This is a genomic window from Pseudomonas sp. GW823-FHT02E01 (assembly GCF_058797535.1).
The window spans coordinates 737,491-778,269 of sequence record NZ_JBXAJS010000002.1 but is presented as its reverse complement, the minus strand read 5'-3'; the positions used below and the strand labels follow the sequence as shown (position 1 = coordinate 778,269).

Sequence of the window (40,779 nt, the reverse complement as noted above, 5' to 3'; positions counted from 1 at the left end):
TGCTGATAATCTGTTGACTAGCAGTCTGACCCCACAAGCACCCACACGAATTGCTTGATTCAGTTGTTAAAGAGCGGTTGGTTAAGATCTTTCGTCTCAACCGAGGCGCGCATTCTACAGCAGCCTCATTTGCTGTCAAGTGATTATTTTCAGAAGCTTTCAAAGTTTCCTTTGTAACTTCAACCACTTGCGCTTCAGATCTCTCATCAGCGGGAGGCGAATTCTACAGCGTTACACGCTGCTGTCAACACCTCTTTTTCAACTCCCTTTCGGCTTCGATGAACTGAAGCAACCCGCTATCGAAAACTGCGTAACTCTTTGTTTATCAAGGAGTTTTCCGTTTCGACTGCGCCGGAAGTGGGGCGAATTATAGGCCTCTAGAATTCGCCGTCAACCCCTTATTTCAGCTTTATTCGGATTTGAGCGTAATACGCGCAAATGCCTTCTTCCCGGCCTGGCAAACATGGGTCGCGCCCAGTGCGTATATAAAGGTGCGATCGACAACCTCACCATCTATACGTACACCACCGGAACCCAGGAGATCTCGCGCCACCGCCGAGTTCTTAACCAACCCCGCTTTATTAAGGACAGCAGCGATCGGCATGTCTTCGGCAGCAGTCAATTCGATTTCCGGCAGATCATCCGGCAACTCGCCATCCTTCATACGGTTACCGGCGGCACGATGAGCATTGGCCGCAGCCTCCTCACCATGGAAGCGCGCAACGATCTCCTCAGCCAACTTGATCTTGATATCGCGCGGATTGGCACCCGCCTCGACATCAGCGCGGAACGCATTGATCTCATCCATGGAGCGGAAGCTGAGCAACTCGAAGTAACGCCACATCAGCGCATCCGGAATGGAAACCAGCTTGCCGTACATCACACCCGGCGCCTCCTGGATGCCAACGTAGTTACCCAAGGACTTGGACATCTTCTTCACACCATCCAGACCTTCAAGCAGCGGCATGGTCAATATGCACTGGGCTTCCTGACCATAACCACGCTGCAGCTCACGCCCCATCAGCAAGTTGAACTTCTGATCGGTGCCGCCGAGCTCCACGTCTGCGCGCAGAGCCACAGAGTCATAACCCTGAACCAGCGGATAAAGGAACTCATGAATGGCGATTGGCTGATTGGTTGTGTAGCGCTTGTCGAAGTCATCGCGCTCGAGCATACGAGCCACGGTGTATTGCGAAGTCAGGCGAATGAAGTCGGCCGGCCCCATCTGATCCATCCAGGTGGAGTTGAATGCCACTTCGGTTTTTGCCGGATCCAGAATCTTGAAGACCTGAGTCTTGTAGGTCTCGGCATTCTCGAGGACTTGCTCGCGAGTGAGCGGTGGGCGCGTGGCACTCTTGCCGCTCGGGTCGCCGATCATTCCGGTGAAGTCACCAATCAGGAAGATCACCTGATGCCCCAGCTCCTGGAACTGGCGCAGCTTATTAATAAGCACGGTGTGACCCAAGTGCAGATCCGGAGCCGTTGGATCGAAGCCCGCCTTAATACGTAGCGGCTGGCCACGCTTGAGCTTTTCAATCAGCTCGGACTCGACCAACAGTTCTTCCGCACCACGTTTGATCAGCGCTAGCTGCTCTTCAACCGACTTCATAACAGACCCGCAAGGCTCAGATTCAAAGGGAACCAACCATACAAGATCGCGCGTCAAATACAAGGTTTGCCCGGCGCACGGACGCCAATCCGCAGACAGAGTGCCTACGGACTTGCTTCAGAGATGATTTGGTTATATTTTATACAGTTATTTCATCTTCATCATGTCATTCATCTTTTCCAATTCATCTTTTTTCAAAGTCAAAACCACTTATGACCACAGAATCGTCTAAAGCGCCGCCGCTTTACCCGAAGACCCACTTGCTTGCTGCAAGTGGCATCGCCGCCCTTCTCAGTCTGGCGCTCCTGGTATTCCCTTCCAGCGATGTCGAAGCCAAAAAGACAACCCTGAGTCTTGAACTGGAAAGCCCTGCTGAACAACTGACACAAGAACAAGACGCTGCTGACGCCGTTCAAGCCACAAATGAACCAGCAACCTCCCCCTTCGCGCAGATCGACAACAGTGCCGAAGACACCCAGGAAACCGCTCAAGCCGAACCTGCACCGGTGCCGGTCGTCGAAGAAAAGAAGCCGGCAAGCCACAGGGAAGTGATCGTCACCAAGGGTGACACCCTCTCTACGCTGTTCGAGAAAGTCGGCCTCCCGGCCACCTCAGTGCACGACGTGCTGTCCAGCGACAAGCAGGCCAAGCAGTTCAGCCAGCTCAAGCACGGGCAAAAACTCGAATTCGAACTGAGTCCTGACGGTCAGTTGACCAACCTGCACAGCAAGCTCAACGACCTCGAAAGCATCAGCCTGACCAAGAACGACAAGGGCTATACCTTCAACCGCATTACCGCAAAACCAACCGTGCGCTCGGCTTACGTTCATGGCGTGATCAACAGCTCGCTGTCGCAGTCCGCAGCCCGGGCCGGCTTGTCTCACAGCCTCACCATGGACATGGCCAGTGTGTTTGGCTACGACGTGGACTTCGCCCAGGATATTCGTCAGGGCGACGAGTTCGACGTGATCTACGAGCAAAAAGTGGTCAACGGCAAGGCCGTCGGCACTGGCCCGATCCTGTCGGCGCGCTTCACCAACCGCGGCAAGACCTACACCGCCGTGCGCTACACCAACAAACAAGGCAACAGCAGTTACTACACTGCTGACGGCAACAGCATGCGCAAGGCGTTCATCCGCACACCGGTGGACTTCGCCCGCATCAGCTCGAAATTTTCCATGGGCCGCAAACACCCGATCCTGAACAAGATCCGCGCCCACAAAGGCGTCGACTACGCTGCACCGCGTGGCACGCCGATCAAGGCTGCCGGTGATGGCAAGGTGTTGCTGGCCGGCCGCCGTGGTGGCTACGGCAATACCGTGATCCTCCAGCACGGCAACACCTACACCACGCTCTACGGCCACATGCAAGGCTTCGCCAAAGGCGTGAAGACTGGCGGCACGGTGAAACAGGGCCAGGTGATTGGCTATATCGGCACTACCGGCTTATCCACCGGTCCGCACTTGCATTACGAGTTCCAGGTGAATGGCGTGCACGTCGACCCGCTGGGCCAGAAAGTCGCGATGGCCGATCCGATCTCCAAAGCCGAGCGCGCACGCTTCCTGGCACAGAGCCAACCGCTGATGGCGCGCATGGACCAGGAAAAAGCCACTCAGCTGGCTTCGGCCAAGCGTTAAGTCATGGCGCTTTATATAGGTGTGATGTCCGGGACCAGCCTTGATGGCCTGGACATCGCGCTGATCGAGCAGACCCCGGCGATCAGGCTGATCGCCACGCACTACATCCCCATGCCCGATTCCCTGCGTACAGAGCTGCTTGGCTTGTGCGCCAGCGGTCCGGACGAGATTGCCCGCTCCGCCATCGCCCAGCAAAACTGGGTAAAGCTCGCGGCACAGGGCATCAATACCCTCCTCGCTCAACAGCACCTCATCCCTGACGATATCCGCGCGATTGGCAGCCATGGCCAGACCATTCGCCATGAACCAGCGCGCGGTTTCACGGTGCAAATCGGCAACCCGGCGCTGCTGACCGAGCTGACGGGTATCACCGTGGTCAGCGACTTCCGCAGCCGCGACGTAGCCGCCGGCGGTCAAGGCGCTCCGCTGGTTCCAGCCTTTCATGAAGCCTTGTTCGAAGAGCGGGCCGGCAACCGTGCCGTACTGAACATCGGCGGTTTCAGCAACCTCAGCCTGATCGAGCCCGGCAAACCGGTGGCCGGTTTCGACTGCGGCCCAGGGAATGTGCTGCTGGATGCCTGGATTCATCAGCAGCGCGGCGACACCTATGACCGTGACGGCCAATGGGCCGCCAGCGGCAAGGTTGAACCCGATCTGTTGAAGGCACTGCTCAGCGACCCCTTCTTCGTCACCCAAGGCCCGAAGAGCACCGGCCGGGAAGTCTTCAACCTGCCATGGTTGATGCAGCACCTGGCGCAGCTGCCGACCTTCGCTGCCGAAGACGTACAGGCAACGCTGCTTGAGCTGACCGCACTGACCATCATCGAATCGCTGCAAGGCGCCCAGAAAGAGACTCAAGAAGTGCTGGTCTGCGGCGGTGGCGCGCATAACGCCGCACTGATGAATCGCCTGGCCAGTCTGCTGCCGAAGGCGAAAGTCAGCAGCACATCAGCATATGGCGTCGATCCTGACTGGGTCGAAGCCATGGCGTTTGCCTGGCTCGCTCACTGCTGCCTCGAAGGCATCGCCGCCAATCGCCCAAGCGTTACCGGCGCCCGTGGATTACGGGTCCTCGGCGCCATCTACCCCGCATAAATACCAGACAGCAAAACGCCGCAAGGCCCTGAGGCCGTGCGGCGTTCTGTGAAACAGGTGCGCCGATCAGATCGAGAACGAAGAACCGCAGCCACAAGTGGTGGTCGCATTCGGGTTCTTGATGACGAAACGCGACCCTTCCAGACCTTCCTGGTAGTCCACCTCGGCACCTGCCAGGTACTGGAAGCTCATCGGATCGACAACCAGACTCACACCTTCGCGCTCGACGATGGTGTCGTCATCGGCCACTTCTTCATCGAAGGTGAAGCCGTACTGAAAACCTGAACAACCGCCGCCCGTAACGAATACGCGCAGCTTCAAGCGATCATTCCCCTCTTCATCGACCAGGCTCTTCACCTTGTGCGCGGCACCGTGGGTGAATTGCAAAGCCGTGGGGGTGAAGGATTCGACGCTCATGCTGACTATCTCCCGGCGTTACGCCGTCATATTGCGTGATGACGCGCATTATCCGCTTCTCCTAGAAAAGCGGTCAACTATTGTTATGGTATATCAACCAATCCAGTCGCCGGCCCGGAATGCAAAAAGGCCCGTCAGACGGGCCTTTTGCTGTACGCGATAACGCTTACGGCAGCATGCCGGCGTGGGACAGGCCCAGACGCTCATCCAGCCCGAACAGAATGTTCATGTTCTGCACGGCCTGACCCGAAGCACCTTTGACCAGGTTGTCGATCACCGACAGCACCACCACCAGATCACCGTCCTGAGGGCGATGCACGGCAATGCGGCAGACGTTGGCACCCCGTACGCTACGCGTCTCCGGATGGCTGCCGGCCGGCATCACATCGACGAACGGTTCGTTGGCGTAGCGCTTTTCAAACAGCGCCTGCAGGTCCACCGAGCGATCAACAACGGTTGCGTAGAGTGTGGAGTGTATGCCACGAATCATCGGCGTCAGGTGCGGAACGAAGGTCAGGCCGACGTCCTTGCCTGCTGCGCGACGCAGCCCCTGGCGAATCTCTGGCAGGTGACGGTGACCTTTGACCGCATAAGCCTTCATGCTTTCCGACGTCTCGGAGTACAACGAACCTACGGAAGCGCCACGACCGGCACCGCTGACGCCGGACTTGCAGTCAGCAATCAGATGCGCGGCATCGGCCAGGCCGGCTTCGAGCAATGGCAGGAAACCCAATTGCGTTGCAGTTGGATAGCAGCCCGGCACGGCAATCAGGCGCGCTTTCTTGATCTGTTCGCGATTGACTTCCGGCAAGCCGTAGACCGCCTCGTCCAGCAACTCCGGTGCACCGTGCGGCTGCCCGTACCACTTGGCCCATTCATCCGCATCTTGCAGACGGAAGTCCGCCGACAGGTCGATGACCTTGGTCCCGGCCGCCAGCAACTCACCCGCCAAGGCATGGGCAACACCGTGCGGTGTGGCGAAGAACACCACATCGCAGGCACCCAAGGTCTTGATGTCCGGAACGCTGAACGCCAGGCCGTCGTAATGGCCTCGCAGGTTCGGATACATGTCGGCCACGGCCAGGCCAGCCTCGGATCGGGAAGTGATGACAACCACCTCAGCTTGCGGATGTTGCGCCAACAGACGCAGCAGTTCGACACCGGTGTAACCCGTGCCGCCGACGATACCGACCTTGACCATAAACCTGCCCTCAACGAACCCACTGGAAAGCCGTCGATAATAGGGGCCGCGCGCCCCTGCGACAACCGTCAAGGTGACGTGCGGACGCTCAACCCCCTACTATTCCCACTACCGTGAATTGGGGAATAACCAAAAATGCTCTATCTGTGGCTCAAAGCGTTTCATATCGTCAGCGTCGTATGCTGGTTTGCCGGCCTGTTTTACTTGCCACGACTGTTCGTTTATCACGCACAAAGTGAAGACACGATCAGCAAGGAACGCTTCAGTGTCATGGAGCGCAAGCTGTACCGGGGCATCATGGGCCCGGCGATGATCGCCACGCTGATCTTCGGCGGCTGGCTCATCTACCTCAATCCAGGCATCTTCAGCCAGGGTGGCTGGATACACGCCAAACTGACCCTGGTCGTGTTGCTGATCGGCTACCACCACATGTGCGGCGCCCAGGTAAAACGTTTTGCCCGTGGCGAGAACACCCGCAGCCATGTCTTTTATCGCTGGTTCAATGAAGTGCCGGTTCTGATATTGCTGGCTATCGTAATTCTGGTCGTCGTTCGGCCGTTCTAAATCCACCAGGCACAACTTACCCGGGGTACTTCCAATGTCGCTGCCCGCTCTGCTCGAAGAACGTTTGCGTCTGCCCGTAGTGGCGGCGCCGATGTTCCTGATTTCCAATCCGCAATTGGTACTCGCCTGTTGTCGCCAGGGCGTGGTCGGCAGCTTCCCGGCGCTGAACCAGCGCGAAAGCAGCGGTTTCAAGGCTTGGCTGGAAGAAATCGAAGCCGGGCTGGCGACAATGGAGAATCCCGCGCCTTATGCCGTGAACCTGATCGTCCACAACAGCAATCCTCGTTTACAGGCGGATCTGCAGATCTGCGTCGAGTACAAAGTGCCGATCGTGATCACCAGCCTGGGCGCCGTGAAAGAACTGGTCGACGCGGTGCACAGCTACGGCGGCCTGGTGTTCCATGATGTGACCACTCGTCGTCATGCCGAGAAAGCGGCCGAAGCAGGCGTGGATGGCTTGATCGCCGTGGCTGCCGGCGCCGGTGGACACGCGGGGACCTGGAGCCCGTTCTCACTGATTGCCGAAATCCGCCAGTTTTTCGACAAGACACTGTTACTGGCCGGCTGTTTGAACCACGGCCACGAAATTCTTGCCGCTCAATTGCTCGGCGCGGATCTGGCCTACTTTGGTACACGATTTATCGGCACGACCGAAAGTCACGCGCCCGACGCCTACAAAGAAATGCTGCTGACATCCAAAGCGGCAGACATCATCCATACTCCAGCCGTGTCGGGTGTCCCCGCGAGCTTCATGCGCAAGAGCCTGGAGGCCGCCGGTTTCGACATGGCCGCCTTGCAAGGCAAGGGCGAGATCAACTTCGGTTCCAAGCTCAAACCCGTGAGCGATGAGGCCAAAGCCTGGAAGACCGTTTGGTCTGCAGGCCAGGGCGTGGGAGAAATCGAAGACTTGCCGAGTGTCGAGCAGTTGATTGCGCGTCTCGACGCGGAGTACCGCCAGGCCCTGGAGCATGCCGCCCAGTTGCCAAAACGCTGGCCGCGCTGACAGCAAACCTTGGCTAGTCTTGCCCGGCTGGACTTACACTCGCCCGGGCACAACATTGTTCTTTCAACCTCTCGCGACAAGGATGCTTCGCACATGGGCGAAAATCATTTCAAAATCGTATTCGAGGGCGCCTTGCTGCCCGGTGTCGACATCACCACGGCAAAGCTCAATCTCGCCGATTTGTTCAAAAGCGATATCACGGCCATTGAGCGCCTGTTCACCGGGCGTCCGGTAGCGCTCAAACGCAACCTGTCGCACGCCGATGCCCAGACCTATCTCCAGGCGCTGAGCAAAACCGGTATCGACGCCCGCATCGAAGCGGAAACGCCGATCGAGCTGAACCTCGCCGACGTTCATGACCATGCTCCGGCCGGCAGCCAGGCGCCTTTTGCAGATCCGCAGTCCCCTTACGCGCCGCCGCGCGCGCCCGTCGGCGAAGCCGTAGCGGAATTCGCCACGCTCAAACCCTTCAGTTTCGATGGCCGTATCGGCCGCTTGCGCTACCTCGCCTGGACGCTGGTGCTGTCAACTGTGCTCCTGGCCGTTTGCGGGGTGTTTGCCTTGGTCGCCCTGGCTATCATTGGCGCGGATTCGACCGCCGGCCTGATATTGGGCAGCTTGCTGGCCTTTATCCTGTTCATCGGATTTGTATTCGTCAGCATCCAGATCACCGTTCAACGTTTGCACGATGTCGGCTGGTCCGGCTGGCTGTGGCTGCTGAACCTGGTGCCGTTCGTTGGCAGTTTCTTTCCGTTCGTGATCATGGTTGTGCCGGGCAACGACACCGCCAACCGCTACGGCCCGCCCCCTCCGCCGAACAGTACCGCAGTCAAGGTACTGTCTTCGCTGTGGCTGATCGTTATCGCGCTGGTTCTGTTCGGCTCGCTGGCCGGTGGCCTCACGGCGATACGGGAAGAATACAAAAGCGCCGCCCAGAGCAGCTACGACAGCAGTTCGGTCACCACCGATGAAATCGAAGTCGAGGTCGAACCGATGCCAAATTCCTCCGACGATGCAGCCGAAGGGGCCCAGCCCCCTGTAGACTCTGCGAAAGAATGAACAGCGCTCCTGGCCCCTGACACCTGCGTCGCGGCGCGGAGCTGTTGCGATGGAGAACTGCATGACCCGTTACGCTCTGATCACTGGCGCCTCCAGCGGCATCGGCCTGGCAATGGCCGAAGCGCTGGCCCGGCGCGGCCGCAGCCTGATTCTGGTGGCCCGACAACGTGATCAGCTGGAAAGTATTGCGATTGAACTGACCCAACGGTTCGGCGTGGAAGTGCTGTTCCGTGCTTGCGACCTGGGCGAACCGCTGCGCCTGTCCGGATTCCTGCTGGAGCTGGAAGAAGGCGACCGGCAAATCGATCTGCTGGTCAACTGCGCCGGTATCGGCACATGCGGCCCGTTTCTGGCCCAGGACTGGATGACCGAGCAAGACCTGATCGAAGTGAACATCCTCGCCCTCACCCGCCTGTGCCATGCCATCGGCAACAGCATGGCCCTGCAAGGCGGCGGGCAGATTCTGAATGTGGCCTCTGTGGCGGCGTTTCAGCCGGGGCCGTGGATGAGCACCTATTACGCCAGCAAGGCGTATGTGCTGCACTTTTCCGAAGGATTGCGCGTCGAGCTGAAAAAATGTGCGATCAAGGTTTCGGTGCTCTGCCCCGGGCCGACCCGCACGGCGTTTTTCCGTACCGCGCAACTCGACAGCGAAAAGCTGACCAACAGCAAACTGCTGATGAGCCCCGAGGAAGTGGCGCTCTACACCGTGCGCGCACTGGAAAAGAATAAGGCGATCATCATTCCCGGGCGGCGCAACCGCTGGTTCGCCTTCCTGCCGCGGCTTGGCTCGCGGTGGCTGACTCGCACAATCGCCGGCATGGTCAACAAGGCCTACTGCCCGCGCTGATCCAACCCAAGGTAAAAGGCTGGGCGCAGGCATACGCCATGAGTACACTCAGGCCAGCCCAAACAACGGAGAAAACAGCTGTGGATACTCTGTTCACCAAGATCATCAACCGGGAAATCCCGGCGAAGATCATTTACGAGGACGACCAGGTTCTGGCCTTCCACGACATTGCCCCACAGGCACCGGTACATTTCCTGGTGGTCCCGAAGAAACCCGTTCGCACCCTGAACGACCTGACCGAGGACGACAAGACATTGGCGGGGCACATCCTGTTCACCGCCCAGCGCCTGGCAAAGGAACTGGGTTGCGAAGACGGCTTCCGCGTCGTCATGAACTGCAATGAACTGGGTGGGCAAACTGTCTATCACATACATATGCACGTACTGGGTCAGCGCCAGATGCACTGGCCGCCGGGCTGATTACTGCTTCCCCCTGTGGGAGCGGCGGTGCGGCGACCCGACTTGATCGCGAAGACGGAGTATCAGCCAGCATGGATGCTGAATGTCAGACCCTCTTCGCGAGCAAGCCCGCTCCCACAAAAGGCATCACGACACTGTCACAGTCTCTGCATCACAATGACCCAGCGCAAACCTTCCCCGGCCGATTGGGTTAAACTGGCCGCCGAAATTCCCCCGGAGGTCAGCATGACAACCCAACGTCACTACTCGCCAATTGACCGCCTTCTGCTGCAAGCCGATGCCGCGATGCGCACACTGCTGCCCTTCAGCGGCCAGCCGTACCGTCCGTCGCCCGCCATCGTGCAGCCGGATGCGAAAATGAGCGACGAAGACACGCGCCACGTTGCCGGCCTGATGCGCATCAACCACACCGGCGAAGTCTGCGCCCAGGCGCTGTACCAGGGACAGGCGCTGACCGCCAAGCTGCCGCAAGTGCGCGCTGCGATGGAGCATGCCGCCGAAGAAGAAATCGATCACCTGGTCTGGTGCGAACAACGCATCCATCAACTGGGTAGCCACACCAGTATCCTCAACCCGCTGTTTTATGGCATGTCGTTCGGGATTGGCGCAGTGGCCGGCCTGATCAGCGACAAAGTCAGCCTGGGGTTCGTTGCGGCAACGGAAGACCAGGTGTGCAAACACCTGAACGAACATCTGGAGCAATTGCCGGCCGAGGATGAAAAATCCCGGGCGATTCTTGAGCAGATGCGCATCGATGAAGAACAGCATGCCGAAAGTGCGCTGGATGCTGGCGGGTTCCGCTTTCCGGCACCGGTGAAGTTCGGGATGAGCCTGATGGCCAAGGTGATGACCAAGAGTACTTATCGGATCTGATTTCAGATTTTTGTAGGAGCGAGCTTGCTCGCGATAAACCTAAGGGCAACGCGTTTACCCAGAAAACACGCGTTATCGTTAACGTCCATCGCGAGCAAGCTTGCTCCTACAAGGACAAGACATAAAAAAGGCGACTGCCGTGAGGGAGTCGCCTTTTTTGTGTCCGAAAATCTTACGCCATATTGCGCGCGTAGAAGATTTCGAGCATTTCGTGTTTCACCCGCTCGGTCACCTGGGCGCGCTGCTCAGAGGACAGGTTGCTGGTGGCGTCGCCGAACAGGTAGTTATCCAGTTCGAAGTTCTTCAGCAGCATCTTGGTGTGGAACAGATTTTCCTGATACACGTTTACGTCGGTCATCTGGTACGCGTCGTAAGTGTCATCGGAGAGGTAGTTCTGGATCGAATTGATCTCGTGGTCGATGAAGTGTTTTTTGCCTTCAACGTCACGGGTGAAGCCGCGCACACGGTAATCCACGGTCACGATGTCCGAATCGAACTGGTGAATCAGGAAGTTGAGCGCTTTAAGCGGTGAAATGACCCCGCAAGTCGACACGTCGATGTCCACACGGAAGGTTGCAATGCCGTCGTCCGGATGGATTTCCGGGTAGGTGTGCACCGTGATGTGGCTCTTGTCGAGGTGGGCCAGGATGATTTCGGGCAACGGGCCCGGGGACTCTTCGATCTGGCTATCGGTCGGGGTCACCGGTTCTTCAGAAATCAGAATCGTGACGCTGGCGCCCTGTGGCTCATAGTCCTGACTGGCAATGTTCAGGATGTTGGCACCAATGATATCGACAACTTCCGTGAGGATCTGCGTCAGGCGTTTCGCGTTGTACTCTTTATTGATGTACTCGACGTAAGCCTGCTGGTCTTGCGGAGTTTCCGCGTAGCAGATGTCATAGATGTTGAAGCTCAAGGTCTTTGTCAGGTTATTGAACCCGTGGAGCTTGAGTTTGCTTTTCACCGTTAAAAACTCTCTATGTGTTTGCGGCCCGGCCGCGTGATCAAGCATGCCCGTCAGATGCGAACAACGCACCTGCGTAGGACGGTTAACACCTCTTCGCGATGGCGATTTTGGTTGTCTGTTCGGGTGCGAGGCCTGTCGGCTGACGGGCCACTACCCTGAAAAAAGTGGCGCATTATGCAGACGTCAGCTTGGGATCGCCAGAGTCTGCACTGCTTTTATGATAGTTGAATGTCGATTCAACCGAGCTCGATGATTTCGTAGTCGTGAGTAATCTCGACACCGGCCGCGCCGAGCATGATCGAGGCCGAGCAATACTTCTCGGCAGACAGCTCGATGGCACGTTTGACCTGGGCTTCTTTCAGTCCGCGGCCCTTGACCACGAAATGCATGTGGATCTTGGTGAACACCTTTGGATCTTCGGTCGCGCGCTCGGCTTCGAGGAAGGCCTCACAGCTTTCGACCGCCTGGCGGGACTTCTTGAGGATGCTGACCACATCGAAATTGCTGCAACCGCCGACACCCAGCAGCAACATTTCCATCGGCCGGACACCCAGGTTACGTCCGCCGGCATCGGGCGGACCGTCCATGACCACGACATGACCGCTACCGGATTCGCCGAGGAACATGGCTTCGCCAGCCCATTGGATGCGTGCCTTCATCGCCAAGACTCCACTGTATAAAAAAGGGTCGCCAGCTTAGCACAGGCCCCGTGATTGACAGCGCCCGGCGTCCTAGGACATATCCCACCGCCTTGTAGGTAAATGCTCGAATATTGCAGGAAGTGTCTGTTAAGCTGACGCCAATTCAATGGCGCATGGCCAGCTTTACTCCAGCGTTCACTATTCATAAAAACCAAACACACCGTGCAGTCTTTTCGGGATACAACCATGGTTGCTATTGCCCCCAACCCCAAGATCAAGAACCTCGACAAGCTGTTGATGCATTGCCAGCGCCGCCGTTATCAGGCCAAGAGCAACATCATTTGTGCCGGCGACCGCTCGGAAACGCTGTTCTTCATCATCAAAGGCTCAGTCACCATCCTGATCGAAGATGACGACGGCCGGGAAATGATCATTTCCTACCTGAACCCCGGGGACTTTTTCGGCGAGTTGGGTCTGTTTGAGCAGGCCGGCCTGGAGCAGGAGCGCAGCGCCTGGGTGCGGGCCAAGGTTGAATGCGAAGTCGCAGAAATCAGCTACGCGAAGTTCCGCGAGTTGTCCCTGCAGGATCCGGATATTCTTTACGTCCTCAGCGGACAAATCGCACAGCGCCTGCGCAACACTACGCGCAAGGTCGGTGACCTGGCATTCTTTGATGTAACCGGTCGAGTCGCCCGCTGTCTGCTGGAGCTGTGCAAACAGCCAGACGCCATGACGCACCCCGATGGCATGCAAATCAAGGTGACCCGTCAGGAAATCGGGCGGATTGTCGGTTGTTCGCGGGAGATGGTCGGTCGCGTGCTCAAGGATCTGGAAGAACGCAACCTGGTGGACGTCAAAGGCAAGACCATGGTGGTCTTCGGTACGCGATAAGCTCGAAAACCTAGCCGCTGAACATCTGCGCCAGCATCAACCGGTAGAGTTCGTCCAGACGTGCCAGTGCATGGGGTGCCGCGAACTTCTCATGCAGCGCGATGTGGCTTTCGGCGCGTACCCGTTGCTCCAGACCGCAGGCCTCGTTGAAACGATTGACCGCGGCGACCATTGACGCTCGCTCGTTATCGATCAGCATCGCTCCGTGCACCAGTCCTACCGGACGCTGCCCCCCCTGACTCTGGCGCCAGCGCTGGGCGGTTCCGACCATTTTGCGTCCATCGAGGTTGACGTTGAAGCGACCGTCACAGAAAGCGCCTTCGATTTCACCCAGGGACGAAGTACCACCCAACTCATCCAGCAACTGACAAATCGGATCGCACAAACGGTGGTAACCGGTTTCGATGCGATTCAGATCCCCTTCGCTGCGCGGCGGCGCGTAAACCAGTGCGATATTGATCGTTGAGGCCGATTGCGGCACCGGCTCGCCACCGGTTTCACGCAACAACACCGGCCAACCTGCCGCCGCCGACACTTCACATGCAGCCTCGAAACCGGGCAGGCGGTTCAAACGGCGCGGCATGACCAGCGCCCGATCGCTCGGCTGCCAGAACAGCACGCCGAACTCCGCGTCGCCAGCGCATACCGATGCCAGCAAGTCCTGTTCGGCTTGCAGGCCGGCTTCGATGGTCAGGGAAATAGGTGAGGTCATAAGGTATTCCGTAGGACATAAAGTCTGTGGTGCTTCTTATGCCGCTATCGCGAGCAAGCTCGCTCCCACATTTGATCCCGGCAGCTCATAGATTTTGTGGCCACCATCAAACCCTGTGGGAGCGAGCTTGCTCGCGATGCTTTTTAGTCTAGGGTTGAGCCGCTGACGGGAATACCGCGCTCAGGGAAGAACAGACGCTGCAACTCGGTACCCGGGCTTTCGGCACGCATGAAGGCTTCACCGACCAGGAACGCGTAGACGTCGCTGATTTCCATCAGCTCGACATCGGCGCGGTTGAGGATGCCGCTCTCGGTGATCACCAGCCGATCACGCGGGATACGCGGCAACAGGTCGAGAGTGGTTTCCAGGCTGACATCGAAGGTGTGCAGGTTACGGTTGTTCACGCCAACCAGCGGAGTATCGAGGGTTTTCAAGGCCCGCTCCAGTTCGTCGCCGTCGTGGACTTCCACCAGCACATCGAGGTTGACGCTTTTGGCCACGGCTGCCAGCTCGGCCATTTTCACGTCATCCAGCGCGGAAACGATCAAAAGCACGCAATCGGCCCCCAGGGCCCGGGCTTCGACGATCTGGTACGGATCGATCATGAAGTCCTTGCGGATCACCGGCAGGTTGCATGCCGCACGGGCCTGCTGCAGGTAGGCATCAGCGCCCTGGAAATAATCGATATCGGTGAGCACCGACAGGCAGGTCGCACCGCCCTTCTCGTAGCTTCTGGCGATGTCGGCGGGAACGAAGTTCTCGCGGATCACGCCTTTGCTCGGCGAGGCTTTCTTGATTTCTGCAATGACTGCCGGTTGCTTCAACTTGGCCTGGGCCAGCAACGCCTTGGCAAAACCGCGGGGTGCATCGGCCGCCTTGGCCAGGTTTTCCAGCTCGGCGAGGCTGACGCGAGCGCTACGCTCGGCGACTTCCTCAACCTTGCGCGCCAGAATCTTTTCCAGAACCGTCGGTACACTCATCCCTCATTCTCCACTTTGAATACCGCGGTAAATGCACCCAGTTCCTCAAGCTTTTCTCGAGCGAGGCCGGTGTGCAGCGCATCGTGCGCCAAGGCAACGCCTTCTTTCAGGCTGCTGGCAAGGTCGGCCGCGTACAGTGCGGCACCGGCATTGAGCACAATCATTTCGGCGGCTTTCTGGCCGTTCTCGGTTTTGCGCTTGCCCAGGGCATCGCGAATCAGTTCCAGGGAAGCCGCCGGGCTTTCCACGGCCAGGCCATGCAGGCTCTGGCTCTTCATGCCCAGATCTTCCGGTTCGACCCAATACTCGGTGACCTGGCCGTCCTTCAGTTCAGCGACAAAGGTCGGCGCGGCCAGGCTGAATTCGTCCAGGCCATCCTTCGAATGCACCACCAGCACATGCTTGCTGCCCAGGCGCTGCAACACTTCCGCCAGCGGCCGGCACAAGGCCTGGGTAAATACGCCGACCACCTGATGCTTCACACCGGCCGGATTCGTAAGCGGGCCGAGCATGTTGAACAAAGTACGCAGACCCAGATCCCGACGCGGGCCGGCGGCGTATTTCATCGCGCTGTGGTGAGTCTGGGCAAACATGAAACCAATACCAACATTGTCAATGCAGCGCGCCACCTGCACCGGCGTCAGGTTCAGATAGATACCGGCCGCCTCCAGCAGGTCGGCACTGCCGCTCTTGCCCGAGACTGCACGGTTGCCGTGTTTGGCGACCGTACAACCGGCCGCCGAAACCACGAAAGCGGAAGCGGTCGACACGTTGAAGATATTGGCGCCGTCACCGCCGGTGCCCACCACATCGACCACACCGTCGAGGGTCTTGAGTTCGACCTTGTCCGCCAGTTCGCGCATCACCGACACGGCACCGACGATTTCGTCGATGCTTTCGCTCTTCATGCGCATGGCCATCATGAACGCGCCAATCTGCGCATCCGAGCATTGCCCGGTCATGATCTCGCGCATGACATCGCGCATTTCATCGGTGCTGAGGTCGAGGTGATCGACGATACGGCTCAGGGCTGTCTTGATGTTCATGAAAAGTCCTTAGCGCGTGCCGCCGGTTTGTTTGAGGAAGTTGGCGAACAGTTCGTGGCCCTGTTCGGTGAGGATCGACTCAGGGTGGAACTGCACGCCTTCGATGTTCAGAGTCTTGTGACGCAGGCCCATGATCTCGTCGACCGAGCCGTCTTCGAGCTGGGTCCACGCGGTCAGCTCCAGGCAATCGGGCAAGGTTTCGCGCTTGACGATCAATGAATGATAGCGGGTCACCGTCAGCGGACGATTCAGGCCTTCGAATACACCCTTGTCCTCGTGAAATACCGGGCTAGTCTTACCATGCATCACTTGGCGGGCGCGCACCACATCACCGCCAAAAGCCTGGCCGATGGATTGGTGGCCGAGGCAGACGCCAAGAATCGGTAGCTTGCCGGCGAAATGCTTGATCGCTTCAATCGAGATGCCGGCTTCGGTCGGGGTGCAAGGACCGGGGGACACAACGATGCGTTCAGGGTTGAGGGCTTCGATTTCAGCGATGGTCAGTTCATCGTTGCGCACGACTTTAACCTGGGAGCCGAGCTCGCCCAGGTACTGCACAACGTTGTAGGTAAAGGAGTCGTAGTTATCGATCATCAGCAACATGGCGTTAAGAACCTCTTGAATTCACTGACTTTAAAGATGGCCTTCGAATGATTTACCCGCAGAACGCTGCACTTTGTCAGGTGCCGGTGTAGCGCCAGCAAAGCGGCATTTCAAACAGGTAAAGAAGGCAAAGCGGTACAGGTCCGGCGAAGCCGGCAAAAGAATTCAGGCGCGCCAACGCCAGCGGGCGTGTGCCTTGATGACTTGATCCAGGAGTTTACTGATGATCAACACGGGGAAGGTCTCGTTCGTACGTCCCGGCACAGTAACTTAGCTGGGCAGAGCGCGCAATATCACCGGGGGTGCTGCCCGCGAAACTATCAAAGGCTTCGCGACAGATGGCAAAAGGCCGGAAGTTTTTGGTACTGTCGTTTCGTTCACTAAAACAATAAATAAACGGACTTGCTCATGATCAAACAGACGTTGTTTGTACCGCTCGCAGGATGCTTGCTCGCGATCGCATGCGCCCAGGCGAACGCCGCACCTAATCCTTATACAAATTTCGTTGTCTTCGGGGACAGCCTCAACGATGCAGGGACCTTTGCCGACACGGGCGGGCCTGCCGGGGCGACGCAGCGCTTCACCAACCGGACCGGGCCGGTGTACCTGGATGGCAGCGGCGAAGTCCGCTCGCTCAACTCCACACAGATTCTGGGCGGAAAACTGGGGTTCTCGGCGGACCAGACCGCTTCATCATCTTCGGCGGTACGCGCCAACAACGGCCAGCCCGATGGTAACAACTGGGCTGTAGGCGGCTACCGTACCGACCAGATTCTTGATTCGATTACCAGCACCTCCGCCACCGGCGAACGCACCCGGGCCGGCTATCTTCCATCCAATAACTTCCGTGCCGACCCGAACGCACTGTATTACCTGTCAGGTGGCGGTAACGACTTCTTGCAAGGACGCGTCACCAGCCTGCCACAGGCCAGTGCCGCCGCCGACCGCCTGGCCGATAGCGTGCAGACGCTGCAAACCGCCGGCGCCAGATACGTCATGGTCTGGTTGCTACCCGATATCGGCTTTACCCCCGCATTCAACGGCACCCCGCTGCAAGCGTTCACGTCCCAGCTCAGCGCCCAGTTCAACACTGAACTGGTAAGCCGACTGCAAAACATCAATGCCGAAGTCATCCCGCTGAACATTCCGGTATTGCTCAAAGAGACGTTCGCCAACCCGGCACAGTTTGGCCTGGCCACCGACCAGAACCTCATCACCACCTGCTTCAGCGGCAACGGTTGCACCGAGAACGCCCGCTACGGCATCAACAGCGCCACGCCGGACCCGACCAAGCTGATCTACAACGACTCGGTACACCCCACCGAAGCCGGGCAGCGCCTGATCGCCGATTACGCGTACTCCCTGCTGGCGGCGCCGTGGGAGCTGACCCTGTTGCCGGAAATGGCCCAGGGCACCGTGCGCGCGCATCAGGATGAATTGCGCAACCAGTGGCTGGCCGATTGGGAAAACTGGCAGGGTGTCGGCCAATGGCGAGCCATTGTTTCCGGCGGCGGACAGCATCAGGACTTTGACGGTCAGGACAGCATGGCAAGCGCCGACGGCAACGGCGCCAACCTGAACATCGGCGGCAGCTATCGTCTCGACGATGCCTGGCGTGTTGGTCTGGTCGCCGGTTTCTATAACCAGGAACTCGAAGCCGGCAACAACGACTCCGACTACAAGCTCAACACTTACCTGGGCACGGCATTCGCCCAGTACCAGCAAAACCGTGTGTGGGCTGACGCGGCGTTGACGGCCGGGCATCTGGATTACGACAGCCTCAAGCGTAAATTCCAGCTGGGCGTCAACGAACGCGGCGAAAAAGGCGATACCAGCGGCTACGTCGAAGCCTTCAGCGCACGCGTGGGTTACGACATTGCGCAACAAGCCAGCAGCCCCTGGCACCTGTCGCCGTTTGTCAGCGCCGACTTCTCCAAGGTACAAGTCGATGGTTACTCGGAGGACGGCAACAATTCCACGGCGCTGACCTTTGCCGATCAGGAGCGTATTTCCCGGCGCCTGGGCGCTGGCCTGCAGGGCAAATACCAGATCACCCCGCAAACCCAGGTGTTCGGCGAAGCGGCAATCGAGCGTGAGTACAACGACGACACCCAGGACGTGGACATCAACCTCAACAGCCTGCCGAACAACCAGTTCATGCTGGAAGGCTACACCCCGCAAAGTCACTTGCAGCGTGTGAACCTGGGGGTGAGCCACAACCTCACCAAGGACCTGGCACTGCGCGCCAGCTATAACATTCGCAAGGACGACGACTTCACCCAACAAGGCATCAACGTAGGTGTTGCGCTGGACTTCTGATGTGCAGGCAATAAAAAACGCGGCGCCCTCACAGGCGCCGCGTTTTTTTGAGTGAATACATTTTGTGGCGAGGGGGCTTGCCCCCGTTGGGTCGCAAAGCGACCCCTTGCATTCTTTCAGCCTTATCGAGTCGACAGCGTTTGCGACTGCTTCGCAGCCGAACGGGGGCAAGCCCCCTCGCCACAAAAGCTCCCTCGCCACAAGGTTAGCGGTGAACTCAGCTTTCCGGGGTCTGTTCGGCCAGGGCAACGGCACGGAACATCGCGCGGCGCTTGTTCAGGGTTTCTTCCCATTCCAGCGCTGGCACCGAGTCGGCGACGATGCCGCCACCGGCCTGTACATGCAGCTCGCCGTTCTTGATCACCGCCGTGCGGATCGCAATGGCGGTGTCCATGTTGCCGTTCCAGGCAAAGTAACCGACCGCACCACCGTAGACGCCACGCTTGACAGGCTCCAGTTCGTCGATGATTTCCATCGCGCGAATCTTCGGCGCACCGGACAAGGTGCCTGCCGGCAGAATCGCCCGCAGTGCATCCATCGCCGTCAGCCCGGACTTCAATTGCCCGGTGACGTTGGACACAATGTGCATCACGTTGGAATAACGCTCGATGACCATCTTCTCGGTGAGCTTCACCGAGCCGATTTCCGATACGCGACCGGTGTCGTTACGACCGAGGTCGATCAGCATCAAGTGTTCGGCGATTTCCTTGTCGTCCGACAGCAGGTCTTCTTCCAGCGCCAGGTCTGCCTCTTCATTGGCTCCCCGTGGACGGGTGCCGGCAATCGGGCGCACGGTGATCAGGTTGTCTTCGACCCGTACCAGTACTTCCGGCGAACTGCCGACGACGTGGAAGTCGCCGAAGTTGAAGAAGTACATGTAAGGCGTCGGGTTGAAGCAGCGTAGCGCGCGATACAGATCGATCGGCGCCGCCTTGAAATCGATCGACATGCGCTGGGACGGCACGACCTGCATGCAGTCGCCGGCCAGGATGTATTCCTTGATGGTGTCGACGGCTTTTTCGTAATCGTCCTGGGTGAAACTGGAGCGGAACACCGGGTCAGCCGATTGTTGCTTGCTGAAGTCCAGGCCACGGCGTGGGGTGATTGGTTGACGGAGTCTTTCCAGCAACTCTTCCAGGCGTGCCTGACCTTGCTCGAAGGCGTCATCCTGGGACGGGTCGGCCAGGACGATGGCGTGCATCTTGCCGGCCAGGTTGTCGAACACCACCACGGCGTCGGACACCATCAGCAGAATGTCCGGTACGCCCAGCGGGTCCGGGTTCGGGCACTTGCCCAAGCGCTTTTCCACATAACGCACGCAGTCATAGCCGAAGTAACCCACCAGGCCGCCGTTGAAACGCGGCAGGCCGGCAATGGTCGGCACGTTGTAGCGAGCCTTGAAGGTTTCGACGAAGGCCAGCGGGTCTTCCACATCGTGGCTTTCGGTCTCGACGCCATCGACGGTCACGCTGACGTGATGATCGTGAACCCGCAGCACGGTACGGCACGGCAGGCCGATGATCGAGTAACGGCCCCACTTCTCGCCGCCCTGTACGGACTCCAGCAAGTAGGAATTGGGCTCGTCGGCCAGCTTCAGGTAGATCGACAGCGGTGTGTCGAAGTCGGCCAGGGTTTCGCAGGCAAGCGGGATGCGGTTGTAGCCGGCAGCGGCCAAACGCAGGAATTCTTCGCGGATCATGAGGTGCCTCGTGGCTTGAGGATCGAACAGTCAGGTATGCAAACGCGCCGGAAACCGGCCAGGATCAAGTCAGGCGCGCCAACGCCAGCGGGCCAGGGCCTTGATGACTTTCATCCAGAGTTTGCGAGTGACCACCACGATGGCGTTTCCAGAAGGGGGTTTGACAGCGTCGGCCAACGTTATCTCAGCGGCCGGATCCAGGCAACCGGGAATTAGTTTGCGCAGGTCGTCGATCACCAGCGCCGGCGATTCTTCCGCGATCGGTCGGCCGTGGTTATAGCCGTAGCTCAGGGCTACGCACTTGACTCCCGCCGCTTTCGCCGCCAGCACATCGCTGCGCGAATCGCCAACGAACAACGACTGAGAAGCCGGAATATTGGCCATTTTCATCACGAAGAACAGCGCGGCCGGATCGGGTTTTTTCTGTGGCAGGGTGTCACCGCCGATGATCCAGCGGAAATAACGGCCGATTTTCATCTGATCCAGCAGCGGCGCGACGAAACGCTCCGGCTTGTTGGTGATCAGCGCCATCTCGACGCCCTGCTTCTGCAGCCATTTGAGGGTGTCGCGAACGCCGGGGTAAACCACGGTCAACTCATGGCTCTCGCCATAAGCCTGCATGAAATACTCCAGCGCCCGTTCGGCCTCGTCGTTATCGACCGCAGCATGATCAAGACCGCCAGCCAGCGCCCGACGCACCAGCACCGGCGCGCCATTGCCGACCCATTCGCGCACTGCTTCCAGACCGGCGGATTGGCGACCGAGTTTGAGCAGCATCTTGTCCACAGCCACTGCCAGGTCCGGGACCGAGTCGATCAACGTACCGTCCAGATCGAACATCACCAGCCGCGGCAGTTGCCCCGGGAACAGCTGCTCAAAACCACTCATGGGCGAGCCAGCGCCAGTTCGGAACGCATCTTGTCGATGACTTCCTGATAGTTCGGCGCATTGAAGATGGCCGAGCCGGCGACGAAGGTATCAGCGCCAGCCGCAGCGATTTCGCGAATGTTGTTCACGTTCACGCCGCCGTCGATTTCCAGGCGAATGTCACGGCCCGAAGCATCGATCAGCGCCCGCGCTTCGCGCAATTTGTCGAGGGTGCCAGGGATGAACTTCTGCCCGCCGAAGCCCGGGTTGACGCTCATCAGCAGGATCATGTCGACCTTGTCCATCACGTACTTGAGCACGTCCAGCGGGGTTGCCGGGTTGAACACCAGGCCCGACTTGCAGCCGCCTTCGCGGATCAGTTGCAGGGAACGGTCGACGTGTTGGGTGGCTTCCGGGTGGAAGGTGATGTAAGTCGCGCCGGCTTCGATGAAGTCGCCCACGATGCGGTCCACCGGGCTGACCATCAGGTGCGCGTCGATCGGCGCGGTCACGCCGTACTTACGCAGTGCCGAGCAAACCATCGGGCCGATGGTCAGGTTTGGCACGTAGTGATTGTCCATGACATCGAAGTGCACGAAATCGGCGCCGGCGGCCAGGACGTTGTCCACTTCTTCACCCAGGCGGGCGAAGTCGGCGGAGAGAATCGACGGAGCAATTACGAAGGGCTGCATGACGCACCTTTACTGAGCAGAATCACGATGGCGCGCATTGTATACCTCATGCTTTGACGCGCGCACCGTGAGCGCGATGATTGGACCTTGCCATCATCCATCAACGGCAATGGCTCTAGTACGCCGCGCGATAGATCTTTTCGATATCGACGGCACTCAACTTGCGCGGATTGTTGCGCATCAAGCGCTCGATCCCCGCTGCTTCCACGGCCATGGACGGGATGGCGTCCTCGGGCACACCGAAACTGCGCAGGCCCTGGGGAATTTCCACGGCGGCACACAGTTCGGTCATGGCTTGCACGGCCTTGTCGGCCGCTTCGTTGAGACTCAAATGAGCGGTCTTCACGCCCATGGCCTCTGCGATATCCTGCATGCGTTCGATGCAGGCCATCTTGTTCCAGGTCATGACATAGGGCAGTAGCAAGGCATTGCTGACCCCATGGGCAATGTTGAAGCGCCCGCCCAGCGGATACGCCAGCGCATGCACCGCGCCAACGCCGGCGTTGCCGAACGCCATGCCGGCCATCAGGCTGGCAGTGGCCATGTCTTCCCGGGCTTGCAGGTTCGACGGGTTGGCGTAGGCCTTGGGCAAAGCCTTGGCGATCAGCTTGATGGCGCCGATAGCCAGGGAATCGGTAATCGGCGAGGCGTTGACCGACAGATAAGACTCGATAGCGTGCACCAGTGCATCGACACCGCTGGCCGCCGTGACGCTGCGTGGACAGGTCAGGGTCATTTGCGGGCTGACCAGCGCCACGTCCGGCAACAGGTAGTCGCTGACAATGCCTTTCTTCAGTTGCGCGACCTTGTCGGAAAGGATAGCGACGTTGGTCACTTCCGAGCCGGTGCCGGCTGTGGTCGGGATGGCAATCAGCGGCGGGCCTTTGCGCGGGACCTGATCGATACCGAACAGATCCTCCAGCGCACCGTGGTACCCGGCGTAGGCTGCCACGCTCTTGGCAATGTCGATGGCACTCCCGCCGCCCAGGCCGATCAGCCCATCATGCCCGCCGTCGCGGTAAACCTGCATGCAATCTTCGACGATGGCGATTTCCGGGTCCGGCAGCACACGGTCGAAGATTTCGTAGGAGCGGCCACCCAACTGCGCCAGTGCCAGTTCTACCGTGCCGGACTTGACCAGGGCGACGTCGGTGACGATCAGCGGATTGTCGATGTCCAGGCGTGTCAGCTCAGCGGCCAGCTGCTCGATGGCACCTGCGCCGGTGATCAGTTTGTGAGCGATTTTGAAAGAGGAAAGACTCATGTGCGCAGCCTCTTATAGATAGGGGAGCTGGGCACAATAGTAGCTGGGGATTTGGAGTTGGCTGGTATTCAGGTCATGAATGACCGGAGAGTCCCGAAACCACACAAAACACCTGTAGGAGCGAGCCTGCTCGCGATGAACCTGAGAGCGACGCGGGCATTCAGAAGGCCCGCGTTATCGTTGGCGACCATCGCGAGCAAGCTCGCTCCTACAAGTTGCAGTGGATCGGTGTGTGGCTTCAGACCTGCGCAGTTCGCAGTTTCTCGCTACGCCCACGCAACCATTCCAGGGTCAGCAACAGGATCACCGAGAAGGCAATCAGCAGCGTCGCTGCCGCGGCGATGGTCGGGCTGAGGTTTTCGCGGATGCCGCTGAACATCTGCCGTGGCAGGGTCGCTTGCTCTGGGCCGGCGAGGAACAGCGTCACCACCACTTCATCGAACGAAGTCGCAAAGGCAAACAGCGCCCCGGAGATCACGCCCGGCGCAATCAGTGGCAAGGTCACCCGGCGGAACGTGGTCAGCGGCGAAGCGCCCAGGCTCGCAGCAGCCCGTACCAGGTTGTGGTTGAACCCCTGCAAGGTCGCCGACACGGTAATGATCACGAACGGCACACCCAACACCGCATGCACCACGATCAGCGAGAAGAAGCTGTTACCCAATCCCAACGGAGCAAAGAACAGATAACTGGCCACACCGATGATCACCACCGGCACCACCATCGGTGAAATCACCAGCGCCATCACCAGCGCCTTGCCGGGAAAGTCGCCACGGGTCAGGCCGATGGCCGCCAGCGTACCGAAGACCATGGCCAGCACCGTAGCCGCCGGGGCGACGATGATGCTGTTCTTCAGGGCGCGCATCCATTCCGCCGAGGCGAAGAAATCGTGATACCACTGCAATGAGAAGCCTTGCAGCGGGTACACCAGGAAACTGCCGGAGTTGAACGACAGCGGAATGATCACCAGCACCGGCAGGATCAGGAACAACAGAATCAAGCCGCAGAGAATCCGCAAGCTGTAGAACCACACCCGTTCGATGGGCGACATATAAGGACTCAGCATTTCGTTCTCCCCTTAGCTCAGGCGCAGGCGGCTTGCGCCTACCAGCCAGCTGTAAATCAGATAAAGCACGACCGTCGCGAGCAACAGCAGCCCACCAAGTGCGGTCGCCATGCCCCAGTTGATGCTGGTGTTGGTGTAGAAGGCGACAAAGTAGCTGACCATTTGGTCGTTCGGGCTGCCCAGCAATGCCGGGGTGATGTAGTAGCCGATGGCGAGGATGAACACCAACAGGCAACCGGCGCCGACACCGGCATAGGTCTGCGGGAAGTACACCCGCCAGAAGCTGGCAAACGGATGGCAGCCGAGGGAAATCGCGGCGCGCATGTAGGTCGGCGAGATGCCTTTCATCACGCTGTAGATCGGCAGGATCATGAACGGCAGCAGGATGTGCACCATCGAGATGTAGACACCGACGCGGTTGAACACCAACTCGATCGGCTTATCGATGATGCCCATGGCCATCAGGCCGCTGTTGATCAGGCCACCCGATTGCAGCAACACGATCCACGCCGCGACTCGTACCAGGATCGAGGTCCAGAACGGCAACAGCACCAGAATCATCAGCAGGTTGCTCTGGCGCGATGGCAGGTTCGCCAGCAGGTAAGCCAGAGGATACGCCAGCACCAGGCAGATCACGGTGATGATCAGGCCCATCCAGAAGGTGCGGGCGAAGATGTCGAGGTAGATCGCCTGGTCCGGGGTGGCCGGGGCGATTTCGCCGAGGTCGTCGATGCGGTGATCGACAGCCGCCAGCAGGTAATACGGGGTGATGCTGCTGGTGTTGCGGCGCACCGCTTGCCAGTAGGCCGGGTCGCCCCAACGCTCATCGAGGCCTTCCAGCGCTTCTTTATAGGAGGCCGGTTCAGTGGCAAGCGGCAAGGCGCGGGCCGTTTTGGTCAGCAGGCTGCGATAGCCGGCCAGTTCCATGTTCAGGCGCTTGGACAGATCGCCCAGGGTCTGATTCTTGCGAGCCTCGGCGAGGTCTTCGGCCGCTGCTTTGTAAACCGGTTCAGCGGGCAGGCCACGGCCGTCCCAACTGGCGATGGCAGTCACGGTGCGCGGCATGCCGCCGACCACTTCCGGGTTGCCAACGCTTTTGTAGAGCAGCGCCACGATCGGCACCAGGAACACCAGCAACAGAAACAGCACCAGCGGCGCGATCAACGCCTGGGCCTTCCAGCGGTTGACCCGCTCGGCGTGCTTGAGCCGCTGCTTCAAGGTGGGGCTGGTGCCCTCGTTCAGGGGAACGGCGATAGCCATGACGTACTCCGCAAATCTTTGATCAATCGTTAATGTGGGAGCGAACTTGTGGCGGGGGGGCTTGCCCCCGTTGGGTCGCGTAGCGACCCCGAAACCTGCATTCCCGATGCATCAGATGCACCGCATGCAATGGTTTTACGACTGCTACGCAGCCGAACGGGGGCAAGCTCCCTCGCCACAAAAGCTCGCCCTCACAGGAGGGCGAGCCCTCTGCTTATTTCGCAGCCCAGGAATTGAAGCGCTGCTCCAGTTGCTCGCCGTTGTCAGCCCAGAAGCTGACGTCGATCTGCACCTGGTTGGCAATGTTTTCCGGGGTGGTCGGCATGTCTTTCAGAACATCCTTGGCCAGCAGCGGCACGGCTTGGGTGTTGGCCGGGCCGTAGGCGATGTTTTCCGAGTAGGTCTTCTGCTGCTGTGGCTGTACCGAGAAGGCGATGAATTTCTTCGCCGCTTCGGCACGTTTGGCATCCAGACCTTTTGGAATGGCCCATGCGTCAAAGTCGTAGATGCCGCCGTTCCAAACGACTTTCAGGTTGCTTTCTTTCTGCACGGCAGCGATACGACCGTTGTAGGCCGAACTCATGACCACGTCACCGGAAGCGAGGTATTGCGGCGGTTGTGCGCCAGCTTCCCACCACTGGATGTTCGGCTTGAGCTCATCGAGCTTCTTGAACGCGCGGTCCTGACCGTCCTTGCCAGCCAGCACTTTGTAGACGTCTTTCGGCGCAACGCCGTCGGCCATCAGTGCGAATTCCAGGGTGTACTTGGCGCCCTTACGCAGGCCACGCTTGCCCGGGAACTGCTTGGTGTCCCAGAAGTCCACCCAGCTGGTCGGTGCGGATTTCAGTTTGTCGGCGTTGTAGGCCAGCACGGTCGACCACACGAAGAAACCCACGCCGCAAGGCTGGATGGCGCCCTTGACGTAGTCTTCGGTCTTGCCGAACAGCGCCGGGTCCAGTTGCTCGAACATGTCTTCGTCGCAACCACGGGACAGTTCCGGCGATTCAACCTCTACCAGATCCCAGGACACGCTCTTGGTGTCGACCATGGCCTTGACCTTGGCCATTTCGCCGTTGTACTCGCCGGCCACGATCTTGCCGTTGCCTGCCGCTTCCCAAGGTGCGTAGAAGGCTTTGACCTGAGCCGCCTTGTTCGCACCGCCAAAGGACACCACGGTCAGATCCGGGCCGGCCGCCATTGCGTGTGCCGCGCCCATCATGCCCAGTGCCAAAGCGGTGAATTTCAGGGATCTCAACATTTATTGTTCTCTCCACGTGCAGGGTTGGTGTTGGTGTTGCCGGGGCGATCAATGCGCCTCTAAAAGTGGATCGAGCGCGCGAACGTGCTCGACCTGCCAGCCAAGCGGTACCACATCGCCGACGGCGAGCGAGGGATCAAGCTCGGCAATTGGCTGTTTCACGAAGAAGTCGGTCTTGCCGCAGACTTCCATGCGAACCCGGACGTGGTCGCCCAGATAGATGAATTCCTCGACTCGCCCGGAGAAGCGGTTGACGCATTGGTCGCTGGAGCCGTTGAGGCTCACTCGCTCCGGACGAATGGACAGGGTCACCGGCTCGCCGGTCTGGCCAACATTGACCGCCAAGGCTTCCACTTTCTCGCCGCGCCCGAGTTCCACAATGCAACGGTCGCCGGTTTGGCTGTGCAGGCGGCCATTGAGGCGGTTGTTCTCGCCGATGAAGTTGGCGACGAAGGTGTTTTTCGGCTCTTCGTAGAGGGTGCGCGGCGGAGCGATCTGCTGGATTTCGCCCTGATGGAACACCGCCACGCGGTCGGACATGGTCAAGGCTTCGCCCTGATCGTGGGTCACGTAGACCACAGTCACGCCCAGGCGCTGGTGCAGGTGCTTGATCTCCATCTGCATGTGTTCACGCAGCTGCTTGTCGAGTGCGCCGAGGGGTTCGTCCATCAGCACCAGTTGCGGCTCGAACACCAGCGCACGGGCCAATGCCACACGCTGTTGCTGACCACCGGAGAGCTGCGCCGGGTAGCGCTGGGCGAAGGCATCGAGCTGGACCATGCTCAGCACGCGCTTGACCCGTGCACTGACGTCGCTCTTGTTCATGCCACGCACGGTCAGCGGGAACGCCAGGTTCTCGGCCACCGTCATGTGCGGGAACAGCGCGTAGTTCTGGAACACCATGCCGATGTCACGCTTGTGCGGCGGCACGTTGTTGATGGCGCGCCCGGCCAACAGGATTTCGCCCGCGGTCGGCGTTTCGAAGCCGGCGAGCATCATCAGGCTGGTGGTCTTGCCGGAGCCGGACGGCCCGAGCAATGTGAGGAATTCGCCCTTGCGAATATCCAGGTTGAGGTCCTTGACGATCAGGTTCTCGCCGTCGTAGCTCTTCTGCACTCCACGAAAGCTGACCAGAACATCATTGGCCCCTGCGCTTGAATCGACCTGGCTCATACCCACACCTTTGTTATTGATGACTGCTGTGGGGTTAAGCCTAGTGGACGCTGGGGACCGCGCAAATCGGGGCGCAAGAGAGATTCGCCTCAGCCGGATGGAAGGTTGGGGGTAGGGATTTCCCTACAAGGATGGCGGGGATGGATAGGGCAGCAGCACGCTTCAAGCTGCAAGCCGCAAGAATCGGCAAAGCCGCTGCAAAAACATGTCGCTTTTGGATATGCCGGTAATCGGATACTTGATGGAGATCCCTGTGGGAGCGAGCTTGCTCGCGATGGCAGCATCACATTCAACATCGATGCTGAATGACCCGCCGCTATCGCGAGCAAGCTCGCTCCCACAGGTACAGCGATGTGCTTTAGAGGAGCTTGTGTTCCATCGCGTACTTCACCAGTTCCGCCAGCGAGGTGATGTTGAGCTTCTGCATCAGCCGCGCCTTGTGGGTGCTGATGGTCTTGCTGCTCAACGCCAGTTGCTGGGCGATGTCGTTCACGTTGGCGCCTTGGGCCAGGCGTTCGAACACGGAAAATTCGCGCTCGGAGAGCAACGAGTGCAATGGACGCGAGTCGGTAAGACCGACCTCGAAAACCATGCGGTCGGCCAGTTCCGGGTCGATGTAACGCCCGCCTGACGCCACTTTGCGAATGGCCGTCAGCAACAGTGCCGGATCGCTGTCCTTGGTCGCATAACCGGCAGCCCCGACCTTCAGCGCCCGGGCGGCCATTTGCGCTTCATCGTGCATCGACAGCACCAGGATCGCCGGCGGATTGTTCAGGGCGCGAATCCGCGGAATCGCTTCCAGGCCGTTGACGCCCGGCATGGAGATGTCCAGCAACACCACTTCGCAAGGCACATTACGCAAGGTGTCGAGCAACTGCTCGCCATTGCTCGCCTCCCCCACCACCAGCAAGTCCTTGGCCAGGCCGATCAACTGCTTGATGCCTTCGCGGACAATGGTGTGGTCTTCGGCTACCAGTACACGGATCACGTTCTTCTCCAGGTTCAAGATCATTCGCGAGCAGGCTCGCTCCCACATTTGGAATACGTTTCCCCTGTGGGAGCGAGCTTGCTCGCGAAGGCGTCAGCACAGACACCACAAATTCTTCAGGCTTCGTCCAGAGGTACTCGCACTTCTAACGTCGTCCCCTCACCCGGCTCACTCTCCAGCGACAACTCGCCGCCCAGGATCAACACCCGCTCACGCATGCCGACGATCCCAAAGGACGTTGGCCTGCCAGGCGCGGCGACAAATCCTACGCCATCATCGCTGACCGTCAGACACAATTCGTTGCCTTCAAGGGTCAGTGTCAGTTCAACAGTATGCGCCTGGGCGTGCCGCATGACATTGGTCAGCGCCTCCTGAAGGATTCGAAACAGGCCGATTGCCTTCGCATCGCTGAGCACTGGCAAATTGTCCGGCACCTGCACCAGACACGGGATCTGCGTGCGCGCCTCGAACCGGCGGGCCTGCCATTCAATGGCCGAGGCGATACCTGCGTCGAGAATCGGCGGTCGCAATGCCGTGGCCACATCACGGACCAGCTGAAACAATTGAGCGATCAAGCGCTTCATGCTGTTCAAGCGCTCGTTAAGGCCAGGGTCGAGCTGGGCGTACGCCAGTTCGCACATGGACGTTTCCAGCTTCAACACGGTGAGCATCTGCCCCAATTCGTCGTGAACTTCCCGGGCAATGCGCGCTTTTTCTTCTTCGCGCACGCTTTCTAGGTGCGCGGACAACTCACGCAGTTGTTCCCGGGAGCTGGCCAGTTCAATTTCGATGCGCTTGCTCTCGCTGATGTCCCAGACGATCCCGTCCCAAACATAGGCGCCGTCTTCCAGCCGGCGGGTGATGGCCTTGATTTCCGCCCAACGCTGCTCGCCCTGACGCGTGAGGATTCGCCCCTGCCACGACCAGTCGCTGTCGGTATCCAGCGCATGATCCTGGGTCTGGTGATAGCTGACCTTGTCATCCGGATGCACGAGGCTGCGCAGGCCTTTATCGCGATGCGCCAGCGTGGCCGGCGAGTAACCCACCAGGCTTTCGCTGCCTTCGCTGATGTAGGCAAAGTCGATCTGACCGGTTACTGGCGCCCGCTCCAGCCGGAAAACCAGTCCCGGAACGTTGGCGGCGATGCCTTGCAGCCGCGCCTCGCTTTCCTGCAAGGCCGCCAGGGCGCGGCGCCGCTCGGTGACATCGTTGAGGTAAACCACCAGGTATTCGCCATCGCGAAAGCGCAGGAAACTCAACGAGACATCGGCCGGCAGGATGCTGCCATCGGCCCGCACGCAATTGGATTCGAAACTTTGCGGGCCCTCCTCACTGGCCCGGGCGCGCTTCCACAGGTTCAGCCAACGGTCCATGTGCAGGCCAGGCTCGAAATCGATCAGGGGCCGATCGATGATCCCTCCGGCCGGATAGCCCAGCATGCTTTCCGCCGCGCGGTTGGCGTAGCGCACATGGCTGTCCCAGTTGACCCAGAGGATGCCGACGGTGCTCTGGTCGATGGAAAACTGGGTGAGCCGCAAGGCCTCTTCGCTGGCGGCGCGCAAGGCAATGTCTTCCTGCGCGGCCAACAGGCGCTGCTCCAGGTTGTGCTGCTGGCGACGCTGCCAGACCACGATGACCATGCAACTCATCACCAGCACGGCCAGCAGCAGGCAGAGGTTCTGCCAAAACCCCGGCGACTCGGTGAGCCGCGGATACTTGGGCTGCAGCCATTGATTGTGCAGTTGCTCCAGATCCTTGGCCGGGATCGCCCGCAATGCACTTTCGACAATGCCCGCCAGTTCCGGTTTGTCACGGCGCGTGGCCACCCGCAGCAACTGCGGCAGGCCGACATCCCCCACCACCACCAATCCGGCGAACTCCGGTTCGACCGACAAGCGTCCCAGCTGCGCCTCATCGACCACCGCATAAGCCGCCTGCTGGCCCGCCAATAATTGCAATGCCTGGCGCTCCATCGGTACGCCTTGCAGATTCAGGTGCGGGTAGTTGCTGCGCAGGTAATCGGCGATGGCACTGGGCATGCGCACGGCGACGCGGGTCTGGCTGTCGAGTTTTTCCAGCTCGACCGCGCCAGCGCTTTTCTGATCGCTGACCACCAATTGCGGCACCCGCATGTAGGGGTCGGAAAACTGCCAGAGGCGCAGCCCGCCAGGGGTCTGGGTCAACCCCGGAGCGATGTCGATTTCGCCCTCGCGGGCCGCGGCTTCCAATTGCTCAAGATCGGGAAAATTGCGCCAGCTCAGTTCGACATTGAGGTTTTTTGCGAGCCACTTCATCAACTCGACGTTCACCCCGGACAGGCGCTGCAAGCGGCGATCGTATTGCGCATAGGGCGCCTGCAACACCACGCCGACCCGCAACTCGCCCTGCTGCGCCAGCCAGTGCCGTTGTTCCGGGGACAGTTGGGCAGCGGGCGCCGGGGGCGCGGCGGCCGCCCAGCCCATCAAGGGAAACCACAAACAGCCGATAACCCACAGGCAGCGAAAAAGCATCATTGAACTCTCACACACTGACAAATACTGACCAACCCATTAGGCTGCCGGAACAACTTCTGGCCTGGAATACCCGATGCCCTCTGTCTACCGCCTGGCACTGCCAGCATTGTGCCTGTCGCTGATCCTGCCTTGCGCTTTTTCCGTCAAGGCGGCCGACCCGGCGCCCGCCGCGGAGGAAAAAACCGCCGAAGAAAAATCACTCGAACGTCAGCCGCTGCCTGAGCGTAGTCAGGAAGAAGCGACTGCACTTGAGCGAAAAATCCCGGCTCAGGAACAGCAACAACTGCAAGCAGGCTCCGACACCTTTCTGGCCTTGTGGAAACCGGCCAATACCGCCGAACCTAAAGGCGCGGTGATTATCATCCCGGGCGCCGGTGAAACCGTTGACTGGCCGCAAGCGATCGGCCCTTTGCGGCGCAAATTACCGGATGCCGAGTGGAGCAGCCTGAGTATCACCTTGCCGGACCTGCAAAGCGACGCCATTGCGCCACGAACCGTGGAAGCAGCGCCGGCTACCAAGCCCGCCGAAACCGGCAGTAAAGACTCGACCACCGCAGCCCCTATCGAACAGGTGGCCGGAGGCGAGGCCGATGTGGCCGACAAGGCCGTCATCGAAACCACCGAAGAACAGTCCAAGGCAGATGCCGAGCGCATCTTCGCCCGGATCGACGCCGCAATTGCATTCGCCGAACAGCAAAGCGCCCGCAGTATCGTGGTGTTGGGGCATGGCACCGGCGCTTATTGGGCGGCGCGCTATTTAAGCGAGAAGCAGCCTTCGCAAGTCGAGCGCTTCCTCATGGTCGCAGCGCAGACACCTGCTCAAGCGAAACCCGAGCTGGATGAGCTGGCGCCGAATCTGAAACTGCCGACCGCCGACATCTTCTACATGGACAAGCCGCTGGATCGCAATGCGGCGCTAGCCCGTCTGCAGGCCAACAAACGGGTGAAAACGTCGGCATTCAACCAGGTCGCACTCAAGGCGTTGCCGGATACCAAGGCCGAACAGGAGCAACTGTTCCGTCGAGTGCGGGGTTGGTTGAATCCGCAGAACCCGGCGGGCTGACAGACCGAGGCGCCTTCATCGCGGGCAAGCCACGCTCCCACAGGTTTTATGCCGATCACAAAATTGCGGACGACATAAACCTGTGGGAGCGAGCTTGCTCGCGATAGCGGTATCACTGGCGAAGCGAGTTTTCCGGGCTAGCGAAAATCCCGCCGCTCCCGAATCAGCGTATAGGCGTTATGCAGTTCACGCGTTCGCTCGGTGGCCTCACGCACCTGCATCGCCGTCGCGCCACTGCCGGCAATCTTGTCCGGATGATGACGACTGAGCAGGCGCCGGTATGCACGCTTGATCTGCGCCGGTTCAGTGGTGGCCGACACCCCCAAAAGCCTCAACGCGTCCTGATAACTTGGCACACTGTTGCCCAATGGCCGTTTCTGCGGCTCATAGTCGTGGGCCAACGCCTGCACCTGATGGGGCGTCCAGCCCAGCCATTTGCCCCATTGGCCGATCAATTGACGTTCACTGCTGCCGGCACGACCATCGGCCCAGACCATTCGCCAGCAGGCGCGCAACACACCTTCCGCCGCATGGGGCTGGGCACTCAGGCGACGCAGATAACCGCGCAGGCGGTCATTGCCCGATTTGCCACGATTGAACGCGGCAATCGCTCGACGCTGGGCCGGCTCGGACATTTCCAGCGAGCGCATTTCCGCCCGGGCCTGCTGGATGTGGCCATCCACCACCCGCCCGTCGCACTTCGCCAGACGTCCCAGTAGCACGAAGAGCAACTCATCGTTGCGCAGCACCGGACGACCACCAAGCTTTTCCAGCAAATGCCCCCAACTCTGCAGGTGCAAGCGCCGGTCCAGCGCCTGCCCCAACAACGCGCCGAGAATGGCCCCCGGAATGCTGGCTATGGCAAAGCCTGCTCCGGCTCCGATCAGAGTCCCTGGCCACAGCATCTCAGCGGCTCGCTTCTATTAATGTTTCAACTTCGGCCAGACGCTCGTGAGTGCCGACATCGACCCAGTGCCCCCTCAACTGCTCGCCGGTCACCTGCCCGTCAGCCATGGCCTTGCGCAACAGCGGAGCGAGCTTGAAGGCCCCCTCGGTGCAACCGTCGAACAACTGCGGATGCAACACGGCGATACCGCTGTAGGTCAAGGTGCCAGCCCCTGGTTGACCGTCGAGCACCCGCGTTTCTACCAGGCCAAAGTCCCCGGCCGGATGATGGGGCGGGTTGCTGACCAGCACCAGGTGCGCCAGGCCGTTGATGGGCTGATGCAGCACGCTGAAGTCGTAATCGGTCCAGATGTCGCCGTTGACCACGACAAACGCTTCATCCCCCAACAATGGCAACGCGCGGAAAATTCCGCCGCCGGTTTCCAGGGGTTCACCTTCGGCCGAGTACTGAATGCTCACGCCATAACGCGAACCATCACCCAGATAGTCTTCGATCTGCTGACCGAGCCAGGCGTGATTGATCACAATGTCGGTGAAGCCGGCGGCGGCCAGTGCTCGCAGGTGATACTCGATCAGCGGCACGCCGCCTGCACGAACCAGCGGTTTTGGCGTAGTCAGGGTCAGCGGGCGCATGCGCTCGCCTTTGCCCGCGGCCAGAATCATTGCCTTCATGCTTTCACTCCGGCACGCAGACTGGCCAGCAATACATCCAGCTCGGCCAGTTCAGGGCGGCGCGCAATCACCGCGTCTATGTACGCAAAGAAACGTGGCACATCACCAAGGTAACGCGGTTTGCCGTCGCGATGGCAGATGCGCGCGAAAATGCCGATGACTTTCAGGTGACGTTGCACGCCCATCAAGTCGCTGGCACGCAGGAAGTCCTCGAAGTCGGGCTGAACCGGAATCCCGAGGGCACCCGCTTGCTGCCAGTAGCTTTCGAGCCAGCCGTGCACGCGCTCCTCGGGCCAGCTGAGGAATGCGTCCTTGAACAGGCAGGTCACGTCGTAGGTCACCGGGCCATACACCGCATCCTGGAAGTCCAGCACACCGGGATTGGGTTCGCTGAGCATCAGGTTGCGCGGCATGTAGTCGCGATGCACCAGGACTTTTGGCTGTGCCAGGGCGCTGTCGATCAACAGTTCGCTGACCTGCTGCCAGAGCACTTGCTGCGCCGCGTCCAGTTCGATGCCCAATTCGCGCTTCACGTACCACTCGGGGAACAGCTCCAGCTCGCGACGAAGCAAGGCCACGTCATAGCTCGGCAGAGGCGCAACCATCGGCAGCTGCTGGAAAGCCAGCAACGCTTGCAGGGCATCCTTGAACAAATCGTCGGCGTTTTCGCTTTCGATAACGTCCAGGTAGGTCTTGTTGCCCAGGTCATTGAGCAAAAGAAAGCCGCGTTCGAGGTCTTCGGCATAAATTTTCGGCACATTTATTCCGGATTTCGCCAGCAAAAAGGCGATATCCACGAAGGGTTTGCAGTTTTCCTGGGGCGGCGGCGCGTCCATCACGATGAAACTTTTGTCACTGCCTTCCCAGCGGAAATACCGCCGAAAACTCGCGTCGCTGCTGGCCGCAGTCAACGTGGCCGGGGGTACGACGCCCCAGCCCTGCTCGGCAAAAAGGGTCGCCAATTGTTCATCGAGCCAAACTTTCAGGTGTTGCAAGCGTACATCTTGATCAGGCATTGCAAGGGTCTCCGACGGCGCTAGCCGTCAAGCGGGTCATGCTTTATTATCCAGCATCTTTTTCAGACCATCGAGAGGCGTGCGGCCCACACCGCGGGCAGATGGCACGCAGGAAGCCCGGACTAATAAGATGGCATTGAAATCCCCCGCGTTTCGTAAAAAATTTCCGTTGTTGGTTACCGGCAGTTTGCTGGCGCTGCAACCCCTTGCCACTTCCTACGTGGTCGCCGCGGAACAGTTTGACTGCTCAGTCTCTGCTTCGGGTTCCTGGGACTGTGCGCCAAAGACGCCGGCGGCTGCATTGCCACCGCGTCCCGTCCATGACGGCAGCGCAGTTTCCGCCACCGGCGAAGCCCCGGCCGAAAACGGTTCCAGCGAAGACGCCGGCGCCAAGCCGGTGCTGGTTACCGAATCCAAAGGCCGTGGCCTGAAGTCGCGTAGCGCAGACTACAGTCACCTCGACTGGGTTCCCCGCGAGCAGCTTACCGCCGCACAATTGGCCGAAACCGGTCCTTATTGCTCCGGTTCCTATATCGAACCGATTCGTCCTGGCATGGATGACAAGACGGATAAAAGTGACGCTCCAACCTTTATCGGCGCAAAAGCCTCCCGCTATAAGCAGGATGAGCAAGTTGCGACCCTGGCCGGCGACGTTGTCATGCGTCAGGGCAGCATGCAGGTCGAAGCCGACGAAGCCAACCTGTATCAGGCCGAAAGCCGTGGCGAACTGAACGGCAACGTGCGCATTCGCGACAACGGTGCCCTGATCGTCGGCGACCACGCCGACGTGCAGCTCGACACCGGTGAAGCCAAGGTCGACAACGCCGAATACGTGATGCACAAATCCCGCATCCGCGGTAATGCGCTGTACGCCAAACGTGCCGAGAACGCGATCATCCGCCTCAAGGATGGTACGTACACCACGTGCGAACCGAACAGCAACGCCTGGCAGCTCAAGGGCAACAACATCACCCTGAACCCGGCCACCGGTTTCGGTACGGCGACCAACGTGACGCTGCGAGTCAAGGACATTCCGGTCCTGTACACGCCGTACATCTACTTCCCGATCGACGACCGTCGCCAGTCGGGCTTCCTGCCGCCGACCATCGGCACCGGCAGCGATACCGGCTTCATGCTGGTCACCCCGTACTACTTCAACCTGGCGCCGAACTACGATGCCACGTTGTACCCACGCTACATGGAAAAGCACGGCTTGTTGATGGAAGGCGAATTCCGCTACCTGACCAAGTCCAGCGAAGGCCAGTTCGGCGCGGCGTACCTCAACGACGAAAGCGACGAACGCGACAAGCAGAGCGACGCCGAAAAAACCCGCTACATGTACAACTGGCAGCACAAGGGTGGTCTCGACTCGCGAGTACTCACGCAAGTCGACTACACCAAGATCAGCGATCCGTATTACTTCCAGGATCTGCAGACCGACCAGATTGGCATCAAAAACAACGACTACGTGAACCAGCAGGGTTCCGTCACCTATCGTGGCGACAGCTATTCCGCTCGCGTGAACGCCCAGGCATACGAACTGGCGAGCGTGTCGAACATTACGCCGTACGATCGCCTGCCGCAGCTCACCCTCGACGGCATGCTGCCTTATCATCCGGAAGGCCTGGACTTCACGTACAACACCGAGCTCGTGCGGTTTGACCGGGATTTGCAGAGCGGAACATATTTTGACGAAGACGGTGTCGGCTCTCCCCGTCTTGATAACAACGTTCAAGGTCTGGCCCGCGCCAATGGCGACCGCCTGAATCTCGCGCCCGCCATCAGCCTGCCGATGAACACGACCTACGGCTTCCTGACACCGAAGCTCAAGTACCAGTACACCCAGTATCAACTGGACCTGGACAGCACCGGCAAAGGTCAGATTGCGAATCAGACCGCAGAACAGGACAGGCTCCTGGGAACATTCGACAGCAACCAGAACCGCGGCGTACCGATCGCCAGCATCGACAGCGGCCTGTACTTCGATCGCAATACCCAGTATTTCGGCAAGAACTACCGCCAGACCCTCGAGCCGCGCCTGTTCTACCTGTACGTGCCTGAGGTCGACCAGGAAGACATCCCGATATTCGATACCAGCGAATACACCTTCAACTATGCGTCGCTGTTCCGTGACAACCGCTTCTCCGGCTCCGACCGTGTCGGCGACGAGAACAAACTGTCCCTGGGTGTGACCAGCCGCTGGATCGAAGACAATGGCTTCGAACGTCAACGCCTCAGCGTCGGCCAGGCCTTGTACTTCAAGGACCGCGAAGTTCAGTTGCCGGGTATCGATGCAAAAACCCGCCAGGATACGCAAGCCAACGTGTCGCCTTACGCCCTGGAATACGAATATCGCTGGAACCGCGACTGGCGCACCACGGCCGATTACAACTGGGACCCGGACAGCCGCAGCCCTCGCTCGGGCAGCGCAATGTTCCATTACCAGCCTGAAGACAACCCGAACAAGGTCATCAACGCCGGCTATCGCTATCGCAATGACCAGGTCCGTTACGACCAGAACACCGGTCAATGGAGCGTTGGTGGCGGTGACTACGGCACCCCTGGCCAGCCTGGCTACGTGAAGGATTACTACAAGATCAAACAGCACGACTTCTCGGTGATCTGGCCGATCGTGCCGCAATGGAACGCCATCAGCCGTTGGCAGTATGACTACAACCGTAACCGTACCCTGGAAGCCTTCGGTGGCTTCGAGTACGACAACTGCTGCTGGAAACTGCGCCTGATCAACCGTTACTGGGTCGCTTATGACGAGTTCAGTCAGGAAGCACCGCAAAACGAAAAAGGCGACCATGGCGTCTTCCTCCAAATTGTTCTGAAGGGACTCGGCGGCCTGACTGGCGCCAAGGTAGAGAGCTTCCTCGACAAAGGCATTCAAGGTTATCGTGAACGTGAAGACCAAGCTTTCTGATTGTCTGCGCCCGCTGATGCTGGGCGCGCTGCTCCTGAGTACGGCGGCGAGCGCCGCCGTACAGTCCATCGATAAAGTGGTGGCCATCGTCGACAACGACGTGGTCATGCAGAGCCAACTGGACCAACGCGTTCATGAAGTTCAGCAAACCATTGCCAAGCGTGGCTCTGCCGTGCCGCCGGCCAGCGTGCTGGAGCAGCAGGTACTTGAGCGCCTGATCGTCGAAAACCTGCAATTGCAGATCGGCGAGCGTTCCGGCATCCGCATTACCGATGAAGAGTTGAACCAGGCTGTCGGCACCATTGCCCAGCGCAACAACATGTCGGTCGAGCAGTTCCGCGCCGCCCTGACTCGCGACGGCCTGTCCTACGACGACGCACGTGAGCAGATTCGCCGCGAAATGGTCATCAGCCGTGTACGCCAGCGTCGGGTTGCCGAACGCATTCAGGTCTCCGAGCAGGAAGTGAAGAACTTCCTGGCGTCGGACCTGGGCAAAATGCAACTGTCTGAAGAGTTCCACCTGGCCAACATCCTGATTCCTACGCCGGAAAGCGCCAACTCCGACGCGATTCAGAGTGCAGCCAAGCAGGCCGATGCGATTTACCAGCAGCTCAAGCAAGGCGCTGACTTCAGTCAGTTGGCGATCGCCAAGTCCGCCAGCGAAACCGCACTGGAAGGTGGTGACATGGGCTGGCGTAAAGCCGCTCAATTGCCGCCGCCGTTCGATCGCCTGCTGAGCACCATGCCGGTGGGCGATGTCACCCAGCCAATGCGCACCCCGGGCGGCTTCATCATCCTGAAGATTCTCGAAAAGCGTGGCGGCCAGACCCAGATGCGCGATGAAGTGCATGTGCGCCACATCCTGGTCAAACCGAGCCCGATCCGCGACGAAGCAAAAACCAAGGCCCTGGCTGACTCGCTCTACAGCCGTATCGAGGCTGGCGAAGACTTCGGCGAGCTGGCGAAAAGCTACTCGGAAGACCCGGGTTCCGCCCTCAACGGCGGCGATCTGAACTGGATCGACCCGAACGCACTGGTGCCCGAGTTCCGCGAAGTGATGGCCAGTACCCCGCAAGGTCAGCTGTCCAAGCCGTTCCAGACTCAATACGGCTGGCATGTCCTGGAAGTCCTTGGCCGTCGCGCCACCGACAGCACCACACAGGCTCGCGAGCAGCAAGCAATGACCGTTTTGCGTAACCGCAAATACGACGAAGAGCTGCAAACCTGGCTGCGTCAGATCCGTGACGAAGCGTACGTGGAAATCAAACTCCCTGGCGCCGACCAGGCAGCGCAGTGAAACCCCAACTTTTCGCGCTGACACCCGGCGAACCGGCCGGCATAGGTCCCGACCTGTGCCTGCTGCTCGCCTCGCAAGCCCAGCCTCACCCCCTGATTGCCATTACCAGCCGCGACCTGCTCATTGAGCGGGCCGCGCAACTGGGCGTGGCTGTCGATTTGCTGCCGGTCACACCGGACAGCTGGCCGGATGTACCCGCGCCAGCCAACAGCCTGTATATCTGGGATACACCGCTCAACGCCAAGGTCGTCGCCGGGCAACTGGACAAGGCCAACGCTGCCTTCGTACTGGAAACCCTGACCCGCGCCGGCCAAGGCTGCCTGAGCGGAGATTTCGCCGGCATGATTACCGCGCCGGTGCACAAAGGCGTGATCAACGAATCCGGCATCGCCTTTTCCGGGCACACGGAATTCCTCGCCGACCTGACCCACACCGCGCAAGTGGTGATGATGCTGGCCACGCGCGGCTTGCGCGTAGCCCTGGTGACCACTCACCTGCCCCTTCGCGAGATTGCCGATGCAATCACGCCGGAGCGTCTGGAGCGCGTCACGCGAATCCTGCACGCCGACCTGCAAAACAAGTTCGGCATCGCCCGGCCACGCATCCTGGTTTGCGGGCTCAACCCCCATGCCGGCGAAGGCGGACACCTGGGCCATGAAGAAATCGATATCATCGAACCCACATTAGAGCGCCTGCGCGGCGAGGGCATGGACCTTCGTGGCCCCCTGCCCGCCGACACTCTGTTTACCCCCAAATATCTGGAGCACTGCGATGCAGTGCTGGCGATGTACCACGACCAGGGCCTGCCGGTGCTGAAGTACAAAGGCTTCGGCGCGGCAGTCAACGTGACCCTCGGCTTGCCGATCATCCGCACATCGGTCGACCACGGCACCGCCCTGGACCTGGCCGGCAGCGGCAAGATCGACACCGGCAGCCTGCAAGTCGCCCTGGAAACCGCCTACCAGATGGCCGAGACCCGTTTATGACCGAGCAATACCAACACAAGGCGCGCAAACGCTTTGGCCAGAACTTCCTGCACGATGCCGGCGTTATCGACCGCATCCTGCGCTCCATTCATGCCAAGGCAGAAGACCGCCTGCTGGAAATCGGCCCGGGCCAGGGCGCACTGACCCAAGGCCTGCTCAGCAGCGGCGCGCAACTCGACGTGGTGGAGCTGGACAAGGACCTGATCCCGATTCTCAACCAGCAGTTTGCCGGCAAGAGCAACTTCAA

At 59.7% G+C, this 40,779-nt stretch carries 37 protein-coding genes (1 of these 37 only partly in view); 15 read left to right on the top strand and 22 right to left on the bottom strand.

What is annotated here, in order from left to right:
• Positions 1-409 precede the first annotated feature (409 nt).
• Positions 410-1,609 carry a tyrosine--tRNA ligase gene (gene tyrS / locus AC1RDQ_RS07340; protein ID WP_008051666.1) on the bottom strand — a complete coding sequence of 400 codons (1,200 nt, stop codon included), beginning with the start codon at positions 1,607-1,609 and terminating at the stop codon, positions 410-412.
• A gap of 212 nt (positions 1,610-1,821) precedes the next feature.
• On the opposite strand from tyrS, the gene AC1RDQ_RS07335 reads away from it, so the two are divergent.
• Positions 1,822-3,246 carry a peptidoglycan DD-metalloendopeptidase family protein gene (locus AC1RDQ_RS07335; RefSeq protein WP_492586844.1) on the top strand — a complete coding sequence of 475 codons (1,425 nt, stop codon included), beginning with the start codon at positions 1,822-1,824 and terminating at the stop codon, positions 3,244-3,246.
• Between the two features lie 3 nt (positions 3,247-3,249).
• Positions 3,250-4,341: an anhydro-N-acetylmuramic acid kinase gene (locus AC1RDQ_RS07330; protein WP_057713093.1), complete on the top strand. Its 1,092-nt coding sequence runs from the start codon at positions 3,250-3,252 to the stop codon at positions 4,339-4,341.
• A 66-nt stretch (positions 4,342-4,407) separates the two neighbouring features.
• On the opposite strand, the gene erpA is transcribed toward AC1RDQ_RS07330, so the two are convergent.
• Complete coding sequence (gene erpA, locus AC1RDQ_RS07325) at positions 4,408-4,758, bottom strand: iron-sulfur cluster insertion protein ErpA (protein ID WP_007906865.1); 351 nt, start codon at positions 4,756-4,758, stop codon at positions 4,408-4,410.
• Between the two features lie 166 nt (positions 4,759-4,924).
• On the bottom strand, positions 4,925-5,959 hold the full coding sequence (gene argC / locus AC1RDQ_RS07320; protein WP_007980174.1) for an N-acetyl-gamma-glutamyl-phosphate reductase: 1,035 nt from the start codon (positions 5,957-5,959) through the stop codon (positions 4,925-4,927).
• Positions 5,960-6,094: 135 nt separating this feature from the next.
• Between argC and hemJ the strand changes: the two genes are divergently transcribed.
• The 6 genes from hemJ to coq7 all read left to right on the top strand — a co-directional run bounded on the left by hemJ (position 6,095) and on the right by coq7 (position 10,727).
• Positions 6,095-6,523 carry a protoporphyrinogen oxidase HemJ gene (gene hemJ / locus AC1RDQ_RS07315; protein WP_046039521.1) on the top strand — a complete coding sequence of 143 codons (429 nt, stop codon included), beginning with the start codon at positions 6,095-6,097 and terminating at the stop codon, positions 6,521-6,523.
• Positions 6,524-6,557: 34 nt separating this feature from the next.
• Complete coding sequence (locus AC1RDQ_RS07310; protein WP_218494789.1) at positions 6,558-7,526, top strand: NAD(P)H-dependent flavin oxidoreductase; 969 nt, start codon at positions 6,558-6,560, stop codon at positions 7,524-7,526.
• A gap of 93 nt (positions 7,527-7,619) precedes the next feature.
• Complete coding sequence (locus tag AC1RDQ_RS07305) at positions 7,620-8,585, top strand: DUF805 domain-containing protein (protein ID WP_492586843.1); 966 nt, start codon at positions 7,620-7,622, stop codon at positions 8,583-8,585.
• A 61-nt stretch (positions 8,586-8,646) separates the two neighbouring features.
• Positions 8,647-9,435 carry an SDR family NAD(P)-dependent oxidoreductase gene (locus AC1RDQ_RS07300; RefSeq protein WP_032829767.1) on the top strand — a complete coding sequence of 263 codons (789 nt, stop codon included), beginning with the start codon at positions 8,647-8,649 and terminating at the stop codon, positions 9,433-9,435.
• Positions 9,436-9,515: 80 nt separating this feature from the next.
• Positions 9,516-9,854 carry a histidine triad nucleotide-binding protein gene (locus AC1RDQ_RS07295; RefSeq protein WP_057713090.1) on the top strand — a complete coding sequence of 113 codons (339 nt, stop codon included), beginning with the start codon at positions 9,516-9,518 and terminating at the stop codon, positions 9,852-9,854.
• A gap of 225 nt (positions 9,855-10,079) precedes the next feature.
• Positions 10,080-10,727: a 2-polyprenyl-3-methyl-6-methoxy-1,4-benzoquinone monooxygenase gene (gene coq7 / locus AC1RDQ_RS07290; protein ID WP_008051652.1), complete on the top strand. Its 648-nt coding sequence runs from the start codon at positions 10,080-10,082 to the stop codon at positions 10,725-10,727.
• 172 nt (positions 10,728-10,899) lie between these two features.
• Here the strand turns inward: coq7 and speD are convergent, their stop codons facing one another.
• Positions 10,900-11,691, bottom strand: coding sequence for an adenosylmethionine decarboxylase (gene speD / locus AC1RDQ_RS07285; RefSeq protein ID WP_057713089.1), 792 nt, complete (start codon positions 11,689-11,691; stop codon positions 10,900-10,902).
• A 239-nt stretch (positions 11,692-11,930) separates the two neighbouring features.
• Entirely contained in the window at positions 11,931-12,353 is a 423-nt protein-coding gene (locus AC1RDQ_RS07280; protein ID WP_008061600.1) for an OsmC family protein, read from the bottom strand.
• A gap of 228 nt (positions 12,354-12,581) precedes the next feature.
• Here AC1RDQ_RS07280 and crp point away from each other — a divergent pair, with 228 nt between their 5' ends.
• Positions 12,582-13,226: a cAMP-activated global transcriptional regulator CRP gene (crp, locus tag AC1RDQ_RS07275; RefSeq protein WP_057713088.1), complete on the top strand. Its 645-nt coding sequence runs from the start codon at positions 12,582-12,584 to the stop codon at positions 13,224-13,226.
• A gap of 10 nt (positions 13,227-13,236) precedes the next feature.
• Here the strand turns inward: crp and AC1RDQ_RS07270 are convergent, their stop codons facing one another.
• The 4 genes from AC1RDQ_RS07270 to AC1RDQ_RS07255 all read right to left on the bottom strand — a co-directional run bounded on the left by AC1RDQ_RS07270 (position 13,237) and on the right by AC1RDQ_RS07255 (position 16,567).
• Positions 13,237-13,938, bottom strand: coding sequence for a lipoate--protein ligase family protein (locus AC1RDQ_RS07270; protein WP_492586842.1), 702 nt, complete (start codon positions 13,936-13,938; stop codon positions 13,237-13,239).
• A gap of 143 nt (positions 13,939-14,081) precedes the next feature.
• The gene (trpC, locus tag AC1RDQ_RS07265; protein ID WP_492586840.1) at positions 14,082-14,918 is read right to left on the bottom strand and encodes an indole-3-glycerol phosphate synthase TrpC; all 837 of its coding nucleotides are present in this window, start codon (positions 14,916-14,918) and stop codon (positions 14,082-14,084) included.
• The gene (gene trpD / locus AC1RDQ_RS07260) at positions 14,915-15,964 is read right to left on the bottom strand and encodes an anthranilate phosphoribosyltransferase (protein ID WP_057713085.1); all 1,050 of its coding nucleotides are present in this window, start codon (positions 15,962-15,964) and stop codon (positions 14,915-14,917) included. Before trpD ends, trpC begins: the two co-directional genes overlap by 4 nt.
• Before the next feature lie 9 nt (positions 15,965-15,973).
• Positions 15,974-16,567, bottom strand: coding sequence for an aminodeoxychorismate/anthranilate synthase component II (locus AC1RDQ_RS07255; RefSeq protein ID WP_007906885.1), 594 nt, complete (start codon positions 16,565-16,567; stop codon positions 15,974-15,976).
• 408 nt (positions 16,568-16,975) lie between these two features.
• Here AC1RDQ_RS07255 and estP point away from each other — a divergent pair, with 408 nt between their 5' ends.
• Entirely contained in the window at positions 16,976-18,886 is a 1,911-nt protein-coding gene (gene estP, locus AC1RDQ_RS07250; RefSeq protein WP_492586838.1) for an esterase EstP, read from the top strand.
• Positions 18,887-19,103: 217 nt separating this feature from the next.
• Here estP and trpE read toward each other — a convergent pair whose 3' ends face one another.
• The 10 genes from trpE to AC1RDQ_RS07200 form a co-directional block, all read right to left on the bottom strand.
• On the bottom strand, positions 19,104-20,585 hold the full coding sequence (gene trpE / locus AC1RDQ_RS07245) for an anthranilate synthase component I (RefSeq protein WP_429522215.1): 1,482 nt from the start codon (positions 20,583-20,585) through the stop codon (positions 19,104-19,106).
• 69 nt (positions 20,586-20,654) lie between these two features.
• On the bottom strand, positions 20,655-21,473 hold the full coding sequence (locus AC1RDQ_RS07240; RefSeq protein WP_057713082.1) for a phosphoglycolate phosphatase: 819 nt from the start codon (positions 21,471-21,473) through the stop codon (positions 20,655-20,657).
• On the bottom strand, positions 21,470-22,144 hold the full coding sequence (gene rpe / locus AC1RDQ_RS07235) for a ribulose-phosphate 3-epimerase (RefSeq protein WP_007980198.1): 675 nt from the start codon (positions 22,142-22,144) through the stop codon (positions 21,470-21,472). The genes AC1RDQ_RS07240 and rpe overlap by 4 nt, the downstream gene beginning before the upstream one ends.
• Positions 22,145-22,259: 115 nt before the next feature.
• Positions 22,260-23,408, bottom strand: coding sequence for an iron-containing alcohol dehydrogenase (locus AC1RDQ_RS07230; RefSeq protein ID WP_057713081.1), 1,149 nt, complete (start codon positions 23,406-23,408; stop codon positions 22,260-22,262).
• Positions 23,409-23,646: 238 nt separating this feature from the next.
• The gene (locus AC1RDQ_RS07225) at positions 23,647-24,471 is read right to left on the bottom strand and encodes an ABC transporter permease (protein ID WP_007980200.1); all 825 of its coding nucleotides are present in this window, start codon (positions 24,469-24,471) and stop codon (positions 23,647-23,649) included.
• Between the two features lie 12 nt (positions 24,472-24,483).
• Complete coding sequence (locus AC1RDQ_RS07220; RefSeq protein WP_007980201.1) at positions 24,484-25,731, bottom strand: ABC transporter permease; 1,248 nt, start codon at positions 25,729-25,731, stop codon at positions 24,484-24,486.
• A 214-nt stretch (positions 25,732-25,945) separates the two neighbouring features.
• On the bottom strand, positions 25,946-26,989 hold the full coding sequence (locus AC1RDQ_RS07215; RefSeq protein ID WP_057713080.1) for an ABC transporter substrate-binding protein: 1,044 nt from the start codon (positions 26,987-26,989) through the stop codon (positions 25,946-25,948).
• Between the two features lie 48 nt (positions 26,990-27,037).
• Positions 27,038-28,162: an ABC transporter ATP-binding protein gene (locus AC1RDQ_RS07210; RefSeq protein WP_046039490.1), complete on the bottom strand. Its 1,125-nt coding sequence runs from the start codon at positions 28,160-28,162 to the stop codon at positions 27,038-27,040.
• A gap of 358 nt (positions 28,163-28,520) precedes the next feature.
• Positions 28,521-29,174 carry a response regulator gene (locus AC1RDQ_RS07205; protein WP_191622237.1) on the bottom strand — a complete coding sequence of 218 codons (654 nt, stop codon included), beginning with the start codon at positions 29,172-29,174 and terminating at the stop codon, positions 28,521-28,523.
• A 92-nt stretch (positions 29,175-29,266) separates the two neighbouring features.
• On the bottom strand, positions 29,267-31,663 hold the full coding sequence (locus AC1RDQ_RS07200; RefSeq protein WP_492586836.1) for a PAS domain-containing sensor histidine kinase: 2,397 nt from the start codon (positions 31,661-31,663) through the stop codon (positions 29,267-29,269).
• 73 nt (positions 31,664-31,736) lie between these two features.
• Here AC1RDQ_RS07200 and AC1RDQ_RS07195 point away from each other — a divergent pair, with 73 nt between their 5' ends.
• Positions 31,737-32,726 carry an alpha/beta hydrolase family protein gene (locus tag AC1RDQ_RS07195; protein WP_492586834.1) on the top strand — a complete coding sequence of 330 codons (990 nt, stop codon included), beginning with the start codon at positions 31,737-31,739 and terminating at the stop codon, positions 32,724-32,726.
• A 137-nt stretch (positions 32,727-32,863) separates the two neighbouring features.
• Here the strand turns inward: AC1RDQ_RS07195 and AC1RDQ_RS07190 are convergent, their stop codons facing one another.
• From AC1RDQ_RS07190 to AC1RDQ_RS07180, 3 genes are read right to left on the bottom strand one after another with little or no spacing between them, the layout of a single operon-like run.
• Entirely contained in the window at positions 32,864-33,631 is a 768-nt protein-coding gene (locus AC1RDQ_RS07190) for a TerB family tellurite resistance protein (protein ID WP_492586833.1), read from the bottom strand.
• A gap of 1 nt (position 33,632) precedes the next feature.
• A complete protein-coding gene (murU, locus tag AC1RDQ_RS07185) occupies positions 33,633-34,304 on the bottom strand; it encodes an N-acetylmuramate alpha-1-phosphate uridylyltransferase MurU (protein WP_057713076.1) in 672 nt (223 codons plus the stop codon).
• Positions 34,301-35,320, bottom strand: coding sequence for an aminoglycoside phosphotransferase family protein (locus AC1RDQ_RS07180; protein WP_492586831.1), 1,020 nt, complete (start codon positions 35,318-35,320; stop codon positions 34,301-34,303). The genes murU and AC1RDQ_RS07180 overlap by 4 nt, the downstream gene beginning before the upstream one ends.
• A gap of 130 nt (positions 35,321-35,450) precedes the next feature.
• Between AC1RDQ_RS07180 and AC1RDQ_RS07175 the strand changes: the two genes are divergently transcribed.
• The 4 genes in view from AC1RDQ_RS07175 to rsmA are tightly spaced (each overlapping or abutting the next) and all read left to right on the top strand, a layout consistent with a single transcriptional unit that may run on beyond the window.
• Positions 35,451-38,249 (top strand): LPS-assembly protein LptD, encoded by a 2,799-nt coding sequence (locus tag AC1RDQ_RS07175; RefSeq protein ID WP_090451741.1) that lies wholly within the window; start codon positions 35,451-35,453, stop codon positions 38,247-38,249.
• Entirely contained in the window at positions 38,230-39,546 is a 1,317-nt protein-coding gene (gene surA / locus AC1RDQ_RS07170) for a peptidylprolyl isomerase SurA (protein ID WP_492586829.1), read from the top strand. The genes AC1RDQ_RS07175 and surA overlap by 20 nt, the downstream gene beginning before the upstream one ends.
• The gene (pdxA, locus tag AC1RDQ_RS07165; RefSeq protein ID WP_492586827.1) at positions 39,543-40,532 is read left to right on the top strand and encodes a 4-hydroxythreonine-4-phosphate dehydrogenase PdxA; all 990 of its coding nucleotides are present in this window, start codon (positions 39,543-39,545) and stop codon (positions 40,530-40,532) included. Before surA ends, pdxA begins: the two co-directional genes overlap by 4 nt.
• Positions 40,529-40,779 carry the start of a 16S rRNA (adenine(1518)-N(6)/adenine(1519)-N(6))-dimethyltransferase RsmA gene (gene rsmA / locus AC1RDQ_RS07160; protein WP_057713072.1) on the top strand. Its footprint extends 559 nt past the window's final position, so 251 of the gene's 810 nt are visible here — the first part of the coding sequence; it begins with the start codon at positions 40,529-40,531; its stop codon lies beyond the right edge, outside the window. The genes pdxA and rsmA overlap by 4 nt, the downstream gene beginning before the upstream one ends.

Excerpts from the sequence above, each read along its gene's own strand:
- hemJ (WP_046039521.1), top strand. The coding sequence starts at position 6,095 with ATGCTCTATCTGTGGCTCAAAGCGTTTCATATCGTCAGCGTCGTATGC.
- AC1RDQ_RS07335 (WP_492586844.1), top strand. The coding sequence starts at position 1,822 with ATGACCACAGAATCGTCTAAAGCGCCGCCGCTTTACCCGAAGACCCAC.
- erpA (WP_007906865.1), bottom strand. The coding sequence starts at position 4,758 with ATGAGCGTCGAATCCTTCACCCCCACGGCTTTGCAATTCACCCACGGT.
- AC1RDQ_RS07180 (WP_492586831.1), bottom strand. The coding sequence starts at position 35,320 with ATGCCTGATCAAGATGTACGCTTGCAACACCTGAAAGTTTGGCTCGAT.
- AC1RDQ_RS07240 (WP_057713082.1), bottom strand. The coding sequence starts at position 21,473 with ATGAGTGGTTTTGAGCAGCTGTTCCCGGGGCAACTGCCGCGGCTGGTG.
- AC1RDQ_RS07305 (WP_492586843.1), top strand. The coding sequence starts at position 7,620 with ATGGGCGAAAATCATTTCAAAATCGTATTCGAGGGCGCCTTGCTGCCC.
- AC1RDQ_RS07310 (WP_218494789.1), top strand. The coding sequence starts at position 6,558 with ATGTCGCTGCCCGCTCTGCTCGAAGAACGTTTGCGTCTGCCCGTAGTG.
- rpe (WP_007980198.1), bottom strand. The coding sequence starts at position 22,144 with ATGCAGCCCTTCGTAATTGCTCCGTCGATTCTCTCCGCCGACTTCGCC.
- coq7 (WP_008051652.1), top strand. The coding sequence starts at position 10,080 with ATGACAACCCAACGTCACTACTCGCCAATTGACCGCCTTCTGCTGCAA.
- AC1RDQ_RS07255 (WP_007906885.1), bottom strand. The coding sequence starts at position 16,567 with ATGTTGCTGATGATCGATAACTACGACTCCTTTACCTACAACGTTGTG.
- estP (WP_492586838.1), top strand. The coding sequence starts at position 16,976 with ATGATCAAACAGACGTTGTTTGTACCGCTCGCAGGATGCTTGCTCGCG.
- AC1RDQ_RS07215 (WP_057713080.1), bottom strand. The coding sequence starts at position 26,989 with ATGTTGAGATCCCTGAAATTCACCGCTTTGGCACTGGGCATGATGGGC.
- AC1RDQ_RS07330 (WP_057713093.1), top strand. The coding sequence starts at position 3,250 with ATGGCGCTTTATATAGGTGTGATGTCCGGGACCAGCCTTGATGGCCTG.
- AC1RDQ_RS07205 (WP_191622237.1), bottom strand. The coding sequence starts at position 29,174 with ATGATCTTGAACCTGGAGAAGAACGTGATCCGTGTACTGGTAGCCGAA.
- crp (WP_057713088.1), top strand. The coding sequence starts at position 12,582 with ATGGTTGCTATTGCCCCCAACCCCAAGATCAAGAACCTCGACAAGCTG.
- trpD (WP_057713085.1), bottom strand. The coding sequence starts at position 15,964 with ATGAACATCAAGACAGCCCTGAGCCGTATCGTCGATCACCTCGACCTC.
- murU (WP_057713076.1), bottom strand. The coding sequence starts at position 34,304 with ATGAAGGCAATGATTCTGGCCGCGGGCAAAGGCGAGCGCATGCGCCCG.
- trpC (WP_492586840.1), bottom strand. The coding sequence starts at position 14,918 with ATGAGTGTACCGACGGTTCTGGAAAAGATTCTGGCGCGCAAGGTTGAG.
- AC1RDQ_RS07200 (WP_492586836.1), bottom strand. The coding sequence starts at position 31,663 with ATGATGCTTTTTCGCTGCCTGTGGGTTATCGGCTGTTTGTGGTTTCCC.
- argC (WP_007980174.1), bottom strand. The coding sequence starts at position 5,959 with ATGGTCAAGGTCGGTATCGTCGGCGGCACGGGTTACACCGGTGTCGAA.
- AC1RDQ_RS07220 (WP_007980201.1), bottom strand. The coding sequence starts at position 25,731 with ATGGCTATCGCCGTTCCCCTGAACGAGGGCACCAGCCCCACCTTGAAG.
- AC1RDQ_RS07280 (WP_008061600.1), bottom strand. The coding sequence starts at position 12,353 with ATGAAGGCACGCATCCAATGGGCTGGCGAAGCCATGTTCCTCGGCGAA.
- AC1RDQ_RS07225 (WP_007980200.1), bottom strand. The coding sequence starts at position 24,471 with ATGCTGAGTCCTTATATGTCGCCCATCGAACGGGTGTGGTTCTACAGC.
- AC1RDQ_RS07195 (WP_492586834.1), top strand. The coding sequence starts at position 31,737 with ATGCCCTCTGTCTACCGCCTGGCACTGCCAGCATTGTGCCTGTCGCTG.
- AC1RDQ_RS07270 (WP_492586842.1), bottom strand. The coding sequence starts at position 13,938 with ATGACCTCACCTATTTCCCTGACCATCGAAGCCGGCCTGCAAGCCGAA.
- AC1RDQ_RS07175 (WP_090451741.1), top strand. The coding sequence starts at position 35,451 with ATGGCATTGAAATCCCCCGCGTTTCGTAAAAAATTTCCGTTGTTGGTT.
- tyrS (WP_008051666.1), bottom strand. The coding sequence starts at position 1,609 with ATGAAGTCGGTTGAAGAGCAGCTAGCGCTGATCAAACGTGGTGCGGAA.
- AC1RDQ_RS07210 (WP_046039490.1), bottom strand. The coding sequence starts at position 28,162 with ATGAGCCAGGTCGATTCAAGCGCAGGGGCCAATGATGTTCTGGTCAGC.
- AC1RDQ_RS07300 (WP_032829767.1), top strand. The coding sequence starts at position 8,647 with ATGACCCGTTACGCTCTGATCACTGGCGCCTCCAGCGGCATCGGCCTG.
- trpE (WP_429522215.1), bottom strand. The coding sequence starts at position 20,585 with ATGATCCGCGAAGAATTCCTGCGTTTGGCCGCTGCCGGCTACAACCGC.
- AC1RDQ_RS07190 (WP_492586833.1), bottom strand. The coding sequence starts at position 33,631 with ATGCTGTGGCCAGGGACTCTGATCGGAGCCGGAGCAGGCTTTGCCATA.
- AC1RDQ_RS07230 (WP_057713081.1), bottom strand. The coding sequence starts at position 23,408 with ATGAGTCTTTCCTCTTTCAAAATCGCTCACAAACTGATCACCGGCGCA.